Here is a 46,449-nt window from a genome sequence, read left to right on the forward strand (position 1 = left end):
TCCCGGGTGCCCCGGAGCCGGTACGTCGCGCCGCGGTCACCCGCGCCGCCGGTCGGGTCGCGCTCACCGTGGCCCAGGTCGACGAGGTGGACGCCGCCCGGGTGGCGCGCTGGTTCGTCGACCAGTATCCCCGTCGGCGCTATCCCGGGGTGCTGATCGGCTCGCCGCACGGCGCGGCGGCACACCTCGCGGTGGCCCTCGGCGTGCCGTGGCTGCCGGCCGGTTTCGAGATGACCGTGCACTGGTCCGACGGCGCGGTGGACCGTCCCGGGGACGCGCTGGAGCACGGCGCGGCACTCGCCGCCCGGTTGCTCGCCGGCAACGCCGACCTGCACCTGCGCCAGGTGCACTGCCCGGCCAGTCGAGGTCCGCTGACCGGGGCGACGGTGTCGCTGACCGCCGCGTGGCGGGCACTGCCGGCCGCGTACGCGCAGTTTCTGACCGACCGGCTGCCCCCGGGCGCCCCGGTGCTGCTGGTCCGTGACGCGCGCACCTGGCCGGTGCTGGAGCGCGGTCCCGGCCACAGCTTCCAGGTCGGCTGCCCGGCCAGCGGGCTGGACCCGGTCGACTTCCACCCGGACAGCCACGCGCTGCGGCAGGTGCTGCGCTCCGTTGGCGGCGACGCGACCCGCTGGGACCCACCGGAGGTCTCCGTCCCGTCCGGTTACGCCGAGCAGGACGTCGACCCGGGCTTCGAACCGGCCGTGCGGGACTGGTCCGCCTCGCATCGGCACCCGCTGCACCGGATGCTGGTGCCCCGCCCGGCGGCGCTGAGCGCGGGCGTGGCCGACCTGTACCGGCGGTGGTTGCGCGGCGCCGGCAAGACCGGCGACCGGTTGGTGGTGGAGTGTGGCCGGCTGCTCGACCCGTGGCAGGTGGTGCGGGCGGGGCTGGTGCCGTACTGGTGTGAGAACGCCACCCGGCGCAGCGTCGACGAGGCCGAGTGGTGGCTGGCCGGCAGCGAGGCCTTCAGCTCGGTGGACGTGCTGCCCGAGCCGCCCGGGATGCGCTCACCGGCGCTGGCCGGGCTGCCCCAGTGGCTGGCGGTGGCCGGTTTCGGACGTCGCCGTCGCGCCTTGGACCGGACCACCGCGCGGGGCTACCCGGTCACCTCGGTGCCGACCCGTCGGGCCACCGAGGTGCTTCGGGCCCAGCCGTACGACCTGCCCCTGCCGCCCCCGCTGGGGGTCGCAGAGGCGCTGGCCGTGCTCCGCGACAGTGGCGGCCACCAGGGGTTACTCGTCTCCTGAGGCGGACACGCCGAAACTTCCTCGCGAACCCGGGGTCCCGTGATTGAGTACCTACGGAGCGGGAACATCGCTGGCTGCGACGGCCTGATTGCGCTGCGCAGAGGCGGTGTCGCCCGCTGGCATCCCAGTCACTGACCCACTTTTCCGGCCCGGTGCGTGGCTCGGCCACGCGCACGACCGGTTTCCCGATCCGGGCGGGGGACCTTCCTGAGGGAGGCGCGGATGTTCGGACAGACGAGCACGACCACGACCACACCACCACCACCACCACCACCCACCGAGCGGGGTCTGGAGGATCTCGACGCGGCGGCAATGGCGTACGCGGCCCGGATCGCCGGGCTTCCGCCGGAGCGGCGGGGGGAGGCCCGCGACGACCTGGTGCGCTTCGCGCTGCCGTTCGCCGGGCGGCTGGCCCGCCGGTACCGGGGGCGTGGGGAGCCACTGGAGGACCTGGAGCAGGTCGCCCGGCTGGGGCTGGTCAACGCCGTCGACCGGTATGACCCGGAACGGGGCTCGTTCACGGCCTACGCCGCGATCACCATCGTGGGCGAGATCAAACGGCATTTCCGGGACCGCACCTGGGGCGTCCACGTGCCCCGCCGACTGCGTGACCTGATCCTCGAGGTCGGACAGGCCACCGCCGCACTGACCAGCGAACTGTCCCGGGCGCCGTCGGTGGCCGAACTGTCGGCCCGACTGGAGACCCCGCAGGAGGAGATCCTCGCCGCGTTGGAGTCGGCGGCCGGCTACAGTCCGGCCTCGCTCAACGCCCCGGTCGGTGGTGAGAGCTCCGCGGAGTTCGGCGACCTGGTCGGCGAGTCGGACAACGCCCTGGAGTCCGTCGACGACCGGGTCACGGTGAGCGGACTGCTGCACCGACTGCCCTGGCGCGAGCGGCGCATCCTGGCGATGCGCTTCTACGGCAACCAGACCCAGGCCGAGATCGCCGCCCGGTTCGGCATCTCGCAGATGCACGTGTCCCGGCTGCTGTCGCGGGCGCTGACCTGGCTGCGTCAGGCGATGCTCGCCGACGCGCCGCCGCCGTGGCAGAACGGTGCCGCCGAACCCGACCCGGGCAAGACCCGGATCTCGGTGAAACAGAACGGCGACCGCGTGGTGGTCGAGGTCGGCGGCGAGATCGACCGCGACGGCGCGGACCAGTTGCGCCGGGCCATGTTGGAGGCGGTCACCGGCCAGCCCAGCGAGGTGGTCGTCGACCTGGTCGGCGCGGGTGGGTTCGACGCCGGGGGGATCGCCGCGCTGCTGGCCGGACACGAGGCGGCGGAGCGAACCGGCGTACCGCTGCGGCTGACCCGGGTCCAACCCGCGGTACGCCGCTCGCTCACCGCCGCCGGCCTGGCACCCGTGCGGGACTGAGCCACCGCGCTGGCTCCCTCCCGACGGGAGGGAGCCACGCCGCTGGTCCGAGATCCGGCAGGCACGCACGCCCGCACCGACCGACGCGACGAGGGCCGACACCACCAGGTGCCGGCCCTGCGCGTACGTCGGTCAGCCCTGCTCGGGGTTGCCGTCGCTGTGCGGATGCCGCCAGCGTTCGTGCGGCTTCGGCGCGTCGTCGGCGTCCTTCGGCGCGTCGCTGTCCTCGAAGCTCGGCCGACGGACGCCCTCGGGATCCGGCACGTCCACCGGTCTCGCACCGGATCGCGGCGCCGGCTGGAAGTCGGTCGCCTCCCGGGCGCCGTGCGCGCCCTCGGCGGCCGGCGACTCCGGCGTGTGGTGCTCCATCCGCAGCTCCTCGGCGAAGTGCTGCGGCGGCTTCGTGGTGCGCTGCGGCAGGTCCCGGCCCAGATCGGCGACGAGCGGGCCGTACTTCAGGTCGAACGCGGGGCGCTCGGAGCGGATCCGCGGCATCCGGTCGAAGTTGCGCAGCGGCGGCGGGCAGCTGGTGGCCCACTCGAGGGAGTTGCCGAAGCCCCACGGGTCGTCGACAGTCACCACCGCCCCGTACCGCCAGGACTTCCACGCGTTGTAGATGAAGAACAACGTGGACAGACCCAGGATGAACGCGAAGACGCTGGAGATCGTGTTCAGCGTGGTGAAGCCGTCGCTGGGCAGGTAGTCGGCGTACCGGCGGGGCATGCCCTCACTGCCCAGCCAGTGGTGCACCAGGAAGGTGCCGTGGAAGCCGATGAACATGGTCCAGAAGTGCGCCTTGCCGAGCCGCTCGTCGAGCAGCCGCCCGGTCATCTTCGGCCACCAGAAGTAGTAGCCGCCGAAGAGGGCGAAGACCACGGTGCCGAAGACCACGTAGTGGAAGTGCGCCACCACGAAGTAGCTGTCGTGGGTGTGCCAGTCGACCGGCGGGCTGGCCAGCAGCACCCCGGTGAGGCCGCCGAGCAGGAAGGTGACCAGGAAGCCGATGGCGAACAGCATCGGCGTCTCGAAGGTGAGCTGCCCCTTCCACATGGTGCCGATCCAGTTGAAGAACTTCACACCGGTGGGTACGGCGATCAGGTAGCTCAGGATGCTGAAGAACGGCAGCAGCACCTGGCCGGTGGCGAACATGTGGTGCGCCCACACCGTCATGGACAGCACGGTGATCGCGATGGTGGCCAGCACGATCCCGGTGTAGCCGAAGAGCGGCTTACGGGAGAAGACTGGAATGATCTCGGTGATGATGCCGAAGAACGGCAGCGCGATGATGTACACCTCGGGGTGACCGAAGAACCAGAACAGGTGCTGCCAGAGCATCGGGCCGCCGGTGGCCGCGTCGTACACGTGCGCGTTGAGCAGCCGGTCGGCGGACAGCGCCAGCAGCGCGGCGGCCAACAGCGGGAAGACGAGGATCACCAGCACGCTGGTGAACAGCATGTTCCAGGTGAAGATCGGCATCCGGAACATGGTCATCCCGGGTGCGCGCAGGGTGAGGATCGTGGTGATCAGGTTGACCGCGCCGAGGATGGTGCCGAGCCCGGAGATGACCAGGCCGAGCACCCACATGTTCGCGCCCACCCCGGGGCTGTTCTCGACGCTGCTCAGGGGGTTGTACGCGGTCCACCCGAAGTCCGCCGAGCCGCCCGGAGCGAGGAACCCGCCGACCACCATCAGCCCACCGAACAGGTACAGCCAGTAGGCCAGTGCGTTGAGGCGGGGGAACGACACGTCCGGCGCGCCGATCTGGATCGGCACGATGAAGTTGGCGAACCCGAACGCCGCGGGCGTGGCGAACAGCAGCAGCATCACCGCGCCGTGCGAGGTGAAGAGCTGGTTGTACTGCTCGGAGGAGAGGAACTGCATCCCCGGGCGGGCCAGCTCGGCGCGCATCAGCATCGCCTGGAGCCCGGCCAGCAGGAAGAACCCGAAGGACGTCAGCAGGTACAGCAGGCCGATCTGTTTGTGGTCGGTGGTCGCGAGAAACTTGATCAACGAGCCGCCGGGAACCGGTGCCCGTACCGCTCCGGGGAACCCCCCGAAGCGGGCCGGTGCCAGGATCGCCGGGCCCCGATCGCGACCGGGTTCCGTGGTTACCCGCTTGGGCATGGCTGCTCACCCCGTCGTGACGGCAGAAAGGACGGGCGTGCCTACCCGACCCTTGCACCATGTAACCAGCCCGAAGCGGTAATTTCGGTCAGATCGCCAGTACCGGCGCGAGCACCTCGAACGCTCAGGTCGCCGGCAGCATCGCCCAGACGGCCTTGCCCTGCCCGGCCGGCACGCTGCCCCAGCGCTGGGTCAACTCCCGCACCAGCAGCAGGCCCCGCCCACCCTCGGCGTGCAGATCCGCCCCGCCCTCCCGAGCCTGGGCACTGCTGCCGTCCACCACGGCAAGGTGCAGATACGGTCGGCGCAGGGTCACCGTCACCTGCATCGGCGTGCCGGCGTGCCGGACCACGTTGCCGACCAGTTCACTGAGCACCAGCGAGGCCGGACCGGCCGCGTCGGGCAGGTTCCACCTCGTGCAGGCGTCGGTGACCAGGTCCCGAGCGCGCCGGCAGGCCCCGGCCACCGGCTCCAGCCGCGCCCGCATCCGCAACGGGGACGTCGCGCCGGCCACCCGGGTCGCCTCGGCGCAGTCCGGCGATGTCGGGACCACCCGGCAGGTGCTCGACTCGGCCAGCCACCGCGCGGCCACCGGCGACGGGCAACAGAGCACGACCGGCACGGATGGCCACTCCTCGGCCCGGCGGGCGGTCGCGGCGAAGACCGACAGCGCCAGCCGGTCGCGAACGTCGACCTCGGCCAGGTCGACCACCAGCGCCTCCGTCTCCTCGACGAGTGCGCCGCTGAGGGCCTGGTGCACCGACCGCATGGTGCCCAGGTCCAGTGCGCCGCTGAGCCGGACAACCGCCACCGGTGCCGTGGTGCGCACGTCGCAGGTGATCCGGCTGGACATCGGCGCCCTCCATTCGCTGCTGGGTCGGGATCTGCCAACTACCCGACGCCCGGCCGCGCCAAACGGGATCGGCAGCGAGGCGAGCCGGGTCACGTACCGAACCGGCAGGTCACGGCCGGTGCCGGCCGGTGCCGACACCCAGCGCGATCATGCCGGCGCCGAGTCCCAGGTGCAGCCAGCCGTCGGCGTTGTTGACCGGCAGGACGTTCGCCCCGGTGTCGTGGTCCACCGCCAGCCCGTACAGCCACAACACCAGGTAGACGGCACCGCCCCCGATCAGGAACGCCCGGGCGCCGGTGACCGTCCGGGCCAGCACCAGACCCGCCACCCCGAACGCCAGGTGCACCAGGTTGTGCAGCACCGACACCTGGAAGACGCCGAACAGGTACGCGCCGGAGCCGTGGCCGGCGAAGCGCAGGGCGTCCATGCCGCTGGTGATCCCCGGGACGAAACCGAGCGCGCCGACCAGCAGGAACAGCACCCCCACCGATGCCGCCGCGCGACGTACCGGCGGCTTGCCGTCAGCCGGGTTGGGGCGCGCCCGGGAGTGCGCCATCGGTCCGACCATCACCGGCTCCTCGCTGCGCCGCGGGCATGAGGCTGCCGGCCTACCCGCTGCCGCCACCGCCAAACCGCGCTCCCGGGTCCGGGCGTGTCGCCGATCCGGCCGGGTCGCCACCGTCAGGCGGGGAGCAGCCTCGGCGCGCTGGCCAGCTGGCGGACCCGCTCGTACAACTCGACGTAGCGCTGCGCCATGACCGCGGGGGTGAACCGCTGCGCGGCGACCCGCCGGCACTCGTCGGGGTCGAGCAGTTCGGCGGAGAGTACGAGGTCGTCCAGTTCCCCCTCGTCGGTGGTGAGCAGACCGGTGCGGCCGTGCTCGATCAGCTCCGGCAGGCAGCCCCGGGAGGTGGCCACCACCGGCGTGCCCAGGGCGAGGGACTCGACGACCGCCGTGCCGCCCGGCTCCTCCCAGCGCAGCGGGAACAGCGACGCACGGGCGCTGGCGAGCAGGTCGTCGCGCTCCTGACCGGCCACGGTGCCGACCCAGCGGACCAGGTCGCCGTCGACGTGGGGCGCCACCTCGTCGAGGAAGAACCGCACGTCCGGGTTCTGCCGGGCCTCGTCACCGGCCGCGGCCAGGTCGGCCGGCCGATGGTACGGGCCGACGGGACCGGCCAGCACCAGCGGAACGCCGATCCGGTGCGCGAGCCGGGCACCCACGTCCTGCCCCTTGCCCGGGTTGATCCGGCCCAGGATGAGCAGGTGCTCGCCCTTCTCCGGTCGGGGCCGCCGATCGGCGTCGACGGCGAGCGGGGTGGACAGGTGCACGTGCCCCACCGAGTGTTCCCGCAACGCCAGCGGAGCGCGGGCCAACTGCGACGCGGAGACGCCGTTGACCCGGACCCGGTCGCCGCCGTCCAGGCCGCCGTAGAGCGCCGGATGCTTGGCCAGGTCCCAGTGCAGGGTGTGCAGGGTCGGCGGGCCGGCCGGTCCCATCGCGGCGAGAGTGGCCAGCCCGACCGCCTCGACGTGGTCGTGCACCAGGTCGATGTCGTCGCGGGAGTGCAGCTCCCGCACCACCCCGGCCAGGTGCGCCTGGGCGATCCCGCAGACCTGGTTGTACGGCCGCTGCAACGCGGCGAACTGCCCGTCGGCGAAGACCGACACCTGCTCGTCCACCGGCAGGGTGCTGCTGCCCACCGAGGCGAGCACCACCCGTACGCCGAGTCGCCGCAGCTCCGGCACCAGCGTGGCGATCACGTTCTCGATGCCGCCGTACCCGGGTGGGGGCACGGACAGCCACGGGCCGGCGTTCATCAACACGGTCAGGCTCATCGTGCCCGTCCCTTCCTGGCTCGCGAGATCGGCTCACTCCTCGCGCTCACGCGGCGGCCACCCGGCGGCGGGGCACCCGGTGGCGTAGCTCCGCCAGGGGCGGGCGCTCCTCGATGGACACGTCGCTGACCACGATCTCGCGGTCGAGGTTGGGCAGCGTGTCGGAGCCGCCGCGACGGAACTGGGTCAGCAACGACTCCGGCACCAGCCCGGGAGTCGCCCAGCCGCGCCGCTGCAACCGGGACCAGGCGGTCAACATGATCTGGGCGGACATCCGGCCGAGGGCCGCGGTGTCCTGGTGTCGGTGCTTACGCTCACCGAGGTCGACCTGCGCCATCGCGTCCAGGCCCACCAGGTCGAGTAGGTCGATCATCATGGCCGTCTCCACCCCGTACCCGGAGACGAACGGCACCTGGGACAGCACGTCCCGGCGTCCCGCGTACTCGCCGGCGAGCGGCTGCACGAAGCCGGCCAACTCGGGCCAGAACAGGTTGAGCAGCGGCCGGGCCATCAGCTCGGTCACGCGCCCGCCGCCGTCCTGTTCCACGTTCGCGGCGCCCACCAGTGGGCGGTGATAGAAGCCCTTCACGAAATCGACAGACGGGTCGGTCAGCAGCGGGCCGAGCAGCCCGCTGACGAAGTGCGGGCGAAACTCCCGCAGGTCGGCGTCGATGAATGCCACCACGTCACCCTCGGCGGCGGCCAACCCGGCCCAGAGCGCGTCGCCCTTGCCGGTGAGTCGGGGCAGCCCTCGGGTCATCGCGTCCTGGCTGACCACCTCGGCGCCGGCGGCGCGGGCGACCTGCGCGGTCCGGTCGGTGGACCGGGAATCCACCACGATCAGCTCGTCGACCAGGGCGACCCGATCCATCAGGTGCTCCCGGATGGTCGACACGATCGCGCCGACGGTGGCTTCCTCGTTACGGGCCGGCAGCACCACGCTGACCCGGGTCGTTCCCTTGGCACGCAGCAGCCGACGTGCCGGCCAGTCGGCCGCCGACGTCGTCCGGTACGTGGCCCACGCCTCCACCACCGGTGACACGCCTATTGTCGTATCCCGCACGGGCACCCCTCCGTTCGTGCGTGGAAAAACCAAATTTGGTTGTTCCCAATCGCCAGCGCGCTCTAACCGCTTTTCCGGCAACAGCTTGATCACAACGGTGACATGAACGCGTTCCCAGGGGATGAACGTTTGATTGCGCGCACCCCAGGGGACTGCTCCCACCGCACATGAAAAGGTCTTCGAAGGGGTGTCGAATGCGTGTATGCCGGGTGGGTCTGGTCGGAGCCGGTGGAGTGGCACAACGCCACGCGCGGGTGCTGACCGGATTCGACGACGTGGAGTTGGTGGCGGTCACCGACGTCACACCGGACGCGGCGTCCGCGCTGGTCGGGCAGTACGGGGGGCGGGCCTGTGCCGACATCGCCGAGCTGCTGGCCACCGGCCCGGACGCGGTCTACATCTGTGTGCCGCCGTTCGCGCACGGTCCGGCGGAGGAAGCCGTGATCGAGGCCGGCGTGCCGATGTTCGTGGAGAAACCCGTATCGGTCGACCTGGGTACCGCCGAGCGGATCGCCGACCTGGTTGCCCGCAGCGGGCTGCGCACCGCAGTCGGCCACCACTGGCGTTACCTGACGGTGCTCGACGAGGCCCGCGAGTTGCTCGCCGACCGTCCGGTGCGGATGGTCAGCGGCGCCTGGCTGGACAAGGTGCCCCCGGTGGCGTGGTGGTCGCGGCGGGACCGCTCCGGTGGCCCGGTGGTCGAGCAGGCCGCACACGTGCTCGACCTGATCCGCGTGCTGGCCGGCGAGGTGACCGAGGTCACCGCGTACGGCAACGGCACGCCGCCACCTGTCGACGGCGCCGACATCGACTCGGTGACCACCGCGGCCCTGCGCTTCACCGACGGCGCGGTCGGCACGCTCAGCGCCGCCTGTGTGCTGGGCTGGAAGCACCGCGCCGGGTTGGAGATCCTCGCCGACGGGCTGGCTCTCGCGCTGAGCGAGGACGGCCTGACGATCCGCGACGCCGACGGGGAACGACACGTCCCGGCCGACCCGGATGCCGCCCGGGTGGCGGTGGACCGCGCCTTCGTCGACGCCGTGCGAGGCGTCGGCGACGACGTGCGCGTCCCGTACGCCGAGGCCCTCGCGACCCAGCGGCTGGCCCTCGCGGTTGCCGACTCGGCCCGCACCGGCGCGACCGTGCGGCTCACCACCCCGGGCCTGCCGGCGGTCCTCGACACGGGGGTGACCGTCGATGCGTGACACGGTCGTGGTGGTCACCGGTCCGGGCCGCGTGGAGCTGGTGGAGCAGGACGCCGCCCCGCTGCGCCCCGGCACGTTCCGGGTCGAGACGCTGTTCAGCGGCGTTTCGGCCGGCACCGAGCTGAGCTACGTCAAGGGCACCAACCCCTACCTGAACGTCACCTGGAACGCCGACCTGGGGCTGTTCCAGCCGGGAGCGGCGAGCACGCTGTACCCGGTGACCCGGCTGGGTTACATGCAGGTCGGCCGGGTGGTGGAGAGCGAGACCCCCGCTGTCGCGGTGGGCATGGTCGGTGCGATGACCTACGGGCACCGCACCGGCTGGCTCGCCGACCCGGTCGCCGAGCGTTTCGTGGCGCTGCCCGACGACCTGGACCCGCTGCTCGGTGTCTACGTCGCGCACATGGGCCCGATCTGCGCCAACGGTCTGCTGCACGCCGCCGCCGACCTGCACGGCGCCGACGTCCGCTCGCTCGGCGACGGGGTACGCGGCCGACGGGTCGCCGTGGTCGGCGCGGGCGTGGTGGCGCTGCTGACGGCGCTGTTCGCCCGACGAAACGGCGCCGCCTCGGTGGTGGTGCTTGATCCCACCCCGCACCGCCGGCAGGTCGCCGAGGCGCTCGGTCTGGAAACCCTCGACCCGGACGCGGACGACCCGGCGGTCGTGCTCAAGACCCGGTGGGCGCACACCGCCGGTGACCGCGGCGCCGACGTGGTGTTCCAGTGCCGGGGGCAGGCGTGGGCATTGCAGCTCGCCCTGCGGCTGCTGCGGCCCCAGGGCACCGTCATCGACCTCGCCTTCTACCAGGGCGGGGCGGACGCGGTCCGGCTCGGCGAGGAGTTCCACCACAACGGCCTGTCGCTGCGCTGCGCGCAGATCGGCCGGGTGCCGCGCGGACTCGCCCCCAGCTGGGACCGGGAGCGGCTCTCCGCTGAGACCGTCGACCTGCTCCGGACCTATGCAGACGTGGTCCGCAAGCACCTCGTCTCCGCCGTGGTGCCGTTCGACCAGGCGCCGACCCTGCTCACCGACCTGGCCGACCGTCGCCGCCAGGAGCTACAGGTGGTGCTGTCCGCCTGAGGTGCCGGAGCGGACCCGCCGGGTGACCGGGCCGGCTACCGTTCGCGCAATGAGCACCTCGCGAGGCCGGCCGGACGCCGACACGGCGCACGGCCGGCCGGTCGGTCTGAGCGCACTGCTGCCCTATCTGCGAGAGCACCGCGGCACCCTGGTCGTGGTGGGCGTGTTGTCGCTCGTCGGCGCGGCGGCGTCGCTGGCCCAACCGCTGCTCACCCGGTCGGTGCTCGACCGGATCAGCGCCGATGAGCAGGTCTCGGACCTGGTGGCGGTGCTGGTGGCCCTCGTGGTGCTCGCCGCGGCGATCGGAGGGCTGCGCGACTATCTCCTGCAACGCACCGCCGAAGGGCTGGTGCTGGGCACCCGGCGGCGGCTGGCCGGGCACCTGCTGCGGTTGCCGATCGCCGAGTACGACCGGCGGCGCACCGGTGACCTGCTCTCCCGGGTCGGCTCGGACACCACCCTGTTGCGCGCGGTCGTCACCGCCGGGCTCTTCGAGACGGTCACCGGGACGGTGATGGTGGTCGGCGCCGGCACCGCCATGGTGCTGCTCGACCCGCTGCTGTTCGGCGTCACCCTGCTCGGGGTGGCGCTGGGGCTGGGATTCGCGGCCACCTTCGCCCGGCGGGTCCGGGCGTTGGCCCGCACCGCCCAGGAGCGGATCGGCGAGATGACCTCGGCGGTGGAGCGGGCCATCTCGGCGGCCCGGACCATCCGGGCCAGCCGGGCCGAGGCCCGGGAGACGCAGACCGTCACCGGCAGCGCCCGGGAGGCGTACGCGGCGGGGCTGCGGGTGGCCCGGGTGCAGGCGGTGGTCGGGCCGATCGGCTCGCTCACCGTGCAGGGCGCCTTCCTGCTGGTGCTCGCCATCGGCGGTGCCCGGGTGGCCGCCGGGGCGATCACCGTGGGAGACCTGGTCGCCTTCGTCATGTACCTGTTCTTCCTGGCCCTGCCGCTGGCCCAGGTGCTGCGGGCGTACACCCAGTTGCAGTCCGGCCTGGGCGCCCTGCAGCGGATCGAGGAGATCCTGGCCGTGCCGGCGGAGGGCGCGGCGGACCGGCCGGCGCCGGCCGGCGCGACGGCGACCCCGCGCGACCCCGCCCCCATGATCGAGTTCGACCGGGTGGGGTTCGGCTACCCGGGCGGCGAGCCGGTGCTGCGCGAGGTCAGCTTCGCGGTGGCCGCCGGCACCCGTACCGCGTTGGTCGGGCCCTCGGGCGCCGGGAAGTCGACGCTGCTCGCGCTGGTCGAGCGCTTCTACGAGGTGAGCGCCGGGGCGGTCCGGATCGACGGCAGCGACGTGCGGGACCTGCCCCGCGACGCGCTGCGCGCCCGGCTCGGCTACGTGGAACAGGAGGCCCCCGTGCTGGCCGGCACGCTGCGGGAGAACCTCCTGATCACCACCCCCGATGCCACCGACGACCGGTTGCGCGGCGTCCTCGACGAGGTCAACCTGAGCCACCTGGCCGAGCGCACCGCCCAGGGGCTGGACGTCCAGGTGGGCGAGGGTGGGGTGCTGCTCTCCGGGGGTGAGCGGCAGCGGCTGGCCATCGCCCGTGCGTTGCTCGCCAGCCCGCCGGTGCTGCTGCTCGACGAGCCGACGAGCAACCTCGACTCGCGCAACGAGGTCGCGCTGCGCCGTGCCATCGACGCGGTGGCCGTCCGCCGCACCCTGTTGATCGTGGCGCACCGGCTCGCCACCGTGGTCGACGCCGACCAGATCGTCGTCCTCGACGGCGGTCGGGTGGTGGCCGTCGGCACCCACGCCGAGCTGACCGCCACCGACCCGCTCTACCGGGAACTCGCCGCCCATCAGCTGCTGGTCGGCTGACACCGACGGATCCGGTTCAACTTGCCGGCGGCCGGGCCGCGCAAGCCGCTTCGAATCGCGTACCGTTGCCGCTCATGGGTGTGTCGCAACGGTTCAAGAGCAAGTTCCGGCGGTTCCTCCAGCGGCCCGGCTCGACCGTGGATCTCGCTCCGCTGGAGAAGCTGCTGCCGGCGATCGAGGCGCGTGCGGACGAGCTGGCCGCGCTCGACGACGCCGAGTTGACCGAGGCCGCAGGTGCCGCCGTCGGCTACGAGGAGATCTGCGCCGTCGGCCGCGAGGCCGCCCGCCGGGGCCTCGACCAGCGGCCGTACGACGTGCAGCTGCTCGGCGCGATGTCGCTGCTCTCCGGCAAGGTCGCCGAGATGGCCACCGGTGAGGGCAAGACGCTGACCGCCACGATCGCCGCGTACGGGCATGTCCGGCTCGGCAACGGGCCGGTGCACGTGCTCACCATCAACGACTACCTGGCCCGCCGCGACGCCCAGTGGATGGAGCCCGTCTACACCCTGCTCGGCCTCACCGTGGGCTGGGTCAACGAGGCATCCACCCCGCAGGAGCGGCGCGACGCCTACGCCTGCGACGTCACCTACGTCTCGGTCAGCGAGGCCGGCTTCGACTATCTGCGCGACCAGCTCGCTATCGACGTCGACGACCGGGTGCAGCCGCCGCTGAGCACCGCGATCGTCGACGAGGCCGACTCGATCATGATCGACGAGGCCCGGGTGCCGATGGTCCTCGCCGGGGCGGTGCCGGGCGAGCAGGACCCGGTGCACGCCGCCGCGGCGCTGGTCCGCGGGCTGCGCAAGGGCAAGCACTACACCGTCGCCGAGGACGGGCGCAGCGTGGCGTTCACCGCCGCCGGCCTGGCCGCCGTCGAGGCCAAGCTCGGCATCGACCTGTACGACTCCGAGCACGTCACCCAGCTCTCCGCGGTCCACGTGGCGCTGCACGCGCACGCCCTGCTCAACCGTGACGTGGATTACATCGTCCGGGACGGTTCGGTCGAGCTGGTCGACGAGATGCGCGGCCGGGTGGCCCAGCGCCGCCGCTGGCCGGATGGGCTCCAGGCGGCGGTCGAGGCCAAGGAGGGCCTGGACGCCACCGCCGAGGGCGAGGTGCTCGGCACCATCGCCATGCAGGCGTACATCGCGCTCTACCCGAAGGTCTGCGGGATGACCGCCACGGCGGTGCTGGTCGGCGACCAGTTGCGGGAGTTCTTCGACCTTGAGGTCGCGGTGATCCCGCCGAACACCCCGTGCATCCGCGAGGACGAGCCGGACCGCATCTACGCCACCCGGGCCGAGCGGGACGAGGCGCTGATCGACGAGATTCAGCGCTGGCACGCCAAGGGACGGCCGATGCTGGTCGGCACGCTCGACGTCAAGGAGTCCGAGAGCCTGGCCGCCGGGCTCAACGCGGCCGGGGTGCCCTGCGTGGTGCTGAACGCCAAGAACGACGACGAGGAAGCGGCGATCATCGCCGAGGCCGGCGCGTACGGCGCGGTGACCGTGTCCACCCAGATGGCCGGCCGGGGCGTCGACATCCGGCTCGGCGGCAGCGACCAGAGCGACCAGGAGCGGGTCACCGAGCTGGGCGGGCTCTACGTGATCGGCAGCGGCCGGCACGACAGCCGCCGGGTGGACGACCAGCTGCGCGGTCGGGCGGGCCGGCAGGGCGACCCGGGAGGTTCCGTCTTCCTGGTCAGTCTGGAGGACGACCTGGTCGTCCGGCACGCCGCCGACGCGGTGCCGCCGTCGCCCCGGATGAACGCCGACGGCCTGGTCACCGACGAGCAGGTGGACTACGCGGTGGAGCACGCCCAGCGGGTCGCCGAGGGCGTCAACCACGAGATCCACCGCAACACCTGGCGCTACAGCGTGGTGATCGAGCAGCAGCGCAAGGCCCTCGCCGCGCGCCGGGAGCGGCTGCTGACCAGCGACGTGGCCGCGGTGATGCTGCTGGAGAAGGCGCCGGAGAAGGCCACCGAGATGGACGAGGACCTGCTGGCCCGGGTGGCCCGGTCGGTCGCGCTCTTCCACCTGGACCGGCTCTGGGCCGAGCACCTGGCCGAGTTGTCGGAGGTCCGTGAGGGCGTGCACCTGCGCGCGCTGGGCCGGCTCGACCCGCTGGACGAGTTTCACCGGGCCGCCGTGCCGGCGTTCAACGACCTCGTCCCGGAGATCGAGGCCCGCACCATCGCCACCTTCAACGAGACCGAATTCGATGAGGACTGGCAGCCCGACGACGGCACCCTGGTCCGGCCCACCGCCACCTGGACGTACCTGGTGCACGACAACCCGTTCGGTTCGGAACTCGACCGGCTCATCGCCTCCATCGGTCGACGACTCAGCGGTGCCTCGCGCTGACACACGCAGTCGGGCCCCTGTCACCGCGCGTCCGGGTGGCAGGGGCTCCGATTTGCGCCGTTTCGACGCTGGTGCCGCGGGTAGTAGCACTGTTCGGTTGAGTCGGGAGAGAGCAGGCGGATGACACAGGTGACGATGCCCGCCGGGCAGGCGCGAGGGTGTACGGAGGCTGCGAACCGGTGAACCTCGACACGCGGGAACCGGTGGTGCAGAGTCTCGGCGTCCTGGAAACTGCCGCACTGTTGCGGGAACTGACCGCCGGCCTGATCGCGCTGACCGATTTCGATGAGGCGTTGCTGGCGCTGGTCCGGGTCACCCGTGACGCGGTGGCCGGGGTGCGCTGGTGCGGGTTCACCGCCCTGCGCGCCGGCGAACCGGCGGGCGTGGCCGCCTCTGACGAGCGGCTGGCCGGCCTGGACGACCTGCGGCACGGGCCGGACTCGCCGGCGATGAGCGCGATCCGCCGCCGGGAGATGGTCCTCGCCGCCGACCTGGCCGGTGAGCCGCGTTGGCCGGTCTGGACGGCGCGCGCCCGCGACCTCGGCGTAAACGGGGTGATCTCGGCCCCGGTCGACATCGACGACCAGGTGATCGGGGCGATCAACCTCTACGCCGGTTCGCCGGACGTACTCACTCCACCACACCAGTTGACCGCGATGCTGCTCGCCGAACATGCCGGCCTGCTGCTGGCCGCCGTCCGCGACCGGGGCCGACAAACCGCTCTCGCCGGGGAGCGGGACGCCGCGCTGCTGCAGGACGGGGTGGTGGGCCAGGCCATCGGCGTGATCATGACCCAGCGCGGGTGCCCACCTGTCGAGGCCCTGGAGGTGCTGCGTACCGCCGCGTCGTCGCTGGACATCCCGCTCCGCGAGGTGGCCGAGCGGCTGGTCCGGACGGTCTCCCGCCAGCGCGACGCCTGACCACGGGCCCGCTCGGGCCGCTGGGTCCGCTCGGCCGTCGGCCCGCTGGGCGCGCTCGGCCGTCGGGCCGCTGGGTCCGCTCGGCCGTCGGGCCGCTCGGGCGGCTCGGCCGTCGGCCCGCTGGGCGCGCTCGGCCGTCGGGCCGCTCGGGCGGCTGCTGATCGACTCTGGAGTCGGGGTGTCCCGGGCTTGTGGATGACGCGGTTTCCCGGAACCCGAGTCGATCACCCTTTGGGTGTCGCCGGGGCGGGGCCACGGGTGCCCGTTCTCCTCGCTGGTGGGGAGTCGGGCGGCATCGTTTCACGGTGAGTGGCCTCAGGTAGCACTCTGGGTCAGGTGCGGTGCGCCGACCCGGGGGAGGACCGATGCAGAGCCGGCTGCGGGTGCAGGGCCACCCCATCCAACCCATGCTCGTGACGTTCCCGCTCGGGCTGTTCGTGAGCGCGGCCGTCTTCGACCTCATCGACATCCTCGGCGGGCCGGTGTTCCTGGGTGAGGTCGGCTACTGGACGGCCGTCGCCGCCCTCGTGGCCGCCGCGCTGACCGCGGTGGCCGGCATGGTCGACCTGTGGGACGTGCCGGGTGACCGCACCCGCCGCACCGCGGTCGCCTTCAACCTGGTGAACACCGTGATGGCCGCCGTGTTCCTCCTCGCCTGCCTGGTTCGATCGCACTCCCCGCAGCGCGGCGCGTCCGCCGCGATCCTGGTCACCGAGCTGGTCGCGTTGGCTGTCGGTGGGGTCGGCGTGCACCTGGGCGCGCGGCTGATGCGCCAGTTCGACACCGGCCGGGCCGAGGCCGGTGGCCTGGAGACGCTCGCCGGCTCCCCGGTGGAGATATCCCGACCGCGCCCCTGATCGGGATCCAGGTCCGCCGCGCCGAACCGGCCGTGTCGGCGGGGATCACTATCATCCGCGCATGACCTCACCGCTGGACACACTTCCGAAGATCGGTGCGCCCGCGACGCGTGCCCTGCACGGCGCCGGCTACACCACCCTGCGTCAACTCGCCGGAGTCCCCCGCTCGGACCTGGCCAAGCTGCACGGCATGGGGCCGAAGGCGCTCGTCACCCTCCAGGCCGCCCTCGAGGAGCACAACCTGGGGCTCGGCTGAGGCCCGTCGCTGCGAGCAATTGAGTTGCCGGCCGCGTGGCCGGCCGGCGAGGCTGATCGTCGTGAACGCCGAGGATGATGCCGAGGAGTTGATCGCGCAGGGTGCGGCCGCGCCGGTCGACGGTTGGGGTTTCGGGTGGCTTGCCGGCCGGGCCACCGAGGAGCGTCCACCCTGGGGGTACGCGCGGCTGGTCGCTGACCGGATGGCGCGCGCCGACGCCGCACTGGACGTGGACACCGGCGGCGGGGAGGTGCTCGCCGAGGTACCGCGTCCACCGAGGCTGCTGGCGGCCACCGAGGGTTGGCCGCCGAACGTGGAGGTCGCCCGGCGGAACCTGCGCCGGGTGGGTGCCACGGTCGTCGCGGTCGCTCAGGAGGGGCCGTTGCCGTTCCGCGACGCCTCCTTCGACCTGGTCGTCAGCCGGCACCCGGTGCGTACCGACTGGGCGCAGACGGCACGGGTGCTGCGACCCGGCGGCACGTTCCTGTCGCAGCAGATCGGGGCGGGCACCATGCGGGAGCTGAGTGAGGCGATCCTCGGTCCGCTGCCGCCGCCGACCCATCGGCACCCCGAGCACGCGATTGCCGCTGCCGAGGCCGCCGGGCTGCGGGTGGTCGACCTGCGCCGGGCCACGCTGCGTGCGGTCTTCCACGACATCGGCGCGGTGGTCTGGTTCCTTCGTAAGGTGGTGTGGACGGTGCCCGACTTCACGGTCGACCGCTACCGCGAACAACTGCGCGTCCTGCACCACCGGATCGCCGGTGAGGGCACCTTCGTGACCCATGCCCAGCGTTTCCTCATCGAGGCCATTCGCCCCTGAGGCCGCCGACGCGACAAGCGCCCGCAAGCCGCGCACGGGGACGGCCCCAGCCCTGCCATGAGTCAGGACTGTGCGCCTCGCCGGACCGCCGCCTGGACTCCGCCTCGGCTCGACCGAGGACTTTGACACACGCACCACTAGTGGGCGTGGGACCCGTGGTGGGTGGCCAGGATGTCGGCGCCGAAGTCGCTGGCGGGGCGGCGGAGCACGGTGTGCGCGTGGTTGCCGTCGGCGCTGGTGTTGTCGTACTCGATCAGCAGATCGTCGCCCTGCACCCGGTAGTAGTGCCGCTGGCCGGGCCTCGTCGGGCCGGCCCAGGCGAAGTGCAGCTGACCGCGGTGTACGCGCGCCGCCTCCCGGACGGCCAGCTCGGGTGGCAGCCGATCCAGGTAGAGCGCGACGACCTGGTCGAGTAATGCGCGGCCGGTCGGCCCCAGCCGGTCCGCCGGCACGCCGAGCGGTTCGAGGGGTCCGTCGACCCGTCCGCGGGTGGCGCTGATGATGTCGGCCGGCGCCTCGTCGGCGATGATCGCGGCGCCCCGCTCGGCCGGCCCCAGGGCGTCGAGCAGGGCACGGGCCAGGTCCTCCTCGACGCCCAGCGGCCGGGAGACCGGGCGGCCGGCGTACCGGACCGTTGCCGGGTTGGCGCCGAAGAAGATCGGCGCGGGGGAGACCTGGTCGTCCACCACTGTCATGGTGACCGACAGGTGGTGTCCTTCCAGCCGCCACGCCCACCGGTCGTCGCGCGCCGGATCGCCGAAGACGGCCACCCAGTAGTCAGCGCTGTGCCGCCCGCGCCGCCAGTCCTCGGCCCGGTCCAGCACTTCCTCCAGCGAGAAGATCGCCATCGCCTGCGCGTACGCCGAGGGGCTGAGCGCGGTGGCCAGCAGCCGGTGCGCGGCCTTGCGGCCGGCGACGTCGAGCGCGGCGAGGCAGACGCCGGGTCGGGGTCGGGGCCGATATTCCAGCCACCGTCGGGCCGACTCGTCGTCGAACGGGTGCACGGCGCTGTCCTGGGCGGCGGGGTCGAGCGCGGCCAGCAGCGCGGTGCCGGCCGCGCGCATCTGCTCGGCTAGAGGATCTTCCACCGACCCTGTATACCGGCCGGTCGGCGTCGCTGTCAGCCGGCGCGCAGCAGCTGCGTCATCTCCGGCAGGTCGAAGAACGCCGCGGTGTCCAGGGCCGACGGGTTACCGTGGGCCGGATCGGCGCCGGCGGCGAGGAGCGCGCGGACCGCCTCAATGCTGCTGCGGAAGACCGCGGCGGCCAGCGCGGTCTGACCACGGTCGTTGGCCCGGGAGTGGTCGGCGCCGCGATCGAGCAGGGCGGCCACCGTGTCCGGGTGGGCGTGGTACGCGGCCAGGATCAGCAGCGTGTCGCCCTTGTCGTTGGTGAGGTTGACGGGCAGGCCGGCGTCGAGTTGCGCGGCCAGTTCCTCGGTGCAGCCGGCCCGGGCCAGGTCGAACATCCGGTGCGCGAACGCCAGCGTCTCGGCGTCGAGGTGGTCGGTCACCGGTCCAGGTTAGTTGCCCCGGTCCTGATAGGTTGCTCGGCCGGCACGCTGGGGGAGGGGCCGATGGCGGAGACGGTGTACGTGGGTAACGCGGGTGTCGACGGTGCCGCCGACGCCGGTTGGCTGCTGGGGCATTTCGTGCCGCCGGGAGAGGTTCGGCACAGCACCGAGGTCGAGGTGAAGTGGGGCGTGCATCCGCCCGGGCATGCCCGGTCGCGGTGGGCGACCGGAGAGCGGCGTACCACCCTGCTCGTCCTCGTCGAGGGGTGTTTCCGGGTGGAGTTGCCGGACCGGACGGTACGGCTGGCCGCGCCGGGCGACTACGTGGTGTGGGGCCGGGGGGTGGATCACTCCTGGTTCGCCGAGCGCGCGTCGGTGGTGCTGACCGTGCGGTGGCCCTCCCTGCCCGGCTACCGGGTGGATCCTCCGGTCCTGCGCTGATCGGCTCCACGACAGCCCCGCTGCGGCCACGTCGCCCAGCCGCGCCCCACGGTGCCACCGGGTGGGTCGAACAGCTAGGAGCCGAGGTACTGCAGGATCGCGAGGATGCGGCGGCTGTATCCGGTGGCGTGGGTGAGGTCGAGTTTGTCGAAGATGGTGTTGACGTGTTTCTCGACAGCGCTCTGTGAGACGTGCAGGCGCGCGGCGACGGCGGCGTTGGTGTGCCCCTGAGCCATGTGGTGCAGCACGTCGCGCTCCCGTGGGGTGAGTCGGTTGAGTGGGTCGGTGTGTCGGGTCGCGGAGATGAGCTGCCGGACGACCTCGGGGTCGAGGGCGGTGGAGCCGGCGGCGACACGGTCGAGCGCGTCGAGGAAGTCCTCGACCTGGGCGACGCGGTCCTTCAGGACGTAGCCGACGCCTTCGGACCGGTCGGCGAGGAGCTTCGCGGCGTAGCGCTTCTCGACGTATTGGGAGAGGACGAGTACGCCGATGTCGGGCCATCGGCGGCGGATCTCCAGCGCGGCCCGTAGCCCGTCGTCGGTGTTGGTGGGTGGCATGCGGACGTCGGTGACGACGACGTCGGGGCGGTGCTGCTCGACGGCGGTGACGAGCTGATCGGCGTCCGCGATGGCGGCCACCACCTGGTGTTCCTCGTCGGCGAGGAGGCGGGCCAGCCCTTCGCGGAGCAGGGTGGAATCTTCGGCGAGAACTATGCGCACGGCAGCACCGCCCGGATCGTCGTCGGGCCGCCGGGTGGGCTGTGCAGGTCGAACTGCCCGTCCAGAGCGGTGACCCGGCGGGCGAGCCCCTGTAGGCCGTTGCCGTGTGGGTCGGCACCGCCGGCGCCGTCGTCGCATACGCGCATCTCGATTCTCGCGTTCCGTTTCTCGATTTCGATGGTGATCAGGGTGGCTCGGGCGTGTTTGGTGGTGTTGGTGATCGCTTCGCAGGCGACGAAGTAGAGCACGGTCTCGATCGGTCGGGTGGGCCGGACGGGCACGTCATAGCTGATCTTGACAGGGGTGGCGGATCGTTGCGCCACCATGGTCAGCACCTCGTCCAGGGTGCTGTGGTCGAGTGCGGAGGGGTAGACCCGCCAGGCCACGTCCCGCAGCTCGTCGATGGCGCGTTGCACGTCCTCGTGCGCCTGTCCGAGAAGTGCGCTCGCCCTGTCCGGGTCGCGGCTGCGTCGCGCCCGCCCCAGCAGCACGCCGAGCGCGACGAGGTGTTGCTGCAACCCGTCGTGGAGATCGCGCTCGATGCGCTGGCGTTCCGCGTCGACCGCGCTGAGGACGCCGGCTCGGCTGACGGTCAGGTCGCTGATCCGCTGGTGCAACGCCGCCCGGGTGTGAGATTCGAGCAGGCTGTGGGCCAGCCACCGGTCAAGCCTGGCGACGCTGGCGATCGCCTGCAGGTTCACCAACAGCAGGGCCGCCCCGACGAGCCCCTGCAGCAGGAGGGTGCCCACGGTCATGCTGCCCCCGACGAAGGAGCGCACCACGATGGCGGCGAGTGCGGCGCCGACCACGAGCAGGCCGGCGGTGAGCAGGCCGAGCGCCGCCGGCAGGAGGCGGGCGGCGAGGTAGCCGAGCACGCGCGGTCCGCTCGCCTGGATCGGTGGCGAGGGTGGCTGCGAGGCGCTGACGGCCAACCGGTGCTGCTCCCACTCGGCGATACGTCTGGCGTACCGGACGGTGCTGGTGCCCGTGCGGCGGCGGACCGCCGGCGCCGGCGAGAGCGCGACCATGGCCAGCCCGGCGAGGAGCAGGAACAGGACTTCGGCCGCCGCGGTGAGGACGCCGAGCACCACGCCCGTGGTCGGGCGGGCCACGGCGGCGATCCACGATCGCCGACCGTGCGCGGCTCGCTCTGCCATCTGGCGGTCCCCTCATGGCTCAGGTCGTCTCGGGTCCAGGTCGTCTCGGGTCCAGGTCGTCCGGGTCGGTGGCGGCCGGTCACGAGGGCCGCGCCCCCAGCCGTCATCACACGGGGCTACCGGTCCACGCTCGCCATGATGACCTGTGTGTCGGCGTCACCGTCGCGGGGTGTGCCAGCGATCCCACGGCGGCTGGTCAAGAATCGTGGGGCCCACCAGTTCGCCTCTCCGAGCAGTCGCATGAGTGACGGCAGGACGACCGCGCGGATGATGGTGGCGTCGATCAGGATCGCGGCGGCGAGCCCCACGCCGAGCTGTTTGAACTCGACGATCGACAGCGTGGCGAAGACGCAGAAGACGGCGACCATGATGATCGCGGCGCTGCTGACGGTGGACGCCGACGAGACGATGCCCTGCTCGATCGCCTGCCGGGTCGGTACGCCGCGCTGGACAGCCTCGTGAATGCGGCTCACGACGAACACGTGGTAGTCCATCGAGAGCCCGAAGAGGATGACGAACAGCATGAGTGGCAGCCAGGACACGACCGCGCCGTTGGAGGTGAAGCCGAGCAGGCCCTCCGCCCAGGTGTACTGGAACACCAGCACCAGCAGCCCGTACGAGGCGGCCACGGAGATCGTGTTGAGCAGGACCGACGTCAGCGCAACCACGACCGACCGGAACGTGCAGAGCATGATCAGGAACGTCGTGGCGAGCACGAACCCGACGACCGGTGGCAGCGCCGCCGCCATGCGGTCACGGAAGTCGGCGTCGCTGGCGGTACGTCCGGTCACTGCCCACCGCGTTTCCGGGACGGTGCCGACCGTCTGCGGTAGCAGTTCGCCGCGCAGCCGCCGCAGAGACTGCGTCGCCACGCGACTGTCGCTGGCGCCCGCCACGTGGACGGTGCACAGGAAGACGGTGCCGTCGGCCGACCTGCGGACGGTCGGGGGACGGTCCTGGGCGAACCGGCTGTCGCCGCTGATCCGCCTGGAGAGCTCGGCGAGTTCCCGGTGCACCGCCGCGCCGCCGGCGGTGGTGGTGCGGACCGCGACGACGTGACTGGTGCCCAGGTCGTTGCTCGGGAACGCCTGCGCCAGACGGTCGACGCTGCGCAGGATCGGAATCGAGCGGGGCAGGTCGGTCATGGTCGGCTTCTTGAGGTTCATGTCCAGCGCCGGGATGGCGACGAGAACCAGTGCTCCGACGGAGATCACGAGGGTCGGCAGCGGCGCGCGCAGCGCCGGCCGTAGGACCGCGGCCCAGAGGCGGCTCCGCTGCGCCCGGTGGATCCGCCGACCGAGGAAGGGCACGCGTAACCGGTCCACCCAGCGCCCGAGGGCGACCAGGATCGCGGGCAGCACGGTGAGGGAGCCGACCACGGCAACGCCGACCACCAGGATCGAGCCGGTCGCCATCGAACTGAACGTGTTGTCGCCGACCAGGAACAGGCTGGCCATGGCGACCATGACGGCGACGCCGGAGACCAGTACCGCGTGCCCCGAGGTGGCGGCCGCGATCTCGACCGCGCTGCGATGGTCACGCCCGCGCGCTCGTTCCTCCCGCTCGCGGCGGAGGTAGAACAGCGAGTAGTCGACGCCGACCGCCAAGCCGATCAGCAGGATGATGCTGCTGACCATCTCCCCGGCCGGGAAGAGGTGCGAGGCGAATCTTGCCAGCCCCATCGCAGCGGCCACGGCTGACAACGCCAGCACGACGGGCACTCCGGCGGCGATCAACGCGCCGAAGCTGAACAGCAGGATCACCAGCGCCACCGGCACGCTGATCAGCTCCGCCCGGACGAAATCCGCCGCCAGCGTCTCGGTCAGTGCCTTCCCCAGGGATGCCGACCCCACCTGTTCCACCCACAGGTCGGGATACCGCTGCTGCGCCTGCGTGGTGGCATCCAGCAGCGGTCCGACGCGAGCGTCAGCGTCGTCCGCCGAAGCGGTCATCTCCACCTCGACCAGCACTGCACCGCGATCGGGCGAGGTGACCGGGTCGGCGACCGTCGCCACCTCGGGCAGGACGCGCATCCGCGTGGACAGGTCAATCGCCGCGGTCTGCGCGCGTCGGAGATCGAGATCGCCCGCCCGTGCCGTGATCAGGACGCTCTCCGCCGCCGGGGCGTCGGGGAACGCGCCGGCCTGTTCGATGCGATCCGCGCGGGCCAGTTCCCCGTGCAGGCTGTCCTGCGTGGTGGCCTCGACCGTGCCGACCAGGCTGCCACCGACCACGCTGGCCGCCACGAAACACAGCCAGGCCGTGATCGCCAGCCAGGGATGGTGGGCGCTCCACCGGCCGATCCGCGCGGTGAAAGGCTTACCGGCGAGCGCGCGGACCGTGGTGACGACGTTCTGGATCATGCCGACGACGTTATGGACTCCCTGTGGCCCAGGCCATGAGGTCGACCGCCGACCTCAGCGGGGAGACCACACCGGCCGGGTGTGGAAAACCGCACCCCCTGAGCTGGTCGTCGGCGGCGGACCGCCGTCCCACCAGGCGGTATTACCTACTAAACCTATAGGCTTTACCGTCTAGAGTACGAGGGCACCCCGCCGAACGACCCGCGAGGAACCGCCATGACGCACCGCCCGGAGCCCGACCTGCTCACCGTCGCCGCCCGTTGGGCCGACCCGGCCGGCTGGCCGGTCGCGTTGCGCTTCGACCCTGCCGAGCGCTGGTACGCACGCCTCGACGTCGGCGACGACCACGAGGTGTGGGCCCTGAGTTGGCTGCCCGGGCAGGGCACCGACCTGCACGACCACGGCGGCTCCGCGGGAGCGTTCCGGGTCGTCGACGGCGCGCTCACCGAGGAGACGGTCAGTCTCGGTCGGCTACGCCCACGGCTGCTGTCCGCCGGCGTCGGTCGTCGCTTCGGCCCCCGACACGTGCACCAGGTGACCAACCAGGGCTCGGTGCCGGCGGTCAGCGTGCACGTCTACCGGCCGGCGCTGCTGCGGATGACCCGCTATCACCTCGTCGACGGACGGCTGCGGGTCGCCGAAGTCGCCGAGGCCGGCCGGTCCTGGTGAGCGCCGGCCAGCCACGATTCATACCTGTCACCGGAAGGAACCCATAATGCAGCTAACCGCCGAGCACCGCCCGGCCCCCGTGCCGCCGCCGGGCTCTCGGGGCATCGACGAGATCCTGGACGCCGCGCGCGCTCGCCTCGACCGGCTGGACCCGGAACGGGCGCACCTGGCGTACCGGACCGGAGCGCTGCTTGTCGACATCCGGCCGGCGGCGCAGCGGGCCGCGCACGGCATGGTGCCGGGCTCGCTCGTGGTCGAGCGCAACGTGCTGGAGTGGCGCTTCGATCCGCGCTGTCCGGCACGCCTGGCACAGGCGGTCGACTACGACGTGCCGGTGGTGATCCTCTGCCAGGAGGGTTACACCTCGTCGCTGGCCGCCGCCGCCCTACAGGACATCGGCCTGCACCGGGCCACGGACGTGGCGGGTGGGTTCGCCGCCTGGCGGATCGCCGGTCTGCCGGCCCTCGGCCCGACCCCGCTGCACCGCACCACCCCTCACGCGTCCCCGGTCAACACCGGGCGAGCGCGCCACTGACCGTCACGCCGTACCCGGCGTGGCGGGCGTACCGCCACTCAGGAGGCACCATGTCCGTCGTCGCCATCCCCACGCGCCGTCACCCCGGGCTGCGCCCCGCGCGGCCGCGCACCGCACCGACCCTGACCATCACCCTCGACCTCGTCCCCGGGCCGCTGAGCCCGCGGCTGGCCCGGCTGGTGCAGTTGCTCGGTGAGCTGGCCGAGTCGGGCGAGGGTCAGCTGCGTACCGTCGATGATGTCGCGGCGGTGCCGCGACCGGCCCCGAGCCCGGCCATCGCCGAGCCGCCCGCCGACAGGGACCACGTGGACATCCTGGCCGGCTCGCGGCTGGTCCGCCGGGGTGGCCGGGTCGTCCCACTGACCCGCATCGAGTACGAGCTGCTGCTGTTCCTGGCCGAGCGGCCGCGCCGGGTCTTCACCCGCCTGCAGCTGTTGTCGAGCGTCTGGGGTTACGAGCACGCGGTGGCCCGGACCGTGGACGTGCACGTCCGCCGGCTGCGCGCCAAGCTGCCCGGGGCGGAGTTGATCACCACCGTCTACGGGGTCGGCTACCGGCTGGCCGACGAGGCGGGGATCAGCGTGGACCACAGCCGCTGAACCCCGCTGCGGCGACCCGGCGATCGTCCCGCTGAACAGGACGGGGACCCCCGTATCGGGGCATCGCGTGGGCTCTGCTGTAATCATCTGACTTCACACGCAGAGCGAGCGTCTGGCTCCGATGTGTAAGTCAATTGTCACAGTCATGCAACGCGGCCGCCTCTTGACCCTCGCCCAAGCGCCGGGAAACATCGATGAAGCGGCGTCCCGGGCCGTGGGGAGATACCCGGATCAGCCCAAGGAGGACCATGTCGGTCAGCCCTGCCTCGTCGCGCGCCGGATGGCATACGTCCCAACCTCCGGTGCCCGGTCGACCGCCCGGTGGCCAGCGTCGCCCGGCCAACACCGCCGCGCCCGTGCTCACCGTGACGCTGTCCATCCCGCTGGCCTCTGAGGAGTCGCTGACCCCGGCGGCACGTCTGCTGCTCGACGCCGCCCGGGAGATGCTGGAGCGGGGCGAGGGCGTGATCATCGGGACCGTGCCGGCCGAGCGCCGCCCCGACCAGGCCTCCCCCAACCGGTCGCCGACCCGGGCGCTCAGCCCGACCATCCCGGCCCTGCACATCCTCGCGTCGTCCCGCTCGGTGCTGCGCGACGACGAGCCGCTGCCGCTGACCCGGTTGGAGTTCGACCTGCTGTTGCACCTGGTCGCCCACCCGCGCCGGGTGTTCACCAGGCTGCAACTGCTCAACGCGGTCTGGGGCTACGAGCACGCCGGCGTCCGCACCGTCGACGTGCACGTGCGTCGGCTGCGCGGCAAGGTCGGTGTGGACGTACCACTGGTCACCACCGTCTACGGCGTGGGTTACCGGTTGGCCGACGACGCCCGGGTGACCATCGACCGTTCCGGCTGACCGGCGTCACCGGCCCGTCCTTGGCCGGGCAGGATGGTCCGGTGCGCATCCGCCCCATCTCGCCCGACCTGCTCGTCGACGAGCTGACCGGCCGGCTGGCCGACGCCGCGACACGCGCCGCGACCGACGGCGCCGGACCCGCGCGGTTGCGCGTGGCCGTGGACGGCGCTCCCGCCGCGGGCGTCGACGACCTGGCCGACGCGCTCGTCGACCCGCTGCGCGCCCGGGGTCGTCCGGTGCTGCACGTCCGCGCCTCCGACTTCCTCCGCCCCGCCTCGCTGCGCTTCGAGCTGGGTCGCACCAACCCGGACTCCTTTTACGAGAACTGGGTCGACGAGGCCGGGCTGCGTCGCGAGGTGCTCGACCCGGCCGGTCCGGGCGGCACCGGGCGGCTGCTCCCGTCGCTCTGGGACGCCGACGCCGACCGGGCCAGCCGCGCCCGTTACGTCCACCTGCCACCCGGAGGTGTCGTCCTGGTCAGCGGCCCGCTGCTGCTCGGCGGGGGCCTGCCCTTCGACGTCACCGTTCACCTCCAGGTGTCCGCGGCGGCGCTGCGCCGGCGTACCGAGGCCGGACAGGTGTGGGCGCTGCCGGCCTTCGACAGGTACGCCGAGGAGGTCGCGCCGGCGAGCTTCGCCGACGTCGTGGTGCGGGCCGACGACCCCCGCCACCCGGCGCTCGTGGAGGCCGACGGCGACGCCTGAAAACCGTCGGGAAACCTCGGTTTGCTCGGCTCGTACGGCGGGTAATCGCCCGGCTCACAGAGCGCGGGTGACCGCCCGTGTACCGAATGCGACCGTGACCCGGGGCACGATGCCGCCGGCATCCGGTTCACCGTGAGCCTCAGGCCCAGGAAAGGCAGGCAGCGATGCTCGTCGACGACACGGTCGGTACGATCCGCCCCCAGGCGGAGATCGACCAGATCCGGCTCTCCCTCCAGGCGCGCTACGACGAGCTGACCGCCGAGTACGACCAGGCTGTGCTCCAGAGTCAGGTGCTGCGCCTGGTGGAGGTCGGCGACACCGCGGGCGACGACCAGGCCGACAGCGGAACCAAGACGGCCGAGCGGGACACCGCGCAGTCGCTGTTGCGCACCATCCTCGACCGCCGCGCCCAGTACGAGCACGCCCTCGGCCGGCTCGAGGAGGGCACCTACGGCTGGTGTGAGGGGTGCGCGGCGGCGATCCCGGTGGAGCGGCTGGAGATCTTCCCGGCCGCCACCACCTGTGTGACCTGTAAGCAGACCCGTGAACGGCGGGCGGCCTGAGTAACGCCAGCGGTTGCCGGTCGGCCCACGACGCGATGGACTTCACCCATGGGTGACATCCTGGTGGGCACCGCGTCCTGGACCGACCGCACCTTGCTGGACTCGGGCTGGTATCCGCAGACCGCGGACACCCCGGAGAAGCGGCTGGCCTACTACGCCCGGCAGTTTCCGCTCGTCGAAGTGGACGCCACCTACTACTCCCCGCCCGCCGAGGCGACCGCGAGGCTGTGGGCCGAACGCACCCCGGACGGCTTCACCTTCAACATCAAGGCGTTCAGCCTGCTGACCGGACATCCCACCCGGGTCAGCGCGCTCTACAAGGACCTGCGGCCGGAGACCGACAAGAAGAACGTCTACCCCGACGACCTGCCCGCGCAGGCGTACGAGGAGATCTGGACGCGGTTCCTGTCCGCGCTGGACCCGCTCGTCGAGGCGGGCAAGCTGGGCGCGCTGCTGTTCCAGTTCCCGCCCTGGTTCACCATCAAGCGGGCCAACAAGGAGTACCTGCTGGAGGTGGCGAAGCGCTGCGCGCCGTTGCGCCCGGTGTACGAGTTCCGGCACGCCTCCTGGTTCGACGGCGACAACGCCGACGAGACCCTGGCCTTCCTGCGCGAGCACGACCTGCCGTACGTCTGCGTGGACATGCCGCAGGGCCACCGCTCGTCGCTGCCCCCGGTGCTGGCCGCCACCGCGGACCTCGCGGTTGTGCGTTTCCACGGGCACAGCGACAAGTGGACGAGCAAGGACATCCACGAGAAGTTCGGCTACCACTACTCCAAGCGGGAGTTGGCCGACTGGGCGCCGAAGCTGCGCGAGCTGGCCGACCAGGCCGGGCAGACCCACATTTTGATGAACAACTGCTACCGCGACTACGCGCAGACGAACGCCACGACCCTGGCCGGGCTCCTCGGCACCGACTGACCGCCGCCGGGGCGGCGCGGCTCACCCGATCGGGGTGGTGCCGGCTCACCCGCCCCGCCGGCAGGGTGGACACGGTGGTGCCGGTCGCCCGCAGGGTGGCCGACGCCGGAGACGACACGGAGGTGACGGGGGATGACGGTTCGAGTGGTGACGGATCGACGGCGCGGAGCCGTCCTGCACGTGGTCGGCACGCCCGACAACGCCCGGAGCGCCCCGCAGGGCAGCCCGGTGCGGGCCCGACGCGGCCCAGCGGGGCCGCCACGTCGTACCGACGACCGACGGTGGGACAACACGGAACGGGGGGCCACCGATGGCTGACGCGATGATCTCAGCGTTCGAATCCTCGCTGGACAAGACGAACCTGATCCTGAAGGACATCGAGAACGCCTACGGCTGGCCGAAGGATCGGCGCAACCAGTCGTACGCGGCGCTGCGCACGGTGTTGCACCTGTTGCGCGACCGGCTGCCGGTGGACGAGAGCGTGGAGTTCGCCCAGCAGTTGCCGGTGCTGGTGCGGGGCATCTACTTCGACGGGTGGGTCCCGTCGGACGTGCCGATCAAGCTCAACCGGGACGACTTCCTCTACGAGGTCCGCCAGGGCTTCCCGTACGACGCGGAGGGCGGCCCGGAGCGGGTGACGCAGGTGGTGCTCGACACCCTACGCCGACACGTCACCCAGGGTGAGTGGCAGGACGTGAAGGACACCATGCCGGCCGATCTGGCCGTGATGATGCCGTGACGACCTGACGCGCCGAAGCCCGCCCGACGACCTGTCGGGCGGGCTCTGCGTCGGTGGGGTCCGCCTCGGCGGCGGTCGGTGGCGCGACCGAGGAACCGGGCCACCGGCTCGGCCGGCTCACGCCGCCGCTTGATGTGGGTGAGATAGCGGCTCATCTTCACCGCCACGCGGAAGTCCGCCGGGGTCCGCGCCCGCCAGGCGGCGACGGTGTCGCGCTCCGGCAACCGGTAGAAGGCGTTGTTGACCTTTACCGTGGCGAAACCCTCGGCGAAGCGCTCCAGCCAGAGTCGCTTCGGCAACTGCTGCGGACAGAAGCGGCCCCGCCAGTCCCGATACTGCCAGCCGGCCGCACCCACCAGGATCACCGTCCCATCGTGACACTCTCCGCCGCGGCTCGCGAACCGCCCGTGTCGTCCCGCTTCGACGTCTACGGTGAGGGTTAGAGAAGATCGCGCGTGGGGTACCACCCGCAGCACGACGGACCCCGGCGTACGGCGGGGCGGCACACCCGAGGGAGTACCGATGGCACTCAACGACGACGACATGCAGACCACGGGCGGCGGCGGCCTGGAAGGCCCGGCCGACGGTGGCGCGACCCCCGGCCACCAGGACGGTGGCGCGGACGGTGGCGCGGAGGGCCCGGCCGACGGTGGCGCGACCCCGGGTCAGCACGACGGTGGCGCGGACGGTGGCGCGGAAGGCCCCGCCGACGGTGGCGCGACCCCGGGTCAGCACGACGGTGGCGCGGACGGCAGCGCGGAAGGTCCCGCCGACGGCGGTGCGACGCCGGGCCAGCAGGACGGCGGCGCCGACGGCAGCGCGCGGTAGCGGCACACCATGACGCACCTCGACCCGCCGGGCGGCCACGGCCGCCCGGCGGTTCCGTCCGCATCCGCCGCGGCGGCGCTGGCCCGTTGCGTCTCGGTCGAACCGGCCAAGTTCGCCGCCGCGCACTGGGGACACACCCCGCTGCTGTCCCGCGCCGCCGAGCTGCCCGACCCGGCCGGCTTCACCGACCTGCTCAGCCCCGCCGACGCCGACGAGCTGCTGAGCCGGCGCGGTCTGCGTACCCCGTTTCTGCGGGTTGCCAAGGACGGCCAGTTGGTGCCGGCGGCGCGCTGGACCGGCGGCGGCGGCGCCGGCGCCGAGATCGGCGACCAGGTGCTCGACGAGCGGGTCCTGGAGCAGTACGCCTCCGGCGCCACGCTTGTGTTGCAGGGTCTGCACCGGATCTGGCCGCCGCTCGTCGACTTCGCCGGCGACCTGGGCCTCGCGCTCAACCAGCCGTTGCAGATCAACGCCTACCTGACGCCGGCCGGCAGTCAGGGATTCGCCACCCACTACGACACGCACGACGTGTTCGTCCTCCAGGTCGACGGCCGCAAGCACTGGCGGATCCACCCGCCGGTGCTGCCCGACCCGCTGGAGAAGCAGCCGTGGGGTGGCCGGGCCGACGAGGTCGGCGCGACCGCGCAGGGTCCCGCCGCGCTGGACGTGGTGCTCGCCCCCGGCGACGCCCTCTACCTGCCCCGGGGTTGGCTGCACAGCGCGCAGGCGCAGGACGCCAGTTCGCTGCACCTGACCGTGGGCATTCGGGCGCTCACCCGGTACGCCCTGGTCGAGGAGCTGCTCGCGCTGGCCGCCGAGGACCAGCGGCTGCGGGCCACCCTGCCGTTCGGCACCGACGTCGCCGACCCGGACGCCATCGAGCCGGAGCTGACCGAGACGGTGGAGGCGCTGCGGGACTGGCTGCTGCGCGCCGACCCGGCCGCGGTCGCCGCGCGGCTGCGCCAGCGGGCCTGGCCCGCTGCCCGCCCGGCACCCATCCGGCCGCTCGCCCAGGCCGACGCGGTGGCCACGCTGGACGCCGACGCCCGGGTCACCCTGCGCCCCGGTCTGCGCTGGCAACTGGTGCCGCACGGCTCGGACACGGTGGCGTTGCGGCTGTTCGACCGCACCATCACCCTGCCCGCCGCGTGCGAGGCGGCGGCTCGTGTCCTGCTCGGCGGCGCGGTCACCCGGGTCGGTGACCTGCCCGGATTGCCCGACGACGCCGACCGGGTCACCCTGACCCGCCGCCTGCTCCGCGAGGCCGTCCTGGTCCCGGCCTGACAGCCGGCTCGGCCCGCGCGGCCCCGCCCGCGCGGCCCGGCTCGGCTCGGCCCGCGCGGCTCGGCTCGGCTCGGCCCGCGCGGCTCGGCTCGGCCTGCGTCCGCGCTGCCCGGCTCGTCTTGCCTGCGCCGCCCGGCGGACGATCGACTCCGTTTCCCTGAAGTCGCGGTGTCTGGACGGTGGGATGGCGCGGTTTCCGGGAAGCCGAGTGGATCAACGGCGGCGGGCGCCTCGCTTGATCACCGGCGGCGGCGCCTGGGTGGACGACGCGGCGACGACCGCGCTCGACCGGGTCAACGCCCGAGCGCCAGCAGCAAAGCGGTCGTGACCAACCCCGCGCCGATCACCACGATGATCGGCCGGGGTCCGAGCACCGCGTGCCGCCGGTCGGCCAGCACCCGCGCCGGCGCCAGCCCGACCAACGGCCCGAACAGGGTCACCACCAGCGCCAGCACCGGCATCCCGACCGCCAGGTCGCCGCCGTACCCGACGCCCAACGCCCGTGCCCCGGCCCCCAGCGCGTACGCGAACACCGCGCCGCCCACCCCGCAGAGCGCCAGCAGGGGGTTGACCGAACCCGGCAGCTCACCCGGCTGGCCGGCCCGGTCGAGCAGGTCCCGGGCCCGGGTGAGGAGCGCCACCGCGTCGGTGGTCCCGCCGCTGTTCGCCGGAGCGGGCGGGCCGCCGAGACGACGGGCGCCGAGGCGGGTACGCACCTGCTGCCACAGGTGCGCCACCTCGGCGTCGACGCGTTCCTGCTGCTCGCGCGCCTCGACGAGTTCCACCTCGGCGTGTTGGACCTGCTCGCCGGCGTCGGTGACGGCCCGCTCGGCAGCCGCGCACTGCCGCTCGTACCAGGTGTGCGCCTCGCCGCGCTGCTCACCCACCCGTGCGGTCAGTTCGGCCAGTCGCCGCAACTGCGCCGCGTACGTCTCGCTGGCCACTGGTTCGTTCATCGCGACGGTCCGTAAGGGATGATCACCTGTCCGGTGCGGTGGACCGCCCGGTCGAAGAAGAGCCCGCGCCACGGGCGGGGATACCAGTCCGGGCCGCCGGTGCCCGGGTAGAGCGAGGAGCCCAGCTCGCCGCCGTGCGCGTCCAGCGCCACCCAGGCGCCGATCTGGTCGGTGCGGGCGGCCGGACCACCGAGGTCGGCGCGCATCCGGGCCACACCCCGCCACCAGGCCAGCACGTGCGTCCGGCGTTCCGGCCCGTCGTGCAGGATCCGGCGTAGCTGCTCCAGGCCGGTGCGCCGGCCGGCGCGGGCGGCCAGCGCGCCGGCCGCCGCGTCGACCGCGAACAGCAGCAGGTAGTGCGGGCTTCCCGGCCCGGTCAGCCCGTCGGCCGTCTCGGCCATCAGCTCGCCCACGGTCTCCTCGTCGTACCAGGCGGCGTCGTCGGCCAGGTCGTCGTAGAGGGCGCGGGCCATCGGGTCGGCGTCCGCGTCGAGGCAGGCGATGGAGAACCGGGCGGTGCCGGGTGGATGTTGGCGGGCCAGTGACCGGGCCGCCGCGTCCAGTACCGCGCACGCCTCGTCCACCCGGGTGCCGAGCACGGCGAGGTTGCGGCCCGGGGCGCGCGGCAGGCGCAGCGCCGCCGAGCGGGACTGCACGTCGATGATCTCGCCGAGCAGGGCCACCGGGCTGCGCGGCACGCTCCCGTCCGGGGGTGCGGCGAGCGCCCGGAAGTCCGGGGCGTCCGCCAGCCGGGGAATCGCGTCGCCGTCGAAGAGTCGGGCCGGCGCCGCGTCGGGTGAGCGCATCCGCCACAGCCGGTGCTGCAACCCGCTCCACGTCTCCCAGTCGCTGGCGGACGGGATCCGGGCGACCTCGTTGCCCTCCACCATCCCCGACTCGGCGTTGACCACCGCGTGCCAGCGGGGCAGCGACTGTGCCGCGTCGTTGCGTTCGGCGAGGATCCGCAGCGCCTTGGGCAGCGCGATGCGCAGGGTGAACTGGGCGACGAGCGCGGGCCGCCCCCACAGCGCCTCGATGCCCCGCACGTCCTGCGAGGCGAGCACCAGGTGGATGCCCTGCGACCGGCCGCGCCGGGCCAGGTCCTCCAGCAGGTCGGCCGCCTCCCGGGCGACCACGTCCCGACCGGCCAGCAGCATCTGGAACTCGTCGACCACCGCGACGATCCGCGGCCAGTGCCCGGTCGGGTCGACCGCCCGCAGCTCGGCCAGCTTGGTGACCTCGTGCTTCTTGGCCGCGTCGGCGCGCCGGCGCAGCTCCTCGGCGAGGAACCGCAGCAGCGCCAGGCCGAACTCCCGGTCGGTGTTCACGTTGATGCCGACCAGGCGCATGTGCGGCAACCAGCTCGGGTCACGGCGGCCCTGTGCGAACCGCGCGAAGGACACCCCCTCCTTGAAGTCCAGCAGATAGAATTCCAGCTCGGCGGGGGAGTAGCGGGCGGCGAGCGCGCCGATCCACGCGAAGATCAGGTTGGTCTTGCCGGTGCCGGACGGCCCACCGATCAGCGCGTGCGGCGGATAGTCGCCCAACGACAGCCGTACCGGTCGACCCTGCGGCCCCTCACCGATCGGGGCGGTCAACCCGTCGGCGGAATCCTCCCGCCACATCAGCTCGGGCGGGGGCAGCAGGTCCGCGAACGGGGTCGGCGGCGGGCCGGCGTTCACCTGGACGGCGATCTCCCGACAGGTCTCGGTGACGAGCGTCGCCGGTGGCGGCGGATCCAGCCGGACCGGCAGCCCGGCCGACCCGCCGATGCGCGCACCGGAGGCCCCGGCGACCACCCGGGTCACCGTCGGGTCCTCCGGCACCGGCACCCCGTGCACCACCAGGTGCACCCCGCAGGCCGCGCCGGCACGGACCACCCGGTCCAGTTGGCCGCGCTCGTGCCGGTTGAGCTCGTCGCCGCCGAGCAGCACCGCCACCCGCCACGGTTCGGGTCGCCGGCCGGTCGCCGCGGCCAGTTCCCGCAGCGAGGCGTACTCGCCGGCGAGCACCGTCTCGTTGATCCGGCGGATCTGCTCCACCAGGTCGTCCAGCAGGGGACCCAGCCCGCCGGGGCCGACGAAGGTGAGCAGCCCCGCCGTGCCCAGCGGCGCGAACCCGGCCAGGCCGCCGCCGAGCTGCTCCGGGTCGTACCCGACCAGCCGTACCGCCCCGGGGTCGGCGCGGCCAGCGGCCCGCAGCAGCAACGCGGACACCACCGCGTCGCAGCCGGCCCGATCGTCTCCGGAGAGGTGGACGTGGCCGGCGTCGAGCAGCGGCACCAGCGCGGGCACCGGATCGACGCCGTCGATCCGGACCGTGCCGACCCGCAGCGCGCCGGGCGGCTCCGCGCGCCGCGTCGGCGTCGGCGCCCACCCCACCCAGTCGGCCCCCGCGCAGCCGGGCGCCTCCTGCCGGGCCGCCTCGGCGGCGCGCCGGGCCAGCTCGGCGATCCGGGCGGAGTAGCGGGCGTCGATCTCGGCGATGCGGCGGTCCCGCTGGGCGCCCACCCGCTCCGGTACGGCGGCCGCCGCCCGCTGGACCCGGGCCAGCCGTTCCCGCCCGGCGGTCAGTTCCGCCTGGGCGGCGGACAGCCGGGTACGGGTGGCTCCCAGCGCCTCGGCCAGGGTGTCCCGGATTCGCCCGGCGAGCTGACCACGCCGGTCAGCCATCGGAGCCCCGACGAGTCGGCGCGTCCCGCCACGGGCTGCCCGAACGCGGCGGCAGCCCACCGGAGCGTTGTCCACCCGCATCCCCCGGCCGCCGGACCGCACCACCGGGGCGCGCACCCACGCCGCCTGGTTGACGCGCTCCGCGTTGATCGCCCGCGCCGGCTGGTTGGCCCGCGCCGGCTGGTTGGCCCGCGCCGGCTGGTTGGCCCGCGCCGGCTGGTTGGCCCGCGCCGGAGGGCAGGTCCCGGCCGAGGCGGGCGAGCAGCAGCCCGGTCGCCACACCGGCGGTCACCGCGGAGTCGGCGGCGTGCGGCGGCTCCCCGGAGGCGCGCGGCGGCGGCATCCGGCACACCCGGGTCAGCAGCGTCTCCAGCACCGGTGTCGGCAGCCCGGGCAGCAGGTCGCGGACCCTCCCGTCCAACTCCCCGCGCAACCGACCGAGGTCGGCGGCGCGCGGCGGGTGCCCCAGCAGCTCACCGGCCAGCTCGCGCAGCAGCGGTGGCGCCAGCGCCGCCATCCCCAGCCCCACGTCGGCCGGTGCCCGCCGCAGCTCCTTGCGGAGCCGGTCCCGGTCGCCGGAGCGGACACCACCCGCCACTCGGCGCAGCAGTTCCTGGGAGTCGTCCACCCGCTCGTCGGGCTCGTCGTCGACGCCCTCGCGCCCGCCGGTCAGCTCCGCCACCCGCACCGACCACCAGCGGCGCATCCGGACCTGTTCGGTCGGCTCCGGCGCGACCGTGCTGGGACCGGCCGCCGGCGGCGTGTCGTGTCGGGGAGCGCGTTGCGCAGGGCGGGGCGCCGGAGCGCCGTCCGCCCCCAACCCGATCGCCGCCAGATAGGCCGAGAGCTGCTCCTGCGCGACCCGCAACGCGTAGCCGGCGCTCTCGGCGTGCTCGGTAGCGGCGGACAACTCCGGCACTCCCATCGGGTTTGCCGACTCCTGGCGGACCCAGCGCAGTCGCTCCGCGGCCAGGCCGAACTTATCCAGCGCCTGCCCGAGCAGGGCCAGCGGGAACTCCTCGCTGGCGGCGCGGACCTGCCCACCGACGTCCTCGATGATGGACATGGCGGCCTACAGCGTCGCGACGTAGAGCTGCGCCTGCTCGACCGCGACAAGTGTCGCGGCGAGACACTCCTCCAGCTCCTGGCTGGCCTGTGTCAGCGACGCCTGGGCCGCCTCCACTGTCTCGTGCCCGCTGCCCTCCAGTGCGCCGGCCAGGGTCTGCTGCGCCTCGGCCAGTTTCTCGCCGGCCGCCTGCACGGCTGTCTGCCCGTCACCGATCTGTTGGAGGGCGACATCGATGGCAGCCTTCAGCTCGGCGACGCTCGCCACGGCGGAACCTCCTGGGGGCGGGGGAGATCTCCATTAGAGCCTATCGGCCGCCGCGAAAGAACATCCGCCCTGTCGGTGTTCCTGCCCGCCTGTCCGGAAGGCCCCCGGATGTGCCGGGAGTCCATTCTGTGGGACTCCCAGTGCGAGAACTTCTCAGTTCTCCCGGAGCCACCGGGGCCCGTACACCTCCGCGCCCAGGGCCGTGACCCGCTCGCGCAGCTCCCGGTCCGCGGTGACCACCAACCGACGTCGAAGCGGTGCGCCCGCGACCAGGTCGACGACGCTGTCGTCGCCGGAGCCGGGGGCGGAGACCACCCGGACGCCGTCGGTCCCGGGTACGTCCCGCGCGGCCCCCTCGACCACCAGCACCACCTCCACCGGGGCCGGCAGTCGGGCCGGCAACCCGATGGTCGCCACCGGGGCGAGCGAGTCGCGCAGACGGGCCGCCGCCCCGGCCCGGTCACGCCACCACCCGTTCGGGCGGGAGCCCACCACGTTGGCGCCATCCACGATCAGCAGCGGGGTCTCATCCATCCGGCCAGCCTGCCACCAACGGGCGGTCCCGACCCCGACGCCACTCCCGGGATACCGGTACGCCGTCTCCCGCGGCGTTTGTCGGGGCGCGCGCCGGGTAGCCCCTGCCGACCGTGCCGCGCCCGACTGCGGAGGACAGACATGATGGGACCCGGTGACACCGGCTCCGACCCGTGGGACGAATTCCTGGCCAGGTACTTCGGTCGGGGCGAGGGAGGACGCCGACCGCCGCACCGGGTCGACATCACCCGACTCATGACCGCGGACGCCCGCGAAATGCTGGCCGACGCGGCCCGGCGGGCCGCGCAACGCCACAGCAACGACCTGGACACCGACCACCTGCTCTGGGCGGCGCTGCAACGCGAACCGCTACGTGACCTGGTACGCCGGGCCGGAGCAGACCCGGACACCCTGCTCAACGCGCTCGGCGGCAAGGGCGACGGCGCGCCACGTGGCGAGGTGCCGCCCAACCTCTCGCTGACCCCGGCCGCCAAGCGGGCGCTGCTCGACGCCCACCAGCTGTCCCGGGCGATGGGCGCCAACTACATCGGCCCCGAGCACATCCTGATGGCGCTGCCGCTCAACCCGGAGTCGCCGGCCGGTCGGATGCTGGCCGCCGGCCGGATCCAACCCGAGTCGTTGCAGGCCGCCAACGCCGAGCGTGGGCCGATGACCGGGCCGAAGCCGGATCGCGGCACGCCCACCCTCGACCAGTACGGGCAGGACCTCACCGAGCTGGCGCGGATGGACCAGATCGACCCGGTGGTCGGACGGGCCGACGAGATCGAACAGGCCATCGAGATCCTGTCCCGGCGCACCAAGAACAATCCGGTGCTGATCGGCGAGGCCGGCGTCGGCAAGACCGCCATTGTGGAGGGGCTGGCCGAGCGGATCTGCGACGGGGACGTGCCGCAGACCCTGCTCGGCAAGCGGGTCGTCCAACTCGACCTGGCGGGTCTGGTCGCCGGCACCCGATACCGGGGGGACTTCGAGGAACGGCTGAAGAAGGTGATCGACGAGATCCGGGCGCACCGGGACGAGCTGATCATCTTCATGGACGAGATCCACACGCTGGTCGGAGCGGGCGGCGCCGGCAGCGAGGGCGGCATGGACGCGTCCAACATGCTCAAACCCGCCCTCGCCCGCGGCGAGCTGCGGGTGATCGGCGCGACCACGCTCGACGAGTACCGCAAGAGCATCGAGAAGGACGCCGCGCTGGCCCGGCGCTTTCAACCGGTGCTGGTGCCCGAGCCCGGCGTCGACGACACCATCGCCATCCTGCGCGGGCTGCGCGACAGGTACGAGGCCCACCACCAGGTGCGCTTCAGCGACGAGGCGCTGGTCTCGGCAGCCGAGCTGTCCGACCGGTACGTCACGGACCGGTTCCTGCCGGACAAGGCGATCGACCTCATCGACCAGGCCGGCGCGCGGGTGCGGTTGCGGACCCGCACCCCGGCGTCCGACGTGCGCGAGCTGGAGCAGGAACTCGACGAGGTACGCCGCGACAAGGAACAGGCCGTCACCGACGAGCAGTACGAGCGGGCCTCCGCGCTGCGTGACCGGATCGCCGAGTTGGAGGAGGACATCCGACGCGCGAACGGCGAGGACGGCTCGTCCGGCTCCCAGGTGCCCGAGGTGGGCCCCAAGGAGATCGCCGAGGTCGTCTCCCGGGCCACCGGCATCCCGGTCAGCCAGCTCACCGAGGAGGAACGCGACCGGCTGCTGCGCCTGGAGGGTCACCTGCACCAGAAGGTGGTCGGCCAGGACGACGCGGTCACCGCGGTCGCCGAGGCGGTGCGCCGCTCCCGGGCCGGGCTGGCCGACCCGGAGCGACCGATGGGCAGCTTCCTGTTCCTCGGCCCGACCGGCGTCGGCAAGACCGAGTTGGCGCGGGCCCTGGCCGAGGCGTTGTTCGGCGAGGCCGACCGGATGGTCCGGGTGGACATGAGCGAGTTCCAGGAACGGCACACGGTCAGCCGGCTGGTCGGCGCTCCACCCGGATACGTCGGCTACGAGGAGGCCGGCCAGCTCACCGAGGCGGTGCGTCGCCGCCCGTACGCCGTGGTGCTGCTCGACGAGATCGAGAAGGCCCACCCGGACGTGTTCAACATCCTGCTCCAGGTGCTCGACGACGGGCGGCTCACCGACAGCCAGGGTCGCACGGTGAACTTCAAGAACACCGTCCTGATCATGACGAGCAACCTCGGCTCCGAGCTGATCACCGGCGCCCAGCGCTCGGTCGGCTTCGGCACCGGGGACGTGGGCAGCGAGCAGGAGAGCAACGAGCTGCGGGAGCGGCTCATGCGCCGCCTGCAGGAGAACTTCCGCCCGGAGTTCCTCAACCGCATCGACGAGGTCATCATCTTCCGCCGGCTGGAGGCCGAGCAGTTGCGCGACATCACCGCGCTGCTGCTGGAGGAAACCCGCCGCCGGATGCACGCCCAGGACCTCCAGGTCGAGTTCACCACCGCCGGCATCGACTGGCTCGCCGAACACGGCTACCAGCCGGAGTTCGGCGCCCGCCCGCTGCGCAGGGTGATCCAGCGGGAGGTGGACAACCACCTGTCCCGGATGCTGCTGGAGTCGGCGATCTCACCGGGGCAGAAGGTCACGGTGGACGTCCGCGACGGTGCGCTCACCTTCGACGTGACCGCGGGCGAGCGGGGGTACACCGCCGCCACGACCACCCACCCGCGATGAGCGGGCCGGCGCGGCGAGACGAGCACGAGGACCCGCACGAGCCCACGAAAGCCCGGGACGAGGACGACCATCCCGACCCGATCCTGGCGCCGCCGACCGCGAACCCCCGCCGCACGCGGGTGCCCGCGGAGGGCCTGCATCCCAAGACCGACCAGGACGACCCGGAGACGTCCGGGAAACCGCCCGGAGAGGAGACCTGATGGTACGCGAAGCGCGGCTCGACCCCGAGGTGGAAGTGCTCTGGGAGGACTTCCACGCCGAGGTCAACGTCCCGTCGGAGCAGCTGCGGACGTGGTTGCTGACCCGGGGTTCCGGGGAGGAGTCGTTCAGCCCGAACCCGAATCTCGACCTGCCCCAGCCGGGCCGGGAGATCCTCAAGGTGCTGAACAAGCGCAAGGTGGACCTCACCCCGGAGGACATCGAGGTGATGCGGGAGGCGGTCGAGCGGATCCGCGAGCTGATGGACGCCAAGCCGTCACGCGGCAACGCCGACGACGACTGGCGGCACTCGCTGCTCGACCTCGGACACGACCCGCTCGTCGAACGCTGAACGAGGCCACGCGCGACGGCGCCGTCCCGGGCGGGGACGGCACCGTCGCGTCTCGACTACTGGCCCTGGTCCGGTTCCAGGCTGGCGATGGTCAGCCCCGCCGCGTCGGCGGCGGCGTCGCGGTCGGTGCGGGTCTGGTCCTCCCGGCTGAGCAGGTTGGCGTACTCGGTGACGGCGGCCGGGTCGGGCACCTGCGGCAGGCGGCGCAGGAACGCCTCCACCGCACGGGTGGCGGCGGTGTGCGCGGCGGCCGCCTCGCGGAGCAGTTCCCGGTCGTCGGCGGGCGGGTAGAGGTCGGTCATGTCCGCCAGATACCCGGCCCACGGCGGTTCGCACCGCCAGCGGCCGGGAATACCGGCCGATCAGCCCGGCCGGACCCCGGTGGGCTGCCGGACGCCGAACGCCGGGTGACGCAGCAGCCAGTCCAGGTACGCAGGATGCGGGGCCAACGAGTCGACGTACGCCGCCTTCGCCGTCTGCACCATCAGGTCTGCCTTTCGGGCGGCGGGGGAGTCCGGATGCCAGCCGAGCAGGAGCCGCCAGCGCAACGGTATGCCGGCGAGGCGGCGGGTGACCAACCCGGCCACCGGGCGGAACGTCGCCTGGCACAGCGCGATCGCCACCCCTGCTTCCACCAGATCGACGCAGCCGCGGATGTCGGTCTCGTACACCTTGCGGGGGGTGAATCCGGCGCGGGCGCAGGCGGTGGCGAAGCAGTCGGCGAAGCAGCCGTCGCCCGGGGCGGCCACCCACTGCTCGTGCCGCAGGTCCGCCAGGCGCACCTCGTCGTGCGCCGCGAGAGGGTGCGTCTCCGGCAGCAGGACCAGCACCGGGTCGATGGCCACCTCCTGCCAGCTCAACCCGAACCCCGCCGACGGGCTGGCGTCGCCGCACACCCCGGTGAGGGCGAAGTCCAGTCGGCCGCCCGCCACCAACTGCGCCAACTCGTCGACCGACCAGGAGGCGAGCGTGGTGATCTGGGCCGGCGGCTGCTCGGCCGCCAGACGGTGCACCATCCGGCCCAGGATCGGGCTGTTCACCCCACCGAACCGGTAGCACGGCGGCGCGTCGCCGGCCCCGGCCAGCCGGGCCGCCTCGTCCTGCAACCCCTTCATCGCCGGCAGCAGCACCCGGGCCCGAGCCAGCACCAGCTCACCAAGAGCGGTGGGCCGGGCGCCGCGTCGGTCCCGGTCGAACAGCGGGCCGCCCAGGGTCCGCTCGATGCGCTGGAGCTGGGCGGTCAGCGCCGGCTGGGCCAGGCCGAGCGCCGAGGCCGCCTTCGTCACACTCCCCGTCTCCGCGATCGCGCAGACCACCCGCAGGTGACGCAGCTCCAGGTTCATACCGTGACGGTAGGACTACACGTCAGCCGGCGGAATAGCCCGAGCGGATCGGTGATAATGAATGCACCTGGCAGTGCCGCCGCCGTCAGTCCCGCGGCGACTCCGGCAGGTCCGCCAGGTACGTCGGCCGGCGGGTCACCGCGTCGAGCACCTTGTCCACCACCCCGACCGCCGGCTCCACGATCCGGTTCCACGGAGGGGTGGCCGGGGTGCCCGGGTGCGGCCGGGTCGGCGCGGCCTCCTCGGCGATCTCCAGCCGGTTGCCCAGCCGGATCAGCTCCTCCTGGGTCGCGACCGCGCGCAGCTCGGTGACGAGCGCACCCACCCCGTCGACGTGGTGGCGGACCCGCTCGGCGATCTCGGCCAACGCCTCGTCGGTCGCGCCCTTCAGGGCGCTGAGCAGACTGGCGTCGGCGTTGATCTCGGCGTCCACCCGCTCGGCGGCCGCCGGCAGCGCGGCGCGTACCGCCGGCAGCAGGTACTGCTCCTCGGCGGAGAGGTGCCGCGACAACGCGGCGGTGAGCACCGGCAGCCCTTCCCGCGGTGTGGCGTCCGGGCCGGTCAGCTGGTCCAGCAGCGCCACCAGTTGACGGTGCTCCGCCTCGACGATGTCGGCGATGTTGCGGCCACCGGGTCGGTAGCCCTCCTCGGGTGCGGGTGCGGGCGGCAGCGGCGGCAGGGGAACGGCGGACATGGTGCCCTCCTCGACTGGCGGGCGGAAGCTCCGGCAGGAATGTGCGGTCGTGGGCGGCGGTACCCGAACCCGCTCCCGGCGAAACCGGGCCCGTCGATGCGCCGGCCCGGGGCCAACCGGTGTGCCGGCCCGTGCGCACCGGTGCGCCGCCCGGCCGACCGGGGCCGGCTGGTATGAAGAGGCGATGACGAGCGATGCGGCCTCCACCCGACCCGACCCCAGCGCGGAGGTCGTGGACCTCTGCCGCGACCTGCTGCGCATCGACACCACCAACACGGGGGACAACGACACGAGCGTCGGCGAGCGCCGCGCCGCCGAGTACGTGGCGGAGAAGCTCGCCGAGGTGGGCGTGGAGTCCGTCCTGCACGAGGCCGCGCCGGGCCGGGCGAACGTGGTGGCCCGCATCCCCGGCACCGACCCGAGCCGGGGCGCGCTGCTGGTGCACGGCCACCTGGACGTGGTGCCCGCCGACGCCGACGAGTGGTCGGTGCACCCGTTCTCCGGCGAGCTGCGCGACGGTTACCTCTGGGGCCGCGGCGCGATCGACATGAAGGACTTCGACGCGATGGTGCTCGCCGTGGTGCGGCACTGGCAGCGCACCGGCGTACGGCCACCGCGGGACATCGTGCTCGCGTACACCGCCGACGAGGAGGCGGGCAGCGACTACGGCGCGCGTTTCCTGGTGGAGAACCACCAGGACCTCTTCGACGGCTGCACGGAGGCGATCGGTGAGGTCGGCGGTTTTTCCTACTCGGTCAACGACAGCCAGCGGCTCTACCTGATCGAGACCGCCGAGAAGGGCATCGACTGGCTGCGGCTGCACGCCAAGGGTCGCCCCGGGCACGGCTCGATGGTGCACGACGACAACGCGGTCACCGCGCTCGCCGAGGCGGTCGCCCGGATCGGCCGGCACCGCTTCCCGGTGGTGGTCACCGACACCGTGCGGGCCTTCCTGGAGGAGGTCTCCGACCTGCTCGGCGTCGAGCTGGACCCGGAGGACCCGGAGACGGCCATCGCGAAACTCGGCCCGATCGCCAACATCATCGGGGCGACCATCCGCAACACCGCCAACCCGACCCGGCTCGACGCCGGCTACAAGGACAACGTCATCCCCGGCCGGGCCACCGCTACGATCGACTGCCGCAGCCTGCCCGGCCAGTCCGAACTGCTGGAGCGGCAGCTGCGGGAGCTGATCGGCCCGGACATCGCCATCGAGTACATCCAGCGGCAGCCCGCGCTGGAGACCACCTTCGACGGCGACCTGGTCGAGGCCATGTCGGCGGCGCTGCGCGCCGAGGACCCGGGGGCGCGTCCGGTCCCGTACATGCTCTCCGGCGGCACCGACGCCAAGGCGTTCTCCCAGCTCGGCATCCGCTGCTTCGGGTTCGCCCCGTTGCGGCTGCCCGCCGACCTGAACTTCTCGGCGTTGTTCCACGGCATCGACGAGCGGGTTCCGGTCGACGGACTACAGTTCGGCGTGCGGGTTCTCGACCGGTTCCTCCGCACCTGCTAGCCGCGCCCGGCGCTGCATCCGGCGCGCGACCTCCCCAACGTGAAGGGACTGCCCCACATGACCGACCAGCACGGTGAGCTGGACGCCGCTCTCGAGCGGGTGATCGAAGCGGCCCGCCACCACCTGGCCGCCGTACGCGCCGCGCAGGGCCGCGTCGACGACGACGACGTCTGGCAGGCGTACGTGGCGTTGAACAACGCTTCCTTCGCGTACGACGAGCGGTTGCTCGACGCCTTCGGCGAGGTGACGCCGTGGGATGTCGACTCGATCGACCCGGACGAGGCCGACGAGCGCTTCGGCGGCCCTGAGGGTTCCGAGGCCAGCGACCCGCACCCCCGGGTGATCTCGGTGCGGCAGCGTCGCGACTACCGGGTGCCGAGCGTCGCCGCGCTGCTGCGGGTGGCCGAGGCGGCCCGCCGCGAGGGCACCCCGGAGGACGACGAGCCGGCGCCGGTGGAGGGCGTCGGCGAGGCGGTGCTGGAGTTGCTGCAGAGCGGCGACGGCTCGCTCGGCGCGCTGGACGTCCCCGAGCTGGAGCCCCTCGACGGGGTGGTGATGGTCAGCGAGGTGGGCACGCCGGTCGATCTGGAGTCGTTCGACGACGACGACGCGGTCGGCCCGTTCCAGCCGGCGGTCGACGACCGGCTGGTCGGCCGGCTCGACGAGCACCCGTTCGTGGAGCTCGACGACGATCACGACCACGCCGGGCACCAGCACTAGGGCGCGGGTAGAAGTCCTCGGCCGGCCAGGGGCTTTGACGCACGCCCTGGGGCGCACCAAGGCCGTTCGACGCCCGGGGTCCACGTGGCCCCGGGCGTCCGGCCGTCAGTACGACAGGCCCGGCTGCGGCTGGTTGACCCGCCGCCGCCGCAGCACCACCTGCCGCGTGCCGTCCCGGTACAACCGCACCCGGGCCAACTCCCATCCGGAGAACTCCGCCTGGATCGCCAACTGCGCCGCCGCGGTCAACCGGTCGACGTTCGGCGGCAGCCGCAGTGGCGCGTATTCGTAGTCCATGCCATCCATGCTGCCCAGCCCAGCGGCTGTTCGCCACCCCCTTGGGGGTGACCAACGACGCTGCCGTGGGGTGGTTCGTGCCGACCTGTGCGCCCCTGCCCCGTGGAGCGTGCTGTCCGTGCCACGGGGTGGTGCCGGGTGGCCGGGAATCGTATCGTCGGTGCGCTCGACTCGTGGGGGAGGAACGGCATGCCGCCGGATATCGACGTCGACGTGCGGGCGGTCCGTCGACTGGAGACCGCCACCCGGCGCCTCGACAACTCCCCCGCCGCGGTCGAGGCGGACTGGATCAACCAGCGTGTCTTCGGGCAACCGCCGGCGGGCCGGTCGGGAGGGGACGCGTGATGTCAGGGGAACGGGGCCGGCTGGGTCGGTTCACCGACGCGGTGCTCGGCGGCGCGCGGGCGGCCCGGGACAAGGCCCGTGAGCTGCGCGACGAGTTCCGCACGAGCGACGAACCCGAACGGGCCCTCGTCGCGCCACTGCTGCCCGGACAGGAGCTGCGGTACGTGGGGCTCGGCCCGGTCCGCGCCCCGCAGACCCACAAGGCCGGGCGGCAGCTCGCCGGTGTGCTGGCCGACGAGTTCGTCGACTCGCTCGACCCGAAGGTGCTGTTCGGGTTGCTCAACATCGTCAACCCGGTGGTCTGGGTGGACGCGGTGCTGACGCCGGTCCGGCTGGCGGCGGGCCTGCTGCTGCTGCCCGCCAAGGTCGCTGCCGTCGAGGCGCCCGACGGTGCCGCCGCCGCCGCGTTCCGGGAGGCGGAGGCGGCCGGTGTGCCGGAGGCGGCCGAACCGGAGCCGGTGCCACCACCGCAGCGCGCGCAGCGCGATCCCATCCCGCTCACCGAGGAACAGGAGGCGTTCCGCGCCCTGTTCCGGCTCAGCCTGTACCGCCCGCTGGCCGACCAGCTCGCCGAGATCGCCTACCGCCGCCGGTACGTCTTCAGCGGCGACCTCGCCACCCTCGCCGGCAGCCTGCTGCTCTTCCTGGAGCGGTACAACGGCACCCCGCTGGCGGTGACCGACACCCATCTGCACCTGCTGCGGATGGGTCCCCGCCCGGACGCCGACCGCCCCGACCGGCGCCAACCGCGCGTCCTGTGGAGTGTGCGACGCGACCGGGTGGCCCGGATCGACTCGGCGCGCGGCGCGGCCGGGTTCATGCAGCTGACCTCCACGGTCGTCTTCGACGACGACTCGTGGATTCGACTCACCCAGCCCGCGGTCCGCGACGACCAGTCGCTCTTCCTGACCGCGATCCACGACCTCCCCGGGCGGCGCCCGTCGCCCTGACGCCCTGCCCCCGGCGGGCACGCCCTGCCCCCGGCGGGCACGCCCTGCCCCCGGCGGGCACGCCCTGCCCCCGGCGGGCACGCCCTGCCCCCGGCGGGCACGCCCTGCCCCCGG

Annotated in this window: 48 protein-coding genes and 1 pseudogene (1 of these 49 running past the window's edge); 29 read left to right on the forward strand and 20 right to left on the reverse strand. The window is 72.9% G+C overall.

Annotated elements, in window-relative coordinates:
• Positions 1-1,250: the 3' portion of a hypothetical protein gene (locus tag ACFYPM_RS19590; RefSeq protein WP_387198602.1), read on the forward strand. 193 nt of this gene lie to the left of the window's left edge; only the last 1,250 of its 1,443 coding nucleotides appear in the window; the start codon falls outside the window, past its left edge; it ends in the stop codon at positions 1,248-1,250.
• A 222-nt stretch (positions 1,251-1,472) separates the two neighbouring features.
• Positions 1,473-2,627, forward strand: a complete 1,155-nt coding sequence (locus ACFYPM_RS19595; protein ID WP_387198605.1) for a SigB/SigF/SigG family RNA polymerase sigma factor — start codon at positions 1,473-1,475, stop codon at positions 2,625-2,627.
• Positions 2,628-2,759: 132 nt separating this feature from the next.
• On the opposite strand, the gene ctaD is transcribed toward ACFYPM_RS19595, so the two are convergent.
• The 5 genes from ctaD to ACFYPM_RS19620 all read right to left on the reverse strand — a co-directional run bounded on the left by ctaD (position 2,760) and on the right by ACFYPM_RS19620 (position 8,473).
• Positions 2,760-4,751, reverse strand: coding sequence for a cytochrome c oxidase subunit I (gene ctaD / locus ACFYPM_RS19600; RefSeq protein WP_387198608.1), 1,992 nt, complete (start codon positions 4,749-4,751; stop codon positions 2,760-2,762).
• A gap of 124 nt (positions 4,752-4,875) precedes the next feature.
• A complete protein-coding gene (locus ACFYPM_RS19605) occupies positions 4,876-5,604 on the reverse strand; it encodes an STAS domain-containing protein (RefSeq protein WP_387198612.1) in 729 nt (242 codons plus the stop codon).
• Between the two features lie 109 nt (positions 5,605-5,713).
• Complete coding sequence (locus tag ACFYPM_RS19610) at positions 5,714-6,172, reverse strand: DUF4383 domain-containing protein (protein WP_387198615.1); 459 nt, start codon at positions 6,170-6,172, stop codon at positions 5,714-5,716.
• A gap of 113 nt (positions 6,173-6,285) precedes the next feature.
• The gene (locus ACFYPM_RS19615; RefSeq protein WP_387198618.1) at positions 6,286-7,443 is read right to left on the reverse strand and encodes a glycosyltransferase; all 1,158 of its coding nucleotides are present in this window, start codon (positions 7,441-7,443) and stop codon (positions 6,286-6,288) included.
• Between the two features lie 46 nt (positions 7,444-7,489).
• Complete coding sequence (locus ACFYPM_RS19620; RefSeq protein WP_357254272.1) at positions 7,490-8,473, reverse strand: glucosyl-3-phosphoglycerate synthase; 984 nt, start codon at positions 8,471-8,473, stop codon at positions 7,490-7,492.
• A gap of 227 nt (positions 8,474-8,700) precedes the next feature.
• On the opposite strand from ACFYPM_RS19620, the gene ACFYPM_RS19625 reads away from it, so the two are divergent.
• The 8 genes from ACFYPM_RS19625 to ACFYPM_RS19660 all read left to right on the forward strand — a co-directional run bounded on the left by ACFYPM_RS19625 (position 8,701) and on the right by ACFYPM_RS19660 (position 17,839).
• Positions 8,701-9,711, forward strand: coding sequence for a Gfo/Idh/MocA family protein (locus ACFYPM_RS19625; RefSeq protein ID WP_387198621.1), 1,011 nt, complete (start codon positions 8,701-8,703; stop codon positions 9,709-9,711).
• The gene (locus tag ACFYPM_RS19630) at positions 9,704-10,792 is read left to right on the forward strand and encodes a zinc-binding alcohol dehydrogenase (RefSeq protein ID WP_387198624.1); all 1,089 of its coding nucleotides are present in this window, start codon (positions 9,704-9,706) and stop codon (positions 10,790-10,792) included. The genes ACFYPM_RS19625 and ACFYPM_RS19630 overlap by 8 nt, the downstream gene beginning before the upstream one ends.
• A gap of 49 nt (positions 10,793-10,841) precedes the next feature.
• Positions 10,842-12,620, forward strand: a complete 1,779-nt coding sequence (locus tag ACFYPM_RS19635; protein ID WP_387198626.1) for an ABC transporter ATP-binding protein — start codon at positions 10,842-10,844, stop codon at positions 12,618-12,620.
• Positions 12,621-12,694: 74 nt separating this feature from the next.
• Positions 12,695-14,986: an accessory Sec system translocase SecA2 gene (gene secA2 / locus ACFYPM_RS19640; protein WP_387198629.1), complete on the forward strand. Its 2,292-nt coding sequence runs from the start codon at positions 12,695-12,697 to the stop codon at positions 14,984-14,986.
• A 179-nt stretch (positions 14,987-15,165) separates the two neighbouring features.
• Positions 15,166-15,906, forward strand: a complete 741-nt coding sequence (locus ACFYPM_RS19645) for a GAF and ANTAR domain-containing protein (protein WP_387198632.1) — start codon at positions 15,166-15,168, stop codon at positions 15,904-15,906.
• Positions 15,907-16,271: 365 nt separating this feature from the next.
• Complete coding sequence (locus ACFYPM_RS19650; RefSeq protein ID WP_387198635.1) at positions 16,272-16,763, forward strand: DUF2231 domain-containing protein; 492 nt, start codon at positions 16,272-16,274, stop codon at positions 16,761-16,763.
• Positions 16,764-16,824: 61 nt separating this feature from the next.
• Positions 16,825-17,019, forward strand: a complete 195-nt coding sequence (locus ACFYPM_RS19655) for a helix-hairpin-helix domain-containing protein (protein ID WP_387198638.1) — start codon at positions 16,825-16,827, stop codon at positions 17,017-17,019.
• A 61-nt stretch (positions 17,020-17,080) separates the two neighbouring features.
• Complete coding sequence (locus ACFYPM_RS19660) at positions 17,081-17,839, forward strand: class I SAM-dependent methyltransferase (protein WP_387198641.1); 759 nt, start codon at positions 17,081-17,083, stop codon at positions 17,837-17,839.
• 137 nt (positions 17,840-17,976) lie between these two features.
• Here ACFYPM_RS19660 and ACFYPM_RS19665 read toward each other — a convergent pair whose 3' ends face one another.
• Positions 17,977-18,927, reverse strand: coding sequence for a DUF3500 domain-containing protein (locus tag ACFYPM_RS19665; protein ID WP_387198644.1), 951 nt, complete (start codon positions 18,925-18,927; stop codon positions 17,977-17,979).
• Between the two features lie 32 nt (positions 18,928-18,959).
• Entirely contained in the window at positions 18,960-19,352 is a 393-nt protein-coding gene (locus ACFYPM_RS19670) for an ankyrin repeat domain-containing protein (protein ID WP_387198647.1), read from the reverse strand.
• A 63-nt stretch (positions 19,353-19,415) separates the two neighbouring features.
• Here ACFYPM_RS19670 and ACFYPM_RS19675 point away from each other — a divergent pair, with 63 nt between their 5' ends.
• The gene (locus ACFYPM_RS19675) at positions 19,416-19,793 is read left to right on the forward strand and encodes a signal peptidase I (RefSeq protein ID WP_387198649.1); all 378 of its coding nucleotides are present in this window, start codon (positions 19,416-19,418) and stop codon (positions 19,791-19,793) included.
• Between the two features lie 74 nt (positions 19,794-19,867).
• Here the strand turns inward: ACFYPM_RS19675 and ACFYPM_RS19680 are convergent, their stop codons facing one another.
• The 3 genes from ACFYPM_RS19680 to ACFYPM_RS19690 all read right to left on the reverse strand — a co-directional run bounded on the left by ACFYPM_RS19680 (position 19,868) and on the right by ACFYPM_RS19690 (position 24,032).
• Complete coding sequence (locus ACFYPM_RS19680; RefSeq protein WP_387198652.1) at positions 19,868-20,512, reverse strand: response regulator; 645 nt, start codon at positions 20,510-20,512, stop codon at positions 19,868-19,870.
• The gene (locus ACFYPM_RS19685; RefSeq protein ID WP_387198655.1) at positions 20,503-21,669 is read right to left on the reverse strand and encodes a sensor histidine kinase; all 1,167 of its coding nucleotides are present in this window, start codon (positions 21,667-21,669) and stop codon (positions 20,503-20,505) included. The genes ACFYPM_RS19680 and ACFYPM_RS19685 overlap by 10 nt, the downstream gene beginning before the upstream one ends.
• A 116-nt stretch (positions 21,670-21,785) precedes the next feature.
• The gene (locus ACFYPM_RS19690; protein ID WP_387198658.1) at positions 21,786-24,032 is read right to left on the reverse strand and encodes an MMPL family transporter; all 2,247 of its coding nucleotides are present in this window, start codon (positions 24,030-24,032) and stop codon (positions 21,786-21,788) included.
• A gap of 216 nt (positions 24,033-24,248) precedes the next feature.
• Here ACFYPM_RS19690 and ACFYPM_RS19695 point away from each other — a divergent pair, with 216 nt between their 5' ends.
• The 9 genes from ACFYPM_RS19695 to ACFYPM_RS19735 all read left to right on the forward strand — a co-directional run bounded on the left by ACFYPM_RS19695 (position 24,249) and on the right by ACFYPM_RS19735 (position 29,616).
• Positions 24,249-24,701 carry a cysteine dioxygenase gene (locus ACFYPM_RS19695; protein WP_387198661.1) on the forward strand — a complete coding sequence of 151 codons (453 nt, stop codon included), beginning with the start codon at positions 24,249-24,251 and terminating at the stop codon, positions 24,699-24,701.
• 46 nt (positions 24,702-24,747) lie between these two features.
• Positions 24,748-25,236, forward strand: a complete 489-nt coding sequence (locus ACFYPM_RS19700) for a rhodanese-like domain-containing protein (protein ID WP_387198664.1) — start codon at positions 24,748-24,750, stop codon at positions 25,234-25,236.
• 50 nt (positions 25,237-25,286) lie between these two features.
• Positions 25,287-25,835, forward strand: coding sequence for a winged helix-turn-helix domain-containing protein (locus tag ACFYPM_RS19705; protein WP_387198666.1), 549 nt, complete (start codon positions 25,287-25,289; stop codon positions 25,833-25,835).
• Between the two features lie 248 nt (positions 25,836-26,083).
• Positions 26,084-26,689 carry a winged helix-turn-helix domain-containing protein gene (locus ACFYPM_RS19710; RefSeq protein ID WP_387198669.1) on the forward strand — a complete coding sequence of 202 codons (606 nt, stop codon included), beginning with the start codon at positions 26,084-26,086 and terminating at the stop codon, positions 26,687-26,689.
• A 41-nt stretch (positions 26,690-26,730) separates the two neighbouring features.
• Positions 26,731-27,393 (forward strand): uridine kinase, encoded by a 663-nt coding sequence (locus tag ACFYPM_RS19715; RefSeq protein ID WP_357254111.1) that lies wholly within the window; start codon positions 26,731-26,733, stop codon positions 27,391-27,393.
• Between the two features lie 164 nt (positions 27,394-27,557).
• A complete protein-coding gene (locus ACFYPM_RS19720) occupies positions 27,558-27,956 on the forward strand; it encodes a TraR/DksA family transcriptional regulator (RefSeq protein ID WP_387198672.1) in 399 nt (132 codons plus the stop codon).
• Between the two features lie 48 nt (positions 27,957-28,004).
• Positions 28,005-28,877 (forward strand): DUF72 domain-containing protein, encoded by an 873-nt coding sequence (locus tag ACFYPM_RS19725; RefSeq protein ID WP_387198676.1) that lies wholly within the window; start codon positions 28,005-28,007, stop codon positions 28,875-28,877.
• A gap of 132 nt (positions 28,878-29,009) precedes the next feature.
• The gene (locus ACFYPM_RS19730) at positions 29,010-29,195 is read left to right on the forward strand and encodes a hypothetical protein (RefSeq protein WP_387198679.1); all 186 of its coding nucleotides are present in this window, start codon (positions 29,010-29,012) and stop codon (positions 29,193-29,195) included.
• Complete coding sequence (locus ACFYPM_RS19735) at positions 29,188-29,616, forward strand: DUF2267 domain-containing protein (protein ID WP_387198682.1); 429 nt, start codon at positions 29,188-29,190, stop codon at positions 29,614-29,616. The genes ACFYPM_RS19730 and ACFYPM_RS19735 overlap by 8 nt, the downstream gene beginning before the upstream one ends.
• A gap of 95 nt (positions 29,617-29,711) precedes the next feature.
• Here ACFYPM_RS19735 and ACFYPM_RS19740 read toward each other — a convergent pair.
• Positions 29,712-30,161 (reverse strand): annotated as a pseudogene (locus tag ACFYPM_RS19740) (DUF72 domain-containing protein); the annotation flags it as partial.
• Here ACFYPM_RS19740 and ACFYPM_RS19745 point away from each other — a divergent pair.
• Both ACFYPM_RS19745 and ACFYPM_RS19750 read left to right on the forward strand, forming a co-directional pair.
• Positions 30,139-30,444 carry a hypothetical protein gene (locus tag ACFYPM_RS19745; protein ID WP_387198685.1) on the forward strand — a complete coding sequence of 102 codons (306 nt, stop codon included), beginning with the start codon at positions 30,139-30,141 and terminating at the stop codon, positions 30,442-30,444. The pseudogene ACFYPM_RS19740 and the gene ACFYPM_RS19745 sit on opposite strands and share 23 nt — an antisense overlap.
• Positions 30,445-30,453: 9 nt before the next feature.
• A complete protein-coding gene (locus ACFYPM_RS19750; protein WP_387198688.1) occupies positions 30,454-31,728 on the forward strand; it encodes a cupin domain-containing protein in 1,275 nt (424 codons plus the stop codon).
• A 293-nt stretch (positions 31,729-32,021) separates the two neighbouring features.
• Here the strand turns inward: ACFYPM_RS19750 and ACFYPM_RS19755 are convergent, their stop codons facing one another.
• From ACFYPM_RS19755 to ACFYPM_RS19775, 5 genes are all read right to left on the reverse strand, one after another.
• Positions 32,022-32,684, reverse strand: coding sequence for a hypothetical protein (locus tag ACFYPM_RS19755; protein WP_387198691.1), 663 nt, complete (start codon positions 32,682-32,684; stop codon positions 32,022-32,024).
• Entirely contained in the window at positions 32,681-35,356 is a 2,676-nt protein-coding gene (locus ACFYPM_RS19760; RefSeq protein WP_387198694.1) for an FtsK/SpoIIIE domain-containing protein, read from the reverse strand. Before ACFYPM_RS19760 ends, ACFYPM_RS19755 begins: the two co-directional genes overlap by 4 nt.
• Positions 35,349-36,422, reverse strand: a complete 1,074-nt coding sequence (locus ACFYPM_RS19765) for a hypothetical protein (protein ID WP_387198697.1) — start codon at positions 36,420-36,422, stop codon at positions 35,349-35,351. Before ACFYPM_RS19765 ends, ACFYPM_RS19760 begins: the two co-directional genes overlap by 8 nt.
• Before the next feature lie 6 nt (positions 36,423-36,428).
• On the reverse strand, positions 36,429-36,689 hold the full coding sequence (locus tag ACFYPM_RS19770; protein WP_030504016.1) for a hypothetical protein: 261 nt from the start codon (positions 36,687-36,689) through the stop codon (positions 36,429-36,431).
• Positions 36,690-36,842: 153 nt separating this feature from the next.
• Positions 36,843-37,223 carry a hypothetical protein gene (locus tag ACFYPM_RS19775; protein ID WP_357254133.1) on the reverse strand — a complete coding sequence of 127 codons (381 nt, stop codon included), beginning with the start codon at positions 37,221-37,223 and terminating at the stop codon, positions 36,843-36,845.
• A 141-nt stretch (positions 37,224-37,364) separates the two neighbouring features.
• Between ACFYPM_RS19775 and ACFYPM_RS19780 the strand changes: the two genes are divergently transcribed.
• Genes ACFYPM_RS19780 through ACFYPM_RS19790 form a run of 3 tightly spaced genes read left to right on the forward strand, consistent with a single transcriptional unit; the run spans position 37,365 to position 40,473 of the window.
• A complete protein-coding gene (locus ACFYPM_RS19780) occupies positions 37,365-39,923 on the forward strand; it encodes an ATP-dependent Clp protease ATP-binding subunit (protein ID WP_387198701.1) in 2,559 nt (852 codons plus the stop codon).
• The gene (locus ACFYPM_RS19785) at positions 39,920-40,123 is read left to right on the forward strand and encodes a hypothetical protein (protein WP_357254137.1); all 204 of its coding nucleotides are present in this window, start codon (positions 39,920-39,922) and stop codon (positions 40,121-40,123) included. The genes ACFYPM_RS19780 and ACFYPM_RS19785 overlap by 4 nt, the downstream gene beginning before the upstream one ends.
• Positions 40,123-40,473, forward strand: coding sequence for a DUF3140 domain-containing protein (locus tag ACFYPM_RS19790; protein ID WP_088989725.1), 351 nt, complete (start codon positions 40,123-40,125; stop codon positions 40,471-40,473). The genes ACFYPM_RS19785 and ACFYPM_RS19790 overlap by 1 nt, the downstream gene beginning before the upstream one ends.
• A 56-nt stretch (positions 40,474-40,529) precedes the next feature.
• Here the strand turns inward: ACFYPM_RS19790 and ACFYPM_RS19795 are convergent, their stop codons facing one another.
• The 3 genes from ACFYPM_RS19795 to ACFYPM_RS19805 form a co-directional block, all read right to left on the reverse strand.
• A complete protein-coding gene (locus tag ACFYPM_RS19795) occupies positions 40,530-40,775 on the reverse strand; it encodes a hypothetical protein (RefSeq protein WP_387198704.1) in 246 nt (81 codons plus the stop codon).
• A gap of 60 nt (positions 40,776-40,835) precedes the next feature.
• Positions 40,836-41,816 carry a LysR family transcriptional regulator gene (locus ACFYPM_RS19800; protein ID WP_387198707.1) on the reverse strand — a complete coding sequence of 327 codons (981 nt, stop codon included), beginning with the start codon at positions 41,814-41,816 and terminating at the stop codon, positions 40,836-40,838.
• A gap of 85 nt (positions 41,817-41,901) precedes the next feature.
• On the reverse strand, positions 41,902-42,510 hold the full coding sequence (locus ACFYPM_RS19805) for a hemerythrin domain-containing protein (RefSeq protein ID WP_387198710.1): 609 nt from the start codon (positions 42,508-42,510) through the stop codon (positions 41,902-41,904).
• Positions 42,511-42,694: 184 nt separating this feature from the next.
• Here ACFYPM_RS19805 and ACFYPM_RS19810 point away from each other — a divergent pair, with 184 nt between their 5' ends.
• Positions 42,695-44,023 (forward strand): M20/M25/M40 family metallo-hydrolase, encoded by a 1,329-nt coding sequence (locus ACFYPM_RS19810; protein ID WP_387198712.1) that lies wholly within the window; start codon positions 42,695-42,697, stop codon positions 44,021-44,023.
• A 57-nt stretch (positions 44,024-44,080) separates the two neighbouring features.
• Complete coding sequence (locus tag ACFYPM_RS19815; protein ID WP_357254149.1) at positions 44,081-44,743, forward strand: hypothetical protein; 663 nt, start codon at positions 44,081-44,083, stop codon at positions 44,741-44,743.
• A gap of 105 nt (positions 44,744-44,848) precedes the next feature.
• Here ACFYPM_RS19815 and ACFYPM_RS19820 read toward each other — a convergent pair whose 3' ends face one another.
• Positions 44,849-45,040 carry a DUF5703 family protein gene (locus ACFYPM_RS19820; protein ID WP_013734349.1) on the reverse strand — a complete coding sequence of 64 codons (192 nt, stop codon included), beginning with the start codon at positions 45,038-45,040 and terminating at the stop codon, positions 44,849-44,851.
• A gap of 189 nt (positions 45,041-45,229) precedes the next feature.
• Here ACFYPM_RS19820 and ACFYPM_RS19825 point away from each other — a divergent pair, with 189 nt between their 5' ends.
• Positions 45,230-45,385 carry a hypothetical protein gene (locus ACFYPM_RS19825; protein WP_387198716.1) on the forward strand — a complete coding sequence of 52 codons (156 nt, stop codon included), beginning with the start codon at positions 45,230-45,232 and terminating at the stop codon, positions 45,383-45,385.
• Positions 45,385-46,335, forward strand: coding sequence for a hypothetical protein (locus ACFYPM_RS19830; RefSeq protein ID WP_387198719.1), 951 nt, complete (start codon positions 45,385-45,387; stop codon positions 46,333-46,335). Before ACFYPM_RS19825 ends, ACFYPM_RS19830 begins: the two co-directional genes overlap by 1 nt.
• Positions 46,336-46,449 lie beyond the last annotated feature (114 nt).

Source organism: Micromonospora sp. NPDC005203, from assembly GCF_042872705.1.
Classification (GTDB): Bacteria; Actinomycetota; Actinomycetes; order Mycobacteriales; family Micromonosporaceae; genus Micromonospora.

Excerpts from the sequence above, each read along its gene's own strand:
- ACFYPM_RS19595 (WP_387198605.1), top strand. The coding sequence starts at position 1,473 with ATGTTCGGACAGACGAGCACGACCACGACCACACCACCACCACCACCA.
- ctaD (WP_387198608.1), bottom strand. The coding sequence starts at position 4,751 with ATGCCCAAGCGGGTAACCACGGAACCCGGTCGCGATCGGGGCCCGGCG.
- ACFYPM_RS19605 (WP_387198612.1), bottom strand. The coding sequence starts at position 5,604 with ATGTCCAGCCGGATCACCTGCGACGTGCGCACCACGGCACCGGTGGCG.
- ACFYPM_RS19610 (WP_387198615.1), bottom strand. The coding sequence starts at position 6,172 with ATGGTCGGACCGATGGCGCACTCCCGGGCGCGCCCCAACCCGGCTGAC.
- ACFYPM_RS19615 (WP_387198618.1), bottom strand. The coding sequence starts at position 7,443 with ATGAGCCTGACCGTGTTGATGAACGCCGGCCCGTGGCTGTCCGTGCCC.
- ACFYPM_RS19625 (WP_387198621.1), top strand. The coding sequence starts at position 8,701 with ATGCGTGTATGCCGGGTGGGTCTGGTCGGAGCCGGTGGAGTGGCACAA.
- ACFYPM_RS19630 (WP_387198624.1), top strand. The coding sequence starts at position 9,704 with ATGCGTGACACGGTCGTGGTGGTCACCGGTCCGGGCCGCGTGGAGCTG.
- ACFYPM_RS19635 (WP_387198626.1), top strand. The coding sequence starts at position 10,842 with ATGAGCACCTCGCGAGGCCGGCCGGACGCCGACACGGCGCACGGCCGG.
- secA2 (WP_387198629.1), top strand. The coding sequence starts at position 12,695 with ATGGGTGTGTCGCAACGGTTCAAGAGCAAGTTCCGGCGGTTCCTCCAG.
- ACFYPM_RS19650 (WP_387198635.1), top strand. The coding sequence starts at position 16,272 with ATGCAGAGCCGGCTGCGGGTGCAGGGCCACCCCATCCAACCCATGCTC.
- ACFYPM_RS19655 (WP_387198638.1), top strand. The coding sequence starts at position 16,825 with ATGACCTCACCGCTGGACACACTTCCGAAGATCGGTGCGCCCGCGACG.
- ACFYPM_RS19675 (WP_387198649.1), top strand. The coding sequence starts at position 19,416 with ATGGCGGAGACGGTGTACGTGGGTAACGCGGGTGTCGACGGTGCCGCC.
- ACFYPM_RS19685 (WP_387198655.1), bottom strand. The coding sequence starts at position 21,669 with ATGGCAGAGCGAGCCGCGCACGGTCGGCGATCGTGGATCGCCGCCGTG.
- ACFYPM_RS19690 (WP_387198658.1), bottom strand. The coding sequence starts at position 24,032 with ATGATCCAGAACGTCGTCACCACGGTCCGCGCGCTCGCCGGTAAGCCT.
- ACFYPM_RS19695 (WP_387198661.1), top strand. The coding sequence starts at position 24,249 with ATGACGCACCGCCCGGAGCCCGACCTGCTCACCGTCGCCGCCCGTTGG.
- ACFYPM_RS19700 (WP_387198664.1), top strand. The coding sequence starts at position 24,748 with ATGCAGCTAACCGCCGAGCACCGCCCGGCCCCCGTGCCGCCGCCGGGC.
- ACFYPM_RS19705 (WP_387198666.1), top strand. The coding sequence starts at position 25,287 with ATGTCCGTCGTCGCCATCCCCACGCGCCGTCACCCCGGGCTGCGCCCC.
- ACFYPM_RS19710 (WP_387198669.1), top strand. The coding sequence starts at position 26,084 with ATGTCGGTCAGCCCTGCCTCGTCGCGCGCCGGATGGCATACGTCCCAA.
- ACFYPM_RS19720 (WP_387198672.1), top strand. The coding sequence starts at position 27,558 with ATGCTCGTCGACGACACGGTCGGTACGATCCGCCCCCAGGCGGAGATC.
- ACFYPM_RS19725 (WP_387198676.1), top strand. The coding sequence starts at position 28,005 with ATGGGTGACATCCTGGTGGGCACCGCGTCCTGGACCGACCGCACCTTG.
- ACFYPM_RS19730 (WP_387198679.1), top strand. The coding sequence starts at position 29,010 with ATGACGGTTCGAGTGGTGACGGATCGACGGCGCGGAGCCGTCCTGCAC.
- ACFYPM_RS19735 (WP_387198682.1), top strand. The coding sequence starts at position 29,188 with ATGGCTGACGCGATGATCTCAGCGTTCGAATCCTCGCTGGACAAGACG.
- ACFYPM_RS19745 (WP_387198685.1), top strand. The coding sequence starts at position 30,139 with ATGGCACTCAACGACGACGACATGCAGACCACGGGCGGCGGCGGCCTG.
- ACFYPM_RS19750 (WP_387198688.1), top strand. The coding sequence starts at position 30,454 with ATGACGCACCTCGACCCGCCGGGCGGCCACGGCCGCCCGGCGGTTCCG.
- ACFYPM_RS19755 (WP_387198691.1), bottom strand. The coding sequence starts at position 32,684 with ATGAACGAACCAGTGGCCAGCGAGACGTACGCGGCGCAGTTGCGGCGA.
- ACFYPM_RS19760 (WP_387198694.1), bottom strand. The coding sequence starts at position 35,356 with ATGGCTGACCGGCGTGGTCAGCTCGCCGGGCGAATCCGGGACACCCTG.
- ACFYPM_RS19765 (WP_387198697.1), bottom strand. The coding sequence starts at position 36,422 with ATGTCCATCATCGAGGACGTCGGTGGGCAGGTCCGCGCCGCCAGCGAG.
- ACFYPM_RS19775 (WP_357254133.1), bottom strand. The coding sequence starts at position 37,223 with ATGGATGAGACCCCGCTGCTGATCGTGGATGGCGCCAACGTGGTGGGC.
- ACFYPM_RS19780 (WP_387198701.1), top strand. The coding sequence starts at position 37,365 with ATGATGGGACCCGGTGACACCGGCTCCGACCCGTGGGACGAATTCCTG.
- ACFYPM_RS19785 (WP_357254137.1), top strand. The coding sequence starts at position 39,920 with ATGAGCGGGCCGGCGCGGCGAGACGAGCACGAGGACCCGCACGAGCCC.
- ACFYPM_RS19790 (WP_088989725.1), top strand. The coding sequence starts at position 40,123 with ATGGTACGCGAAGCGCGGCTCGACCCCGAGGTGGAAGTGCTCTGGGAG.
- ACFYPM_RS19795 (WP_387198704.1), bottom strand. The coding sequence starts at position 40,775 with ATGACCGACCTCTACCCGCCCGCCGACGACCGGGAACTGCTCCGCGAG.
- ACFYPM_RS19800 (WP_387198707.1), bottom strand. The coding sequence starts at position 41,816 with ATGAACCTGGAGCTGCGTCACCTGCGGGTGGTCTGCGCGATCGCGGAG.
- ACFYPM_RS19805 (WP_387198710.1), bottom strand. The coding sequence starts at position 42,510 with ATGTCCGCCGTTCCCCTGCCGCCGCTGCCGCCCGCACCCGCACCCGAG.
- ACFYPM_RS19810 (WP_387198712.1), top strand. The coding sequence starts at position 42,695 with ATGACGAGCGATGCGGCCTCCACCCGACCCGACCCCAGCGCGGAGGTC.
- ACFYPM_RS19815 (WP_357254149.1), top strand. The coding sequence starts at position 44,081 with ATGACCGACCAGCACGGTGAGCTGGACGCCGCTCTCGAGCGGGTGATC.
- ACFYPM_RS19820 (WP_013734349.1), bottom strand. The coding sequence starts at position 45,040 with ATGGACTACGAATACGCGCCACTGCGGCTGCCGCCGAACGTCGACCGG.
- ACFYPM_RS19825 (WP_387198716.1), top strand. The coding sequence starts at position 45,230 with ATGCCGCCGGATATCGACGTCGACGTGCGGGCGGTCCGTCGACTGGAG.
- ACFYPM_RS19830 (WP_387198719.1), top strand. The coding sequence starts at position 45,385 with ATGTCAGGGGAACGGGGCCGGCTGGGTCGGTTCACCGACGCGGTGCTC.